At 59.1% G+C, this 56,643-nt stretch carries 53 protein-coding genes (1 of these 53 only partly in view); 30 read left to right on the forward strand and 23 right to left on the reverse strand.

The window, feature by feature from the left end; all coding sequences use genetic code 11:
* Positions 1-105: 105 nt before the first annotated feature.
* The 5 genes from ABD903_RS11655 to ABD903_RS11675 all read left to right on the forward strand — a co-directional run bounded on the left by ABD903_RS11655 (position 106) and on the right by ABD903_RS11675 (position 5,994).
* A complete protein-coding gene (locus tag ABD903_RS11655) occupies positions 106-1,899 on the forward strand; it encodes an ABC transporter ATP-binding protein (protein ID WP_345224390.1) in 1,794 nt (597 codons plus the stop codon).
* A gap of 379 nt (positions 1,900-2,278) precedes the next feature.
* Positions 2,279-3,175: a M48 family metalloprotease gene (locus ABD903_RS11660; RefSeq protein ID WP_345224392.1), complete on the forward strand. Its 897-nt coding sequence runs from the start codon at positions 2,279-2,281 to the stop codon at positions 3,173-3,175.
* Positions 3,176-3,321: 146 nt separating this feature from the next.
* Positions 3,322-4,218, forward strand: a complete 897-nt coding sequence (locus ABD903_RS11665; protein WP_345224394.1) for a PhzF family phenazine biosynthesis protein — start codon at positions 3,322-3,324, stop codon at positions 4,216-4,218.
* Positions 4,219-4,373: 155 nt separating this feature from the next.
* Entirely contained in the window at positions 4,374-5,198 is an 825-nt protein-coding gene (gene mutM, locus ABD903_RS11670) for a DNA-formamidopyrimidine glycosylase (RefSeq protein WP_345224396.1), read from the forward strand.
* Positions 5,199-5,493: 295 nt separating this feature from the next.
* Positions 5,494-5,994, forward strand: coding sequence for a hypothetical protein (locus ABD903_RS11675; RefSeq protein WP_345224397.1), 501 nt, complete (start codon positions 5,494-5,496; stop codon positions 5,992-5,994).
* Between the two features lie 102 nt (positions 5,995-6,096).
* On the opposite strand, the gene ABD903_RS11680 is transcribed toward ABD903_RS11675, so the two are convergent.
* The 8 genes from ABD903_RS11680 to ABD903_RS11715 all read right to left on the reverse strand — a co-directional run bounded on the left by ABD903_RS11680 (position 6,097) and on the right by ABD903_RS11715 (position 12,687).
* Positions 6,097-6,369, reverse strand: a complete 273-nt coding sequence (locus ABD903_RS11680; RefSeq protein WP_345224398.1) for a hypothetical protein — start codon at positions 6,367-6,369, stop codon at positions 6,097-6,099.
* Positions 6,370-6,379: 10 nt separating this feature from the next.
* Positions 6,380-6,652, reverse strand: coding sequence for a hypothetical protein (locus ABD903_RS11685; protein ID WP_345224400.1), 273 nt, complete (start codon positions 6,650-6,652; stop codon positions 6,380-6,382).
* A 47-nt stretch (positions 6,653-6,699) separates the two neighbouring features.
* Positions 6,700-8,100, reverse strand: a complete 1,401-nt coding sequence (locus tag ABD903_RS11690) for a radical SAM protein (RefSeq protein ID WP_345224402.1) — start codon at positions 8,098-8,100, stop codon at positions 6,700-6,702.
* A 71-nt stretch (positions 8,101-8,171) separates the two neighbouring features.
* The gene (locus ABD903_RS11695) at positions 8,172-8,909 is read right to left on the reverse strand and encodes a hypothetical protein (RefSeq protein ID WP_345224404.1); all 738 of its coding nucleotides are present in this window, start codon (positions 8,907-8,909) and stop codon (positions 8,172-8,174) included.
* A 143-nt stretch (positions 8,910-9,052) separates the two neighbouring features.
* Positions 9,053-9,604, reverse strand: a complete 552-nt coding sequence (locus ABD903_RS11700; protein WP_345224405.1) for a hypothetical protein — start codon at positions 9,602-9,604, stop codon at positions 9,053-9,055.
* A 68-nt stretch (positions 9,605-9,672) separates the two neighbouring features.
* Positions 9,673-10,440, reverse strand: a complete 768-nt coding sequence (locus ABD903_RS11705; RefSeq protein WP_345224407.1) for a prolipoprotein diacylglyceryl transferase — start codon at positions 10,438-10,440, stop codon at positions 9,673-9,675.
* A gap of 47 nt (positions 10,441-10,487) precedes the next feature.
* Entirely contained in the window at positions 10,488-11,237 is a 750-nt protein-coding gene (phhA, locus tag ABD903_RS11710; RefSeq protein ID WP_345224409.1) for a phenylalanine 4-monooxygenase, read from the reverse strand.
* 406 nt (positions 11,238-11,643) lie between these two features.
* Entirely contained in the window at positions 11,644-12,687 is a 1,044-nt protein-coding gene (locus ABD903_RS11715; protein ID WP_345224410.1) for an SDR family NAD(P)-dependent oxidoreductase, read from the reverse strand.
* A 211-nt stretch (positions 12,688-12,898) separates the two neighbouring features.
* Here ABD903_RS11715 and ABD903_RS11720 point away from each other — a divergent pair, with 211 nt between their 5' ends.
* Together ABD903_RS11720 and ABD903_RS11725 are read left to right on the forward strand one after the other, a co-directional pair.
* Positions 12,899-13,402: a hypothetical protein gene (locus ABD903_RS11720; RefSeq protein ID WP_345224412.1), complete on the forward strand. Its 504-nt coding sequence runs from the start codon at positions 12,899-12,901 to the stop codon at positions 13,400-13,402.
* Between the two features lie 399 nt (positions 13,403-13,801).
* A complete protein-coding gene (locus tag ABD903_RS11725) occupies positions 13,802-14,299 on the forward strand; it encodes a hypothetical protein (RefSeq protein ID WP_345224413.1) in 498 nt (165 codons plus the stop codon).
* Positions 14,300-14,424: 125 nt separating this feature from the next.
* Here the strand turns inward: ABD903_RS11725 and ABD903_RS11730 are convergent, their stop codons facing one another.
* Entirely contained in the window at positions 14,425-15,198 is a 774-nt protein-coding gene (locus tag ABD903_RS11730) for a sulfite exporter TauE/SafE family protein (protein WP_345224415.1), read from the reverse strand.
* A gap of 142 nt (positions 15,199-15,340) precedes the next feature.
* On the opposite strand from ABD903_RS11730, the gene ABD903_RS11735 reads away from it, so the two are divergent.
* From ABD903_RS11735 to ABD903_RS11760, 6 genes are all read left to right on the forward strand, one after another.
* Positions 15,341-16,936 (forward strand): MDR family MFS transporter, encoded by a 1,596-nt coding sequence (locus tag ABD903_RS11735; protein WP_345224417.1) that lies wholly within the window; start codon positions 15,341-15,343, stop codon positions 16,934-16,936.
* A gap of 164 nt (positions 16,937-17,100) precedes the next feature.
* Complete coding sequence (locus tag ABD903_RS11740; protein WP_345224419.1) at positions 17,101-18,159, forward strand: LLM class flavin-dependent oxidoreductase; 1,059 nt, start codon at positions 17,101-17,103, stop codon at positions 18,157-18,159.
* Positions 18,160-18,225: 66 nt separating this feature from the next.
* A complete protein-coding gene (locus ABD903_RS11745) occupies positions 18,226-18,486 on the forward strand; it encodes a hypothetical protein (protein WP_345224420.1) in 261 nt (86 codons plus the stop codon).
* A 65-nt stretch (positions 18,487-18,551) separates the two neighbouring features.
* A complete protein-coding gene (locus tag ABD903_RS11750) occupies positions 18,552-19,595 on the forward strand; it encodes a bile acid:sodium symporter family protein (protein WP_345224422.1) in 1,044 nt (347 codons plus the stop codon).
* A gap of 124 nt (positions 19,596-19,719) precedes the next feature.
* Positions 19,720-21,111 carry a T9SS type A sorting domain-containing protein gene (locus ABD903_RS11755; RefSeq protein WP_345224424.1) on the forward strand — a complete coding sequence of 464 codons (1,392 nt, stop codon included), beginning with the start codon at positions 19,720-19,722 and terminating at the stop codon, positions 21,109-21,111.
* A gap of 210 nt (positions 21,112-21,321) precedes the next feature.
* Positions 21,322-21,774: an ankyrin repeat domain-containing protein gene (locus ABD903_RS11760; protein WP_345224425.1), complete on the forward strand. Its 453-nt coding sequence runs from the start codon at positions 21,322-21,324 to the stop codon at positions 21,772-21,774.
* Positions 21,775-21,796: 22 nt separating this feature from the next.
* Here the strand turns inward: ABD903_RS11760 and cfa are convergent, their stop codons facing one another.
* On the reverse strand, positions 21,797-22,918 hold the full coding sequence (gene cfa / locus ABD903_RS11765; RefSeq protein ID WP_345224427.1) for a cyclopropane fatty acyl phospholipid synthase: 1,122 nt from the start codon (positions 22,916-22,918) through the stop codon (positions 21,797-21,799).
* A gap of 247 nt (positions 22,919-23,165) precedes the next feature.
* Here cfa and ABD903_RS11770 point away from each other — a divergent pair, with 247 nt between their 5' ends.
* Positions 23,166-23,402 (forward strand): hypothetical protein, encoded by a 237-nt coding sequence (locus tag ABD903_RS11770; protein WP_345224429.1) that lies wholly within the window; start codon positions 23,166-23,168, stop codon positions 23,400-23,402.
* A gap of 114 nt (positions 23,403-23,516) precedes the next feature.
* On the opposite strand, the gene ABD903_RS11775 is transcribed toward ABD903_RS11770, so the two are convergent.
* The 6 genes from ABD903_RS11775 to allB form a co-directional block, all read right to left on the reverse strand.
* The gene (locus ABD903_RS11775; RefSeq protein WP_345224431.1) at positions 23,517-24,953 is read right to left on the reverse strand and encodes a DUF6986 family protein; all 1,437 of its coding nucleotides are present in this window, start codon (positions 24,951-24,953) and stop codon (positions 23,517-23,519) included.
* Between the two features lie 213 nt (positions 24,954-25,166).
* The gene (gene uraH / locus ABD903_RS11780) at positions 25,167-25,505 is read right to left on the reverse strand and encodes a hydroxyisourate hydrolase (RefSeq protein ID WP_345224433.1); all 339 of its coding nucleotides are present in this window, start codon (positions 25,503-25,505) and stop codon (positions 25,167-25,169) included.
* On the reverse strand, positions 25,502-26,011 hold the full coding sequence (gene uraD / locus ABD903_RS11785; protein ID WP_345224435.1) for a 2-oxo-4-hydroxy-4-carboxy-5-ureidoimidazoline decarboxylase: 510 nt from the start codon (positions 26,009-26,011) through the stop codon (positions 25,502-25,504). Before uraD ends, uraH begins: the two co-directional genes overlap by 4 nt.
* Positions 26,012-26,078: 67 nt before the next feature.
* A complete protein-coding gene (gene allE / locus ABD903_RS11790) occupies positions 26,079-26,825 on the reverse strand; it encodes a (S)-ureidoglycine aminohydrolase (protein ID WP_345224436.1) in 747 nt (248 codons plus the stop codon).
* 15 nt (positions 26,826-26,840) lie between these two features.
* Positions 26,841-28,091 carry an allantoate amidohydrolase gene (locus ABD903_RS11795; RefSeq protein WP_345224438.1) on the reverse strand — a complete coding sequence of 417 codons (1,251 nt, stop codon included), beginning with the start codon at positions 28,089-28,091 and terminating at the stop codon, positions 26,841-26,843.
* Between the two features lie 5 nt (positions 28,092-28,096).
* Entirely contained in the window at positions 28,097-29,431 is a 1,335-nt protein-coding gene (gene allB / locus ABD903_RS11800) for an allantoinase AllB (protein WP_345224440.1), read from the reverse strand.
* A 183-nt stretch (positions 29,432-29,614) separates the two neighbouring features.
* Between allB and ABD903_RS11805 the strand changes: the two genes are divergently transcribed.
* Entirely contained in the window at positions 29,615-31,021 is a 1,407-nt protein-coding gene (locus ABD903_RS11805) for a urate hydroxylase PuuD (RefSeq protein WP_345224442.1), read from the forward strand.
* Positions 31,022-31,172: 151 nt separating this feature from the next.
* On the opposite strand, the gene ygiD is transcribed toward ABD903_RS11805, so the two are convergent.
* The gene (ygiD, locus tag ABD903_RS11810) at positions 31,173-32,060 is read right to left on the reverse strand and encodes a 4,5-DOPA-extradiol-dioxygenase (RefSeq protein ID WP_345224444.1); all 888 of its coding nucleotides are present in this window, start codon (positions 32,058-32,060) and stop codon (positions 31,173-31,175) included.
* A gap of 82 nt (positions 32,061-32,142) precedes the next feature.
* Positions 32,143-32,742 (reverse strand): Crp/Fnr family transcriptional regulator, encoded by a 600-nt coding sequence (locus tag ABD903_RS11815; protein ID WP_345224446.1) that lies wholly within the window; start codon positions 32,740-32,742, stop codon positions 32,143-32,145.
* Between the two features lie 127 nt (positions 32,743-32,869).
* Here ABD903_RS11815 and ABD903_RS11820 point away from each other — a divergent pair, with 127 nt between their 5' ends.
* From ABD903_RS11820 to ABD903_RS11830, 3 genes are all read left to right on the forward strand, one after another.
* Entirely contained in the window at positions 32,870-33,529 is a 660-nt protein-coding gene (locus tag ABD903_RS11820) for a CatB-related O-acetyltransferase (RefSeq protein ID WP_345224448.1), read from the forward strand.
* Between the two features lie 271 nt (positions 33,530-33,800).
* Positions 33,801-36,200 (forward strand): TonB-dependent siderophore receptor, encoded by a 2,400-nt coding sequence (locus tag ABD903_RS11825; RefSeq protein WP_345224449.1) that lies wholly within the window; start codon positions 33,801-33,803, stop codon positions 36,198-36,200.
* 155 nt (positions 36,201-36,355) lie between these two features.
* Complete coding sequence (locus ABD903_RS11830) at positions 36,356-37,594, forward strand: PepSY-associated TM helix domain-containing protein (RefSeq protein ID WP_345224451.1); 1,239 nt, start codon at positions 36,356-36,358, stop codon at positions 37,592-37,594.
* 97 nt (positions 37,595-37,691) lie between these two features.
* Here the strand turns inward: ABD903_RS11830 and dnaB are convergent, their stop codons facing one another.
* Entirely contained in the window at positions 37,692-39,305 is a 1,614-nt protein-coding gene (gene dnaB / locus ABD903_RS11835; RefSeq protein ID WP_425555473.1) for a replicative DNA helicase, read from the reverse strand.
* A 224-nt stretch (positions 39,306-39,529) separates the two neighbouring features.
* Here dnaB and ABD903_RS11840 point away from each other — a divergent pair, with 224 nt between their 5' ends.
* Both ABD903_RS11840 and ABD903_RS11845 read left to right on the forward strand, forming a co-directional pair.
* Positions 39,530-40,912: a UDP-N-acetylmuramate--L-alanine ligase gene (locus ABD903_RS11840; protein WP_345224454.1), complete on the forward strand. Its 1,383-nt coding sequence runs from the start codon at positions 39,530-39,532 to the stop codon at positions 40,910-40,912.
* A gap of 267 nt (positions 40,913-41,179) precedes the next feature.
* Positions 41,180-41,878, forward strand: coding sequence for an alpha/beta fold hydrolase (locus tag ABD903_RS11845; protein ID WP_345224456.1), 699 nt, complete (start codon positions 41,180-41,182; stop codon positions 41,876-41,878).
* A 153-nt stretch (positions 41,879-42,031) separates the two neighbouring features.
* Here the strand turns inward: ABD903_RS11845 and ABD903_RS11850 are convergent, their stop codons facing one another.
* Both ABD903_RS11850 and ABD903_RS11855 read right to left on the reverse strand, forming a co-directional pair.
* On the reverse strand, positions 42,032-42,595 hold the full coding sequence (locus ABD903_RS11850) for a hypothetical protein (protein ID WP_345224458.1): 564 nt from the start codon (positions 42,593-42,595) through the stop codon (positions 42,032-42,034).
* Between the two features lie 36 nt (positions 42,596-42,631).
* Positions 42,632-43,429, reverse strand: a complete 798-nt coding sequence (locus ABD903_RS11855; RefSeq protein WP_345224460.1) for a M48 family metallopeptidase — start codon at positions 43,427-43,429, stop codon at positions 42,632-42,634.
* A gap of 254 nt (positions 43,430-43,683) precedes the next feature.
* Between ABD903_RS11855 and ABD903_RS11860 the strand changes: the two genes are divergently transcribed.
* From ABD903_RS11860 to ABD903_RS11900, 9 genes are all read left to right on the forward strand, one after another.
* Positions 43,684-44,298 carry a fumarylacetoacetate hydrolase family protein gene (locus ABD903_RS11860; RefSeq protein ID WP_345224462.1) on the forward strand — a complete coding sequence of 205 codons (615 nt, stop codon included), beginning with the start codon at positions 43,684-43,686 and terminating at the stop codon, positions 44,296-44,298.
* 57 nt (positions 44,299-44,355) lie between these two features.
* Positions 44,356-46,428 carry a M23 family metallopeptidase gene (locus ABD903_RS11865; protein ID WP_345224464.1) on the forward strand — a complete coding sequence of 691 codons (2,073 nt, stop codon included), beginning with the start codon at positions 44,356-44,358 and terminating at the stop codon, positions 46,426-46,428.
* A gap of 221 nt (positions 46,429-46,649) precedes the next feature.
* Positions 46,650-49,226 (forward strand): endonuclease, encoded by a 2,577-nt coding sequence (locus tag ABD903_RS11870; protein ID WP_345224466.1) that lies wholly within the window; start codon positions 46,650-46,652, stop codon positions 49,224-49,226.
* A gap of 78 nt (positions 49,227-49,304) precedes the next feature.
* Positions 49,305-49,871, forward strand: a complete 567-nt coding sequence (locus ABD903_RS11875; RefSeq protein ID WP_345224468.1) for a lipocalin family protein — start codon at positions 49,305-49,307, stop codon at positions 49,869-49,871.
* A gap of 166 nt (positions 49,872-50,037) precedes the next feature.
* Complete coding sequence (gene bcp / locus ABD903_RS11880; protein ID WP_345224674.1) at positions 50,038-50,487, forward strand: thioredoxin-dependent thiol peroxidase; 450 nt, start codon at positions 50,038-50,040, stop codon at positions 50,485-50,487.
* A gap of 126 nt (positions 50,488-50,613) precedes the next feature.
* A complete protein-coding gene (locus ABD903_RS11885; RefSeq protein WP_345224470.1) occupies positions 50,614-51,507 on the forward strand; it encodes a transketolase in 894 nt (297 codons plus the stop codon).
* 351 nt (positions 51,508-51,858) lie between these two features.
* Positions 51,859-53,220: a vWA domain-containing protein gene (locus ABD903_RS11890; RefSeq protein WP_345224471.1), complete on the forward strand. Its 1,362-nt coding sequence runs from the start codon at positions 51,859-51,861 to the stop codon at positions 53,218-53,220.
* Positions 53,217-54,077 (forward strand): phytanoyl-CoA dioxygenase family protein, encoded by an 861-nt coding sequence (locus tag ABD903_RS11895; protein ID WP_345224473.1) that lies wholly within the window; start codon positions 53,217-53,219, stop codon positions 54,075-54,077. Before ABD903_RS11890 ends, ABD903_RS11895 begins: the two co-directional genes overlap by 4 nt.
* Before the next feature lie 30 nt (positions 54,078-54,107).
* On the forward strand, positions 54,108-55,064 hold the full coding sequence (locus ABD903_RS11900; RefSeq protein ID WP_345224475.1) for a transketolase family protein: 957 nt from the start codon (positions 54,108-54,110) through the stop codon (positions 55,062-55,064).
* 82 nt (positions 55,065-55,146) lie between these two features.
* Here the strand turns inward: ABD903_RS11900 and ABD903_RS11905 are convergent, their stop codons facing one another.
* Complete coding sequence (locus tag ABD903_RS11905; protein ID WP_345224477.1) at positions 55,147-55,443, reverse strand: HPF/RaiA family ribosome-associated protein; 297 nt, start codon at positions 55,441-55,443, stop codon at positions 55,147-55,149.
* A gap of 157 nt (positions 55,444-55,600) precedes the next feature.
* Between ABD903_RS11905 and ABD903_RS11910 the strand changes: the two genes are divergently transcribed.
* Positions 55,601-56,293 carry a DUF481 domain-containing protein gene (locus ABD903_RS11910; protein WP_345224479.1) on the forward strand — a complete coding sequence of 231 codons (693 nt, stop codon included), beginning with the start codon at positions 55,601-55,603 and terminating at the stop codon, positions 56,291-56,293.
* A 66-nt stretch (positions 56,294-56,359) separates the two neighbouring features.
* On the opposite strand, the gene ABD903_RS11915 is transcribed toward ABD903_RS11910, so the two are convergent.
* A protein-coding gene (locus ABD903_RS11915; RefSeq protein ID WP_345224481.1) for a double zinc ribbon domain-containing protein crosses the window boundary here: on the reverse strand, positions 56,360-56,643 show its 3' portion. Its footprint extends 367 nt past the window's final position; only the last 284 of its 651 coding nucleotides appear in the window; the start codon falls outside the window, past its right edge; its stop codon occupies positions 56,360-56,362.

Genomic DNA, 56,643 nt, shown 5'->3' on the forward strand with positions numbered 1-56,643 from the left:
CTCCGCCTGCAACTTACTGGCTCGTTTTTCTTTAGCCCCCAACCAATTCCCAAACACGCTCTAAGTGGGTGGTTGTTCGGGGTCTTTTCCCCTACTTGCCGCCCTATGAAACTGCTCTACGGCTACTTACGCCATTACTGGGGGCTGCTGGTATTGGCCTTGCTTCTGGCCGCCATCAACCAGATTTTCTCGCTCCTCGACCCCTATATTTTTCGCAAAATCATCGACCAGTACGTGGTAAAGCCCGGTGGTACCTTGCACCGGCTTTCGTTCTGGCCATTCCTGACGGGCGGGGCGGGCCTGCTTATTCTGCAGGCCATGGGCGTGGCCATGGTGTCGCGCATTGCCAAAAACTTCCAGGATTACTACGTGAACGTCATCACGCAGCGCTTGGGGGCGCAGCTGTATTCCGACGGACTGCGCCACTCCCTGGACCTCCCTTACCAGGTGTTCGAGGATCAACGCTCGGGCGAGACGCTGGGCAAGCTGCAGAAAGTGCGCTCCGACGTGGAGAAGCTCATTCAGATGTTCGTGAACGTGCTGTTCACGTCGGTGGTGGGCATTGTGTTTGTTATGTGGTACGCGGCCACGGTGTACTGGCCCATTGCGCCGGCATACTTCCTCACCATCCCGCTGCTCGGCTTCATCAGTTCCTTGCTCAGCCGGAAAATTAAGGTGGTACAGAAAACCATTGTGGCCGAAACCACGGCCTTGGCCGGCGCCACCACAGAAAGCCTGCGTAACATCGAACTGGTGAAGAGCCTGGGTTTGGCGCAGCAGGAAACCGAGCGCCTGAACGCCACCACCGAGAAAATCCTGAAGCTGGAGCTGAAAAAGGTGCGCTACATCCGCTCCTTGTCGTTTGTGCAAGGCACGTTCGTGAATTTGCTGCGCAACGCCATTATGCTGATGATGCTGTTCTTGGTAGTGCAGCAGAAGATTACGGTGGGCGAGTTTTTCTCCTTGTTCATTTATTCGTTCGCCATTTTCGGGCCGCTGCAGGAGTTGGGCAACATTATTAACGTGTACCGCGAAACCGAAGCGTCGCTGGCCAACTTTCAGCAGATACTGGATACGCCGCGCGAGGTGAAGCCCAAACAACCGCAAGCCATTGGCTCGTTGCGGTCCTTGGCCTTCGAAGAAGTTCGCTTCCAGCACCTCTCGGCCAGCAGCGCCGCCCTCGACGGCATTTCGTTCCGCACCGAGCTGGGCGAAACCATTGCGTTTGTGGGACCGTCCGGTTCGGGCAAAACCACGCTCGTCAAGTTGCTGGTGGGTTTGTACCCGCCTGCTTCGGGGCAGGTGCTGTACAACGACGTGCCCAGCACCCAACTGGAGCTTGATGAGCTGCGCGAGCAAATCGGTTTTGTAACCCAGGATACCCAGCTATTCGCCGGCTCCATTCGCGACAACCTGCGCTTTGTGGCGCCGAATGCCACCGATGCTGAATGCCTGGCTGCCCTGCACCAAGCCGCCGCCGATTCGCTGCTGGCCCGTGCTCCGCAGGGCCTTGACACAGTTATTGGCGAAGGCGGCGTGAAGGTATCGGGTGGCGAGAAGCAACGCCTGAGCATTGCCCGCGCTTTGTTGCGCCGCCCTACCCTACTGGTGTTCGACGAAGCCACTTCGGCCCTCGATTCGCTAACGGAGGAGGAAATCAGCCGCACTGTGCGCGAGCTGTCGGCCACGCGGGAGCACCTGACCATTCTGATTGCGCACCGGCTGAGCACCATTATGCACGCCGACCGCATTTTTGTGCTCGAACGCGGCCGTGTGGCCGAGCAAGGCCGTCACCACGAGCTGCTGGAGCAAAAAGGGCTGTACTACGCCATGTGGCGCCAGCAAATTGGAGAGCGGCCATCATCGGCACCCGCGGCTAAACAGCTTGCGAAGGCGTAGCTACCCACCTTGTCGACCTTTTCTGCAACAAGCATATTATCAGTAGCTTGTTGATTGTTTACAGGATATAATCCTTGGCAAGCAGTTCCTGAATGTCATTAGATAAAATGTGGTGGGCGCCTGCTGTTCCCTGGCAAGAGCAGCAGCACTGTGCGAGCTACGAAAAATGAGGGCGGTTTCGTGTAGTCTTGAACTGAACCTTGCCCTAAGAGCCGCGAGCTTAACTACTACTCCCGTCTAGCCTATACATTTTAACGCGGCGGAGCACGAAAGCTCCACCGTTTGCGTTCTACAGCAGCAAGGAGGCTAAGAATTCAGCACCCCGTTTTTTTGGCCGGAAAGTTGCCTTCTACCGCCGTATCCACTTGACTTTTTTCGCATGAACTCCACCCGCATCTTCCGCCGCTTCGCAGGTTTGTTGCTTGCCGGCTGGCTTACGATTACCGGAACTGCGGTTTCGGCTCAAAATTCATCCGGCCAGCGCGACGTGCTGCGCGAAATCACCGACGTAGTAGGACTTAAGCCGCGCTTTGAGTTGCGTGCTACCTCCGATGTGGAAAACGCTGCGGCCGTGGTGTACGGGGGCAAGCGTTACCTCCTTTACAATCCGCAGTTTGTGGCTGCCGTGAACCGGGCCGGCCGCACCGACTGGGCCGGCATCAGCATTCTGGCGCACGAAATGGGCCACCACCTTAACGGCCACACCTTACGGTCGGGTGGCTCGAATCATTCCGATGAACTGGAGGCTGATGAATTCTCGGGCTTTGTGCTGCGCAAAATGGGCGCCAGCCTGGCCGAGTCGCAAACCGCTATGGCGGTGGTAGCTCAGGAAACCAACTCGCCTACGCACCCCGGTCGTTCGGTTCGACTGGGTGCTATTGGACGCGGCTGGCAGCAGGCCAACGGCCAGATTGTGGCCAGCGCCCGTACCTCGGCTCCGTCGGCAGCGCCGGTGGCCCTTGCGCAGCGTCCCGTTCAGCAAATGAGCCGTCCAGTGGCTGTGGTAGCCAAATCGGCACCGGTAAGCGTGGTGGGCAAGCTCACGTTCCGCAATAGCCCCGACGATCTGCTCTTTGTTACCAACCAGCTGAGCGTGGTGCGTTACGACCCGCAGGACCGCAGCACGCAAGTGGTGGGCCGACTAACCCGCTCTACCAGTACTGATTTCCCCTTCGTGCTGGTAGATGCCCAGCAGCGCCGCTTATACATCAGCACCGAAGGCGGGGTTTATAACACCCAAGGACAGCAAATTGGCCGCATGACAAGCCCTTCGTAATCAGCTTTATTCTTACAAAAAAAGCCAGCGCCCGTTCAGGTGCTGGCTTTTTTTGTTGCTTGCATCTTAGTTCTACTGCTTCTGGATGGCCTCACCCGAAGGCTATTGGTAGGGGCACATTTTTGCATTACACCAGCATTTCCTTCATGAAGACTTTGCCCTTTCTGCTCATCGATGCTTTTACTACCGAGGCGCTCGGCGGTAACCCCTGCGCCGTGGTGCTCGATGCCGATGACCTCTCGCCGGAAATGATGCAACGGATTGCGCGCGAATTCAACCAATCGGAAACGGCTTTCGTGCGCCGTTCCGCTACCGCCGACGTGGCCGCGCGCTATTTCACGCCGGTCGAGGAAATTCCGCTGGCGGGGCACCCTACTATTTCGGTATTCACCGCGCTAATGCACACGGGCCGTTTACCCCTTGCGCAGGCAACGCTGCAATTGGAGCTATTGCACGGGCCCGTACGCATCGACATTACGCCTCCGTCAATAGCTACAGCAAACCTACCGCTGGTACGCATGACGCAGCGCCAACCCGTGTTCGGTACCGTGCACGACCCGGCCGTGGTGCTGCCGTTCTTTGGGCTCACGCCCGATGACCTTCTGCCCAACGCCCCGGTGCAAACCGTAAGCACCGGCACGCCGCAGCTCATGCTGCTCCTGCGCGACCACGCCGCGCTGCGCCGCGCCCGCATGGCCGATGCGGCCGGTTATCAGGCTTACCGCGAGCAAAGCGACTTTTTCAGCCCGCACCTATTTTGCCTGGGCGGGGCAACGGCGGCCGGCCACACGTTTGCCCGCCATTTCGGCGTACCGCCCGACACCAGCGAAGATCCGGTAACCGGCTCGGCTACCGGGGGCATGTCGGCTTATTTGTGGCACCACGGCTATTTACCCGAGCCCGTGTTTGTGGCCGAGCAAGGCCACTGGATGGGCAGACCAGGGGCCGTTGAAGTTCGAATTACCGGTCCCCGCGAAGCCATCGAATCGGTACAAATTGGCGGTACGGGCGTGGTGGTAGCGGAAGGCACTTTCCGGGTGTGAGGTATAGACAGGTGATGGGAGGAACGATTGGCTACCTGCCGGGTTTATAAACAGAACCAATTTTGGTGCGTTTTTCCCTGCAGGCAAGCCACAAAACAGACCGTTTTCCGGTTGCATTACGCGTCACCCATTACCGCACCGCCTTTGTACCTACTATGCCTGAGTTACCCGAAGTAGAAACTTACCGCCGCTTCCTGCACGAAGTAGTGCTGCACCAAACCATTGCTGCCGTAGAGATTTTGGACGCCCATGTGCTGGCCGTAGAACCCGATATACTCCGCCGCGAGCTAGTGGGCGCCACCGTAACCGGTACTCGGCGCTTGGGCAAAAACTGCTTTCTGGAGCTTTCAACCGGCAAGGTGTTGGCCCTGCACTTTGGCATGACCGGCGACGTGGGCGCCTACCGCCACGACTACGATGTACCGCGCTTCACCCGCGTAGCGCTGCACTTGCAGGACGGCTTGCGCGTAGCTTTTATCGACCCGCGCAAGTTCGGCCGCATTCGGCTGGCAGACAATGTTACTGCTTTTCAGAGCGAGAAAAAGCTGGGACCCGATGCCCTCGACCTCACGGCCGCTGAGCTTGCTACGGGCCTGGCGAAAAAGAAAACGCTGATCAAGCCCCTGTTGCTCGATCAGCGCCTGACGGCCGGCCTTGGCAACTGGATTGTAGACGAAGTGCTGTTTCAGGCGGCGGTGCATCCGGAGCGCCGTGCCGCCTCGCTTTCCGCCGACGAAGTAACCCGCCTGCACGCAGCCGTGCAGCTGGTTTTGCGCACGGCCATCGAGCAAGAGGCCACTTATCGGCAGTTTCCGGCAACGTTTCTGATTCATGCCCGGGAGTGGGACACGGCCCCCGATCCGCAGTCCGACGCCCACCGCTTTTGCCCGCGCGACAAAGCGCTAATTGTAAAAAAATACGTTGGCGGACGAGCCACTTATTTTTGCACAGTTTGCCAGCCACAACCTCAACCAGAATAAGAGCAATAAAACTTCTGAAAAAAGCCGCTTTTAGTTACTAAAAGCGGCTTTTTAACTTACTCAACTCAGTGTAACCATAAGATTACCGCTATTTACTTTTAAGAATATAAAATTTCAATAATTGTCTTTTCCCGATAAGACATGAACTAAAAAAAGCAGGTGATTCGTTAGGCCTGCAACCTGAAAGACCGGATGGGCCGGGCGCTGTGGGGAGATTTTGTGCTGTTGTTATTGAAAAAACGCCTACTGAGTAATGTCGCTCATTATTCTTCATCCAAAACCCAAACCGTTCTTCATGAAGAAATTGTCCGTTTACCTGAGCCTGGCAATAGCCATTGCCGGCCTGGCCGCATGTGAGAAAGAACTAGAGGAAGTGACGCAGCCAACGGCTAAAGCGGAAGCAGCAGCGGTACAGTCGCCCAAGGAATTGCTGGCTACGGCTCCCTGGCGCCAAACTGGCCTGACCACCACCAGCAAAGACGTTTCGGCGCAAAAAGACGTGACGGTAAACGTTTTCGCCCGCTTGAAGCCGGCCCTGCGCGACAACACCGCCCAGTATTTTGCCGATGGCCGTTACGTGCTGGATGAAGGAGCCAGCAAAGCAAACGAGGCCGTAGAACAACAGAAAACCGGCAGTTACCAGCTCAGCGACGATGGCAAGACCCTAACCGTTACCCTCGATGGCGCCGAGCGCGTGTACCAGGTAGAGGAGCTTACCGCTACCGGGCTACGCCTGAAAGTAACCGACGGCGAAGGTGACGCGGCTGTGTCGTACACGTCTTCGTTTGGCCACTAATCATTCTAAGGGGGTTAGCTCCCCGCTACACCACCTGTAGCGCAAACGCCCGGCCGAATGGTCGGGCGTTTTGGCGTTAAAATACACCGTTCCAGTCTGGGTTTAGTACGAGGAAGCCGTAGCAAAACAGGTACCGAAACCCACCAGCAACACCAGCAGCATACCCAGCAGGTAATCTTTGCGGTGGCCCCGCTGACTGGTTGCAATGGCGGCACAGAGGTTTATTAGCAGCAGCATCAGGATGAATAACGCCATCAGAATCAGAAATCCAAGGCCAGCTTCGCCGCTGCCGCTGTTGAACAGGCGCAGCAGAACCGCGCCCACCAAGAGCAGGAGCAAATTACCGCCTAGTACGCGCTTGGTGTGTGGTTCCATGCCTATGTACTTAGTTGACGTCCAGGTGTTGTAGCGAATACCCGCACACGCCCAGGCCGATGAGCAAAAGCAACAAAGTGGAAAGTATCCAGGCGCGAGCCGTAGCTTTCGAGCCAAATAGCAGCCCCCACACGGAGGCTGCACCGTTGAAGAGCACCAGCGGAACCATCAGCCAGAACAACAGCAAAGCCGAGTCGCCTTCGGCCGTACCGCCCCAAATGCTGGTGGCAGCTGCCAACGCGAGCAAGACCACCAGATTAAAACCCAGAATGCGGTTGTTCATGGCTCCGAACGCTTTTCGTCATACGATTCCAGCTCCCCCAACTGATGCTACAGCATGGGCACAGCCCGCAGTTCTTCCAGCCGCGCCAGCTTTTCGGAGTCGCGGTAAAAGATATTCATGGTTTCGAAGGGAATGATTTTGAGGTCTTTGCTCACGATGTGCACGCAGGATTTTTTCACGGCGCGCACATCGAAGTTCCAAGCGTCCATGAACTGCAGAATAATAACGCGAAACAGGTTTTCATAGCGCAGCTCCGGGGCTTTTACCAGGGGCAGGCAGCACAGAATCTGGTTGAGCTCGGGCGTAACGGTATCCACGGTGTTGGCCGTGCTGAAGAGGCGCAGCAAGTGGCTGCGCAGGCCGGCGTCGCGCTCGTACACAATGGTGTTACCGGCGTTCTGGAGCAAATCGGCGGGCGCGATGTAGCGGGTCAGCGGAAACACCTCGCCGTCGAGCTTTAAGGCATAGCCCATTACAAGGGCATCTGGGTTGCAGGGCACGGGCAGCAGGTCCTGGGCCGAGAAAACCGGGCTTTGATCGAGAATAGCCTGCCGCACGTCGGTCAGGGAAAAGCGGTCGGTTTCGGGGTTGAAGTGGTCAAGGCGGCCGGCGGCTTGGGTGGGCTGAAACGTAACGCCGCGCACGCAACGCTGCTTCAGGGCAAAGTCGATGATTTGGCCCACTTCGTCGTCGTTCAGGCCCTTTTGCAGCGTGGCGACCAGCGTGGTACTTAGGTTGTATTTGTTCAGGTGAGCCAAGGCGTCGGTGCGCACCTGGCGCAGGTCGCGGCCGCGCATGGTTTCCAGCACCAGCTGCCGGAACGAATCGAACTGCAGGTACACCTCGAAGGCAGGCATGTAGGTGGCCAGCCGCGCCACAAAGGCTTCGTCTTTGGCCAGGCGCACGCCGTTGGTATTCACCATCAGGTGCTTGATGGGCTTGCGCTTGCACATGTCCAGGATTTCCCAGAACTGCGGGTGCAACGTGGGCTCCCCGCCGGATATCTGCACCACGTCGGGTTCGCCTTCGTTGGCCACCAGCACATCAATCATGGCCTCCACTTCCTCCAGGGTGCGGTGTCGGCCGTGCGTGGGGCTGCTTTCGGCGTAACAGGTGGGGCACGTGAGGTTGCAGCGGTCGGTTATTTCAATGACGGTGAGGCAGCTGTGCTGCTCGTGGTCGGCGCAGAGGCCGCAGTCGTAGGGGCAGCCGTAGTGGGTGGCGGTGTTAAAGCGGCGCGGCACCTCGCTCGGCTTCACGTAGTTGCGGATGCTCTTGTAGTACTCCACATCGGAGGCAATGCGCACCTTTTGCCGGCCGTGTTCGGGGCAGCGCTTGAGCATGTACACCGCGTTGTCTTCGAATACGATTTTAGCCTCAACGCGCCGCAGGCACTGCGGGCAGAGGCTTAGGGTGAAGTCGTAGTAAGTATAAGGGCGCTCAGGCATGGTGGAGTGGATAAACTTACGATGAGTTCCAAGCTTGACTACAGTGCGGTTTTACAGTCCGTCAACCTTATTCAAGGCTGTTGTTGGTTCAGCATTTGCCGCTTGACAGACCTGCGGAACCGGTTTCGTTCTTGCTTCAGCCTGAAGTATTCCGCCGAAGTATTAATCCTGGACGTAACAAAAGACCCGTCATTAGACCACGATGCAAACGGAATGCTGTTGCTGAAATAGTGCCGCCTTGCAGGCAAAGCAAGCACCTGCGCCACATCATTTACAAAACTCTGGACAACTGCGGCCTCCTCCAAGCTACCCTGAGCTTTTGGAGTCCAGTATGACTTCAAATAATACTTGTTCGCCCGGGAAGTTTCCAGAATATAGATTACTCCGTCAAACCCGCCCTTCCAGCCCGCAATTCGCTCTTCACTGGGGAGCGTTTCAAGCTGACGTTCGACGTAAGCCTGGTGAATTTTCTCACAGATACTGGCATCCAGTTCTTCTTTGATAATGAAATAGCGGTTGGTTTCGTCTTCTCCATACGGCACTACTTCCTTTACCCAGTTAACAAGGCTGCCTCTTAAGCCGTCTTTCTCCTGCCATATATCTACCACCTGTCCGCTCAACCAGAGTCGCAGGCAGAACGGCGCCGGACTAACGGCAACATCTCTCAGCTGAATCTTCTTTTCAAGATCCAGAACGTAGGAGCGCCAAAAATTCTCCTTTCTATCTTTCTCAATCTCAACGTTTATTATTTTTTGAGCAGATACAGTAGAACTTACCAATAAGCATAAAACGAACAACAATCTTTTCATCGGGCTATTTCCGTTTATTCGTTAATCTACTCACTCTGTCGATGAGGTATGGGAAGATGCCCCACCCACCTAAAGTGACTCGCTGTTCAGTTTATTTCCCACAGGCAGGCGCTATTCGTTGAATGGCTGTGCGTAGCACATTGCTATTTCTGAGGCGGGGCTGGCAGTACGATTTCCCGACTCAGATTAGGTACCAAGCGGCGCACGTTTTCCCAGTCTTTGCCGGCTGTATCAAGAAAGGCCCAGGTTTTACCCCCGTCGGTGGACACCGCCAGCAGCGTTGATTGCACAGTTTTGGTGTTGGCGCCCATCTGAAAATCGGAGGTTTGCGGCACGGTGCATTGCAACTCTCGGTCGACGGAGACAATGCGCGACGGCACGCCGTGGCTGATCTTGACCTGGACGCCCTGGCTGCTCATTTCCTCCATGTCCTTGCGCAGTTTCTTGGCCAGCACGTCGGCGCCACCTGCCACCCGCAGCACATCGGGGTGGATAAAATCGGCAAACGTTTCGAAGTCTGCTTTCAGAAAAGCTTGCTCCATGGCCGTCAACTGCGTGTCGAGGTTAGCGCGACGGGCAGCATCGGGCAGCGGCTTGGCTTGGCCGTAACCGAGGATGGGCGCCAAGCTGGCCAGTAGCATCAGCAAAAGGAAACGGGCGCGTAACCGCGCGAAGGCTACTACTTGCAGATGCATGGTTTGGAAACGATAAGAGTTCAGAACTGAAAGATGCGGGTTTTGCGCCTATACCGCACATTGGAATTTCAGCGGCCCAACCCAGCCGACCGGCTTGGCGCTGCTTCCCGCCCCCACAGCCACGCGTAATACCCCAGCCCCGCCACGCACGCCCACTGAATACTCGTAAGCCACAAACCCGGCAAGGCCGGTGCGGGCTTGATGAATTCCACCAGCAACCGGAACAGTAGGTAGGCAGCTAGAAACAGCCGGAACCGCCAACCGTCGGGCAGGGACTGGCGGCGCTCCAGCAGGTACAGAAACGCGGCCAGCATTAGCAGGAACAGGATTTCGTAGAGGTTGGTGGGGTGGCGCAGCACGCCGTCGCCGAGGTCAAGGGCCCAGGGCAGCGTGGAGGCCGTGCCGTAGGTGCCGTCTTCGAGGCCGGAGAGGAAGCAGCCGATGCGGCCTAGTACCATGCCCAGCAGCAGCGGGTAAACCATCAGGTCACCAGAGGAGGCGGTTACGCCGAGGCGTTTTTTGGTCATCTCCACGCCTATTAAGCCGCCGAGCAGGCCGCCCACGATGGTTTTATTGGTTAAGTAATACAGCCAGCCGCCGGGCGGCTGCAGCAGCTCTTGGGGGTGCTCGAGCAGACCCAACACCCGCGACCCAAGCAAAGCACCGGCCGCCGCTCCAATGAAAATCCAGAGGCGGTGGTCGGTGCTGATGCGGTCGGGGGTGCGCTGGCGCAGGTGCGTGTACAGCCGGTAGCCAAGCGAGTACGCCAGCACTTCGAACAGCAGGTGCGCCGGCAGCATAAGCGGGCCGAGCTTTAACTCAACGGGAAACGTCACGCGGAAAACCAGTAGCGCCGGACGCGGGTGCACCCGGCGCTGGCAAGTTACGCGGCCGGCTCGGCGAGGCAAGCCACTTCGCGCAGCCGGCGCTGCACCTGCGGCAAGGTGGGCGCTAGCTGCTCAAAGGAGTCGAGCACGAAGTAGGTGGTCTGGAACACGTCTTTGCGGAAGGCTGTGTCGAGCACTTTGTTGATGTCGAACGGCTGCCGGGTGGGCTCCGCACTCAGGCTAAAGCGGGTTTCGCCGGCCGAGGACAAAATGCCCGCGCCGTAAATGCGTGCCTCGCCGCTGCCCGGGTCGTGCATCAGACCAAACTCCACCGTAAACCAGTACAGGCGTGCCAATAGCTCCACGGCGTTGGCATCGGAGGCGTGCAGGGTACCAATATGGCCCAGCTGGTGCAGGAAGCTGCAAAATTGCGGATTGGTGAGCAGCGGCACGTGGCCAAACACGTCGTGAAACATGTCGGGCTCTTCGAGGTAATCCAGCTCGGAGAGCTTGCGCAGCCAGGTGGTGGCGGGAAACTTTTTGGCGGCCAACAGACCAAAAAACAGCGCATCGTCAACGATGCCCGGCACCGCCACCAGCTCCCAACCGGTGAGGCGGCGCAGCACCTGGTTGGTTTCGCGGAAGTCCGGAATGCGGTCGGCCGTGAAGCCGATGCGGGCCAGGCCTTCCATAAACTCCGGTGCCGCCCGCCCCGGCAGGGCCTGGAGCTGGCGTTCGAACAGGAGTTTCCACACCTGGAAGTCTTCGGCGGTGTACTGATCGTAGTGTTGCTGGAGGGCACTCATGGCACAGGTTTTTGAAGTGGGGTAAAAAGAAAAAGCCCCTCTCCGGCTATCGGAGAGGGGCGAGTAGAGGCGTTTGGTGAGCCGGCGCTAGGTGGTTTGCGCGGGTACCGTCGTCCATACACGACCGTTGCCGAAGCCAGAAGGCGGGCAGGTCATGTAATAATAATAAGACGACAGGTTGAAGCGGGTCATGGGGCAAAGATGGGGGTTTTTACTGAAAAATCACTCTTTGGTTGAATAGGTCATAAAAATTTTGCCACTTTCCGTCGAATTTGATTTCGGTTCTTCCTTCAGCGGGAGACTGGGCAACCAGTTGACGGCTTGACCTGCCTGCCGTTAATCATGCCTGGAGGCAAACGTGAATTAAATGGATGGTAACGTGGGAAGCAGAAGAGGCATTAGCCATTTAAGCGGGATACGCCGGATGGTTGCCGAGCTCGTTGTTTTGCTTTTCAGCTTTGCGGGTTAAGGCCGTAAGCCAGGAGCGAGTAACGTCGGATTCGCTCTGGTAGCCGCGCTGGCGCACGTTGCCATAGTCACCGCCGTGGTCGGGCAGGGCGCGGTTCAGCCAGCTGAGGGCGTTAACGGTGGTGCCCGGAGCCAGGCCGTGGGCCAACGACAGCAGCTTGGCGGGCAGGCCGAGGATTAGCTCGGCGTCGCCGCGGCGGCAGGCGTTCCAAATCTGGCGGGCGGCGTACTCGGCACTCATGGTGAGGCCGGGCAGCGAATCGGCAATCATAAACCAGCTGAACTCCTTTTGGTGCTGGCCTTTTACGATGGCCTGCCGGGCCGAGCCGGTACGCATCAGGCCGGGGCAAATGGTGGTAATGGGTACCCCGTAGCGCAGCATTTCGGCCCGAAACCCTTCGGAGAGGCCCACCAGCGCGAATTTGCTGGCGCAGTAAGGCGCCATGTGCGGCACGGCTACTTTGCCACCGAGCGAGGCAATGTTCACGATGCGGCCCGAGCGGCGGCTGATCATATCGGGCAGCACGGCGCGCATGGCGTGCAGGGGCGCCCAGAAGTGGGTTTTCATCGACTCCTCATAGTCGCGCTGCTCCATATGCTCCAGCGGGCCGCCGGTAATAATGCCGGCGTTGTTTACCAGCACATCTACGGGGCCTAGGGCCTGCTTTACCTCGGCCACTAGGGTTCGTACCTCAACCTCGTCGGTCAGGTCGCGGGTAAAGGCCAGTACTTCGGCGCCGTTGGCAGCAAGCTCCAGCCGGGCGCGTTCCAGTTCCTCGGGGTCGCGGGCGCAAATGGCTACGCGGGCACCTTCGGCCACGGCGTAACGGGCCAGCACTAAACCCAGGCCGCGCGAGCCGCCAGTAATAAGCACCACGCGACTGGCCAGGCTATAGGAGCCACGGCGGTTCGACCAGAGTGTGGCCGCCAAGGCGGCGCCAAGGCCGGCCGCGGCCAGCCAGGAAGTACGGTTCTGCTTCATACTTATACTTTATGGAGCTGAGGCCGGAAAGGTTACACGCGCAGACAGCAGGGTCCGCCGCAAACCTGCGTACGGCGGGAATAAATTAGCCGCCGGTTGCGTTAGTGGCTGCGCGGGTCAGTCTGGCATTATATTTTCGTGTCCCCAAATACGGCGCTGCTTCCGATACTTCCGGGCCCGGTAGCGCCGCCTCACTCCTACTCTCTTTCGCATGAAACGCACGCTGCTTGCCGGTTTGCTCCTCGTAGGCGCCCCCGCCGCGTGGGCCCAAACCGCTACCGTTAAAACCAAGACCAAATCGGAAACCGACGGCACTTCGGTGAAAACCAAAACCGCCGCGCCTGCTCCCGCCGCGGCCCAACGTGCCCCCGCCCCCAAGCTCACCGACGAACAGATTACGGCCAAAGCCCGCGAACTGACGCTCAACCTCAAGCAGGGCCTGAGCCTCTCGCCGCAGCAGGAAGTAAAGGTTCAGGAAATCAACGAACGGAGCATTCGGCAGGTAGAAACCGCCCGTGTGCAGTACCGCTCGGATCTGCGCAAGCTCAACCTGACGGTAGACGATATTGGACAGGCCCGCCTGAGCGCCCTGAAGGATGCCCTTACGCCAGCGCAGTTCGCCCGCTACCAGCAGCAGCGCGAGAAGAAAATGGGTATTCCGAACGTGCAAGGCGTTCAGGGCAATGCCGTGCCGGGGTTGCGCGGTCAGGAATAAGCCGATGTGTCGCCAGGGGTAAGGAGAGCGGGTCGCTAGCTGTTTTCCATCACCAGATACGCACTCGTTCGGGCTAACACCCACTGAACTAGTTCGTTACTTTTTTATGTAGTTTATAGCCTGTTACTATGTACCGCCCTGTTACTAGGAGCGAAAACGTGAATGGCAGGCTGTGCCATTGGTAGTCCATTCAGTAGACCAACCGTAGGGCTTCGCCCACTTGTCCGCAGCCCGCGCCAGGCGTGGGCAATGGGAAAAAGCAACAGTATATTAAATGCGCCGCTTGTTTCAGGCGAGCGGATAATTCTGGGGTTGGCCATCGGCACTGCGTGGTTAAGCAGGCGATATGTTGGTAGCATAAATGTTTAGATTTACCCACCTTTTTAATGACGTCGTGTTATGAACAAATTTGTATTGCTTATTTCCGCAGTTGCCTTTGCCGGGTGCGGAGATAAAGAGAATTCCTCTCCCAAAATCCCCGACAACTCGGCGGCGGTAAAGATTAACGGGGTGGCCTTTCCCATTGACCTGAGCAAGTCCGAAGTTATTGTCACCAACCAGACCAGCGACCTGCTTGTCATTCTGCGTACCAGCCAAGGCATCAACGGTCCACGCGTGCTCATGCAACTGGACGAGTTCAACAAGCGGGCGGAAAAGGTGAACCTCAGCACGCAATCGACCAGTGTCATTGCTTTGGATGAAACGCCTACGGGTGGGCCCCAGCACGGCTCACGTGATTGCGACCCGGTGAACCGCAGCATTGAGATTGTGTCTTACGACGAGGCGAAGCGAACCGTAAGCGGCCGTTTCTCCGGCAACCTGTGCAGCACTATGCGCGGGCCCGTCACCAAAACGGCTTCGGAAGGCGAGTTTAATTTACCTTTTAAGCTCCAATAACTCAAAACCCGCTGTGAATGCGAAAGGGCCTGTTTTCGTTTAGGAAACGGGCCCTTTCACTGCGCAGTCGCTTGGCTGAGGCGCCCGCGGGTATCCGCGGCCCTTTTCGTTTTGGAACCAGCTGTCTACTTGTTAAATGTATCCAGCGCCAGCTTTACGATAATGGCGCACACCACCACCAAAAACAGCACCCGCACGAAGCCCACGCCGCGTTTCACGGCCATGCGGGCCCCCAGCGTGGAACCGAGCATGTTGCAGGCAGCCATGGGCAGGGCTATGTGCCAAAGGATTTGGCCGGTATAGGCGAAGAAAAGCACGCTGGTGAGGTTGGTAGCAATGTTAACCAGCTTGGCCGAGGCGGAGGCACTCAGGAAATCGTAGCCGAACAGGCCCACAAAGGCGAACAGCAAGAAACTGCCGGTGCCGGGCCCGAAAAAACCGTCGTAGAAGCCCAGGCCCACGCCCACTAGCACGCCGTAAAGCGGCTCGCGGCTTTCCGATAGCCGAGGGGCATGAATGGAGCCGAAGTCCTTGCGCCAGAACGTGTAAATGGCAATAACCACTAGCAGCCCCAGTACCAGCGGCCGCAGCAATTCCGAAGGCAACAGGCTGACTACCCGCGCACCTAGAAACGAAAAGATACCCGCCGCCACGGCCGCCGAGCCTACGGCCGGCCACCGAATGGGTACCTGCCCGGCGTACCGCCGAAACGCGGCCGTAGTACCCGCCAGCGACGATACTTTGCCGGTGCCCAGCACGGTGGGCACCGGCACGCCTTTCAGCAGCAGCAGCATGGCCGGCAGCTGAATGAGCCCGCCGCCGCCCACAATGGAATCCACAAAACCGGCCAGGAAAGCAAAGGCGCACAGAAACGCCAGCGTAGAATCGAGAAAAGACATGGGCGGCGAAGATAACAGGCCGGCTACGTCCGTGTTAAAGTAAAACCCGAATCTGTGCGTCAGCTCTAGCTAGTCGCCCACCAATTCAACGCCCAAGGGTTTTACACGTACTTGCGCTCCGGGCCCTGTTGCCTTTCCACTGATGACGCATCCCCTTACGCACCGCGACAAAATGCTCACCCTGGCCGGGGTACTGCTGGCCATGTTTCTCGGTGCCCTCGATCAAACCATCGTTTCCACGGCCCTGCCGCGCATTGTTGCCGATTTACAGGGCCTGGACCGCTTTACCTGGGTGGCCACGGCCTACCTGGTAGCCAGTACCGCGCTAGTGCCCATTTACGGCAAGCTGGCCGATACGTACTCGCGCCGCACCATTGAAATTACGGCGGTAAGTATCTTCCTGCTCGGCTCGATACTGTGCGGACTGGCCGGTGAGTTTGGCCCGCTGCCCCTGCTCGGCGACGGCATGCCCCAGCTCATCATCTTTCGGGCCATTCAGGGACTAGGCGGCGCGGGCTTGTTCGCCATGGCCTTCATCGTTATTGCCGATTTGTTTCCGCCGGCCGAGCGCGGACGTTACCAAGGCTACGTGGGCGCAGTATTCGGGGTATCATCGGTGCTTGGGCCGTTTTTGGGCGGCTTGCTCACCGACCACGGCGACAACCTGATTCCCGGCGTGGAAGGCTGGCGCATGGTGTTTTACGTGAACATTCCATTCGGCGCGCTGGCTCTGTGGTTCATTCTCACCCACATGCCCGCGCTGCGCCCCCAAGGTGTACCACGCCGCCTCGATTGCCTGGCCGCCGCTCTGCTGATGGCCGGTTTAGGTCCGCTAGTGGTGGCCTTGCAGCTCAACAAAGTAGCGTACCCGTGGTTGTCGCCCGTAACGCTGGGGCTACTGGCGGCCGCGGCCGTTCTGCTGGCGCTGTTCGTGCTCCGCTCCCTGCGGTCCGACAACCCGATTCTGGCGCTGAGTCTGTTTGAAAACAAGGTATTTCGTTCGGCCAACGCAGCCATGTTTCTGCTGGGCGGCGGCTTCCTGAGCCTCATCATTTTCGAGCCGCTGTTCATGGTAAACGTGCTGGGCGAATCGGCTACGCGGGCGGGCATGAGCTTGATTCCGTTGTCGCTGGGCGTGGTATCGGGCTCCATGCTGGCGGGACAAATGGTGTCGCGCTTCGGGCATTACCGCCGCTGGATGCTGGCGGGAAACGTGCTGCTGCTGGTTGGCCTGGGCCTGATGAGTACCCTTTCAGAAGCCACGACTTACACGCAGGTGCTGGTGTATCTGTTCGTGTGCGGCGTGGGCGCCGGCCCCAGCATGCCGCTCTACACGCTGGCCATCCAAAACGCCATCGAGCCCAAGCTGATGGGGCAAGCCACGTCGGCCAGCCAGTTTTTTCGGCAGATTGGCGGCGCTATGGCCGCGGCCGCCCTGGGCACCTTGCTGACCCTGAGCTTGGCCAAAGCAGTGCCAGCCACCGCGGCTACTTCGCCTTCGTCGCCGCCCGCGGCCCAACGAGCCGTGGTGAGCGAAGGACCGGCGCTGCCTACCGGCGCTACGCCCGAGGGTACCCGCCAACCGGCCCATATCCGGCAAGCCTTTTCGGAGGCTATTTCGCGCATTTACTTGCTCGTAATGGGTGTAGTGGCGCTGGGCTTGCTGGCTACGCTGCTGGTCCCGGAATTGCCGTTGCGAAAAACCAACGCGGGCGCCCCGGCAGTGGTAATGGACTGAACGCGCCCGGCGTTTAACTCGGCCACGTTTCTGAAAATACCCGCAGCGAATCCGCTGAAGCCACATTCAGCCGGTTATGCCGCCTCGCCTGGCGGCGCTAAACCAAGCTGCACGGTAACATCCGGGCCAGTTTTGGGGTTGTGAGGCCTTACACGTTGCTTACCATGAACTCCTCCCCTTCGCAACCCCTGCGCCTGAGCGTACTCGATCAGTCGCCCATTCGGCAGGGTGCTACGGCCCACCAGGCGCTGCAGGAAACCCTGGCCCTGGCCCAACTCACCGACCGCCTGGGCTACACTCGCTTTTGGGTGTCGGAACACCACAATACCGGTTTTCTGGCCGGCTCCTCGCCCGAAGTGCTGGTGGCCCACCTGGCCGGCCACACCCAGCGCATTCGGGTGGGCTCGGGCGGTGTGATGCTACCCCACTACTCCGCCCTGAAAGTGGCCGAGAACTTTCGGCTGCTGGAAGCCCTGTTCCCTGGGCGCATCGATCTGGGCCTGGGTCGCGCCCCCGGTACCGACCGCCTCACGGCCCACGTGCTGAATCCTGCCAATACCTTCAGAGACGAAGATTTTGCCGCGCAGCTCATGGATCTGCGCGCTTTTCTGCGCGACGAAGAAGTGCCCGACACGGTGCACACCAAAGTGAAGGCCTATCCCCAAACCGATACCACGCCCGAGCTGTGGCTGCTGAGCTCCAGCGGCCAGAGCGGCTTGTTTGCGGCCCACCTGGGCATGGGCTTCTCCTTTGCGCAATTCATTAACCCGGTGGGCGGTCCGCGCATGATGCAGCTCTACCGCGAGCGGTTTCAGCCCTTAGACTTGCTGGCGGCCCCGGCGGCTAACGTAGCCCTGTTCGTGCTTTGCGCCGATACTGAAGAAAAGGCCCGGCAGCTGCAAACTTCGCTCGACTTGCAGCTCCTGCGCATCGGACGGGCCGAGCGCGGCGGCTTCCCGACCTACGACGAAGCCCGGCGCTACAATTACACCACCGACGAGCTAACCCAGCTGCAGCACAACCGCCTGCGCTACGTGGCTGGTACGCCCGAGCAGGTACGGAAGCAACTGGAAAAGCTGGCTGCCAGCTACGGGGTCGACGAGGTAGTGGCTACCACCATCACGGCCGATTTTGCTGACCGACTGCGCTCCTTCGAGCTGTTAGCCGAAGTTTTTGCCCTTTCCACCGCAGGACAACCAACGGCTAGCACGGCAATGGCCTGAAAAAATCCGTAGGCCTACCGTAACCGCTCGTTTCCGTGGCGTTATTGCAGCTTTCTTTTTCTGCCTATGCACCGCCCCCGTTTCACCAGCGCCGGTTTGTTGTACTGGATTGCCGCCCTTGGTTCCCTACTGGTGGTTGTATCGGATTTGATCGAAGGCAACGCGTCGAAAATCGTGGGCTCGGCGGCGTTGCTGGGCTCGTTTCTGCTGCTGGCTCTTTACCCGGCGGCTACCGAGCGGCCGCGCTGGGTGGGCTGGCTGTCGATGGGCCTGGTGCTGGTGGCGTTGGGTAGCTTAGCGTACCGCCTCACGCGGTCGGCCGCTTAACTCCCTGGTTTAGGCTCACCGTTAGGTTATTCTCCCCGACTCTCCCTCTCCGCTGCCACCCGTCCATGCCCACTACGCCGCCTGCCACGCCCGAAGCCCTGGTGCCCGCCGCGCCGCCGCAGGCCTCGCTCTTCGCCCGCCTTGGCCTCGACTGGTTTCTGCTGGCGCTGCTGCTTATGGTGGGCGCGGCTTATCTGTGGCCGGATTTCGGCAGCAAAGCCAGTCCCGTGCCCTGGAGCACGGTTATAACTTGGGGCGTAGCGGCCATTTTTTTCCTCTATGGCCTGCGCCTCAGCCCCGAAAAGCTGCGCGCCGGCATGCGTAACTGGCGCCTGCACGTGGTGGTGCAAACGGCCACGTTCGTGCTGTTTCCGCTGCTGGCCCTGGCGGCCCGGCCACTGTTTGCCGGTCCTACGCAGGAAGTGCTGTGGCCCAGCATTTTCTTTCTTTGCACGCTCCCCTCCACGGTTTCCACGTCGGTGGTTATGGTATCCATTGCGGGTGGGAACATGCCGGCAGCCATTTTCAACGCCAGCATTTCCAGCCTGCTGGGCATTCTGGTTACGCCGCTGTGGGTAGGCGCGGTGCTGCACACCAGTGGCACCGGGGGCGACTTCGGCGGCATGATTCTCGACCTGTCCCTGCAGGTATTGCTGCCGGTGGTGCTGGGCGTGCTGTTGCACCGCTGGTGGGGCGCCTGGGCCGAGCGCCGCAAGCAGCAGCTGCGCGTATTCGACCAAGTCATCATTCTGCTGATGGTGTACACCTCCTTCTGCGAGTCGTTTGCGCAAGGCGTGTTCCGCAGCTACGGCTGGGGCGAAGTGATGGGGCTGGCGGCCGGCATGGTGGCGTTGTTTCTGCTGGCTTACGGGCTGATTACGCTTTTGAGCCAGCTGTTGGATTTCACTATCGAAGACCGAATTACGGCTGTATTCTGCGGCTCTAAAAAGTCGCTGGTGCATGGCACGGTGCTAGCCAGTGTACTGTTTCCGGGCGCGGCTGCTACCGGGGCGCTGCTGCTGCCGCTCATGCTTTACCACGCCCTGCAGATTATGCTGGCCAGCAGCATTGCGCAGAAGCTGGGCCGACGCCCGGCAGCGGCTTCGTAGCTAACCGCTGGCCAGGCACAGCGCCGTTCATTATGGGCCGCGGCCCATCCGCCCCTTCACATGTTTATGGGATTTCCACGGCTGTTAATCCCGTGTAGGTTTGCGGTGCCTTTAACCTACGCCCATGAAAACGCTTGTGCCTTCCTTTTTCCGCCCATTTAGCCTTTGGAAGCAACTGATAATGTTGGCCTGCGGGACGCTGGGTTTTGCGGGATTGGGCCAGGCCCAAGGGTTTGCCTGGCAAACCACGCCGCAATTTCCGCTCGGGTCTAAAATTGGTCTGGCCGCTTCCGGCGACTCCAGCCTGGTTACGTCCGTGTTGGGGGGCGTGCTCCGCACGGGTAACCGCGGCCGCACCTGGTCCCTAACGCTGCGCACGCACCAAGTGTACGCCCTTTTTAGCACCCGAAGCGGGCAGCTGCTAGTGGGCGGACTGGGCAAAATATACCGCAGTCAAAACGCCGGCGCCACTTGGGACTCGGTCGCGCTGGCTACCCCGTACCCGGTTGTGTCCTTCACCGAATCTGTGCAGGGCGGACTGTTTGCGGGCACCGGCGTGGCGACACTGAGCGGCGCGCTGGGTGACGGCGTGTTTTACTCCGCCGACAATGGCCAGACCTGGACAGCCCGCAACGCGGGCTTCGGTAGCGGCCGGTTTGTTAACCAGCTGGCCGCCGACCGTTCGGGCCGCGTGTTTGCCGCCGCTACGGATGAAGAAGTAGGGCGCCAGCCGGGGCTCTACGCATCGGCTGATCAGGGCCTGAACTGGCAGTTCCTGCCGATACGCATCAACGGCCGGCAGTCTATTCCCGACGAGCTGACAGCTTACGAAGTAACGTCGCTGGCCGTAAGCCCGCAAGACTCTTTGCTTTGCAGCTTCTCGGGAGCCGCTGGGCCGGTGGCCGTGCAGATAAGCCTGGCCAAAAGCCTCAACGACCTGGGTAACCCGGCCCAGTGGTGGAGCGTGCAGCCCGGTAATGGCGGCTCGATGTGGTGGTATAACTCTCTTCTGTTCCGCCTGCATATCGCCCGCAATGGCGACTGGTACGCCTCGCGCACCGGCAGCAGCAACAGCGGCGGCACGCTACGCTCCATCAACCGGGGCCGCAGCTGGAGCTTAGAGCGCGCCGGCTTGGGCCTGAGCGTGCACGGCTTTCGCGAAGCACAGCAGTTCGCCGAAATGCCTGACGGCGAGCTTTTCATGGTGCAAGAACTGGACGAGCAGGTATACCGCACCCGGGCCAGCGTAATTACTGCCGCCGCTCCAACGCGGCGGGCGCAGTTTCTCGTGTACCCCAATCCAACCTCCGATGTGCTTCGCCTTGACAACCGCACGGGGCAGGCCATCGTGGGCATTAGCCTGACGGATATGCGCGGACAAACCGTGCGGACGTTTGCTGGTCCGTTTGGGCCGAGCTCGTTCCTCGACATCCAAGCTGAAAGACTTGGTGTATACTTCCTGACGGTAAAACTAGCTCAGGGGGAAGACCTTCGTCAAAAAATAGTAAAATACTAAGTTGTAAATTACTTACCCTCCAAAATACAGGACGCTTGGCTAAACGCATCAGCAGTACCGATAAATCATTAGTCGGCCTCTACGCTATATAATGACACCCCAATTAGAAGTCGTTGCTGTTAAAGCAGGTAAGCGCAACTGGTTTTCTATTTGAAAGCCGTGTAGTATTTTTACGGTTTACCCTGCCTACGATTCCCCTCGTTTTCTGCCATGAAGAAATGCTTCCTCCTGCTGGCCCTCGTACTCGGCTTCACTTGTTCGGCCATGGCCCAGAACCCCGGCAAGGAGTTGTTTAAAGCCGTCATGAAAAACGATGCTGCGGCCGTGGAAACGCTGTTGCAAGGCGGTGCCGACCCCAATGCCCCAGTAGAAGTAATGCCCGGTTTTCGGACCAGCTACCTGATTACGGCCGCCACTAATGGCAACTTGGCGGTAATTAAAGCCCTGATACAGCACAAAGCCCAGGTTAACGCCAAAGATGCCGGCCAGGAAACGGCCCTGATGGTGGCCGCCGGCAAAGGCAACCGCGAAATGGTGGAGTTCCTGCTGGCCAACGGCGCCGATGCCAAAGCCCAGGACAGCCAGGGCAACTCGGTGCTGACGGCGGCCAAAGCCAGCGGCAACGCCTTGGTGGTAACCCTGATTGAGTCCAAGGCCAAGTAGTCAACAACTTCTGGCCCGGTACTTACCGCACCGACTCGTAGCCGCCCAACACGCCTTTCTTCGACAGCACCAACTGCCATACCTGGTTGTGACGGGCCCGAAACGCGCCGGCACTGGAAAGCAGGTAGTACTTCCACATTCGGTAAAACCGCTCGTCGTACGCATCCCGCAGTTGCTCCCACTGCCGGTCGAAATTGTGGAACCACGCCCGCAAGGTGGTATCGTAGTGCACGCTGAGGTTGTGGCAGTCTTCCAGCACAAAAACGTGCTCCATGGCTGCGCTTAACTGCTTCATGGAAGGCAGCAGGCAATGGGGAAATATGTATTTGTGGATGAATGGGTCGGCAGAGGTGCGGGAGTAGGCCATGCCAATGGTGTGCAGCAGAAATAGGCCGTCGTCTTTCAGACAGCGGGCGGCGGTTTGCAGGTACGTACGGTAGTTGCGGTGCCCCACGTGCTCGGCCATGCCAATGGATACCACGTGGTCGAACTGCTCGCGCACGTCGCGGTAGTCCTGGAGCCGGATTTCCACCGGCAGGCCCAGGCACCGTTCCCGGGCCAGCTTTACCTGTTCGCGGGCTAAGGTTATGCCCACTACTTGGGCCCCGTAACGCTCGGCGGCAAACCGGGCGAAACTGCCCCAGCCGCAGCCAATATCGAGCACCCGCTGGCCGGGCTGCAGATTGATTTTGCGACAAACCAAATCCAGCTTGTTCTCCTGCGCCTGGTTGAGGTCGGCGGCATTTTTCCAGTAAGCGCAGCTGTAGACCATGCGCTCATCCAGCATCAGTTGGTAGAGCTGGTTGCCGATGTCGTAGTGGTGCTGGGCATTGCGGGCGGCGCGGCCCCGGGCCTGCCGGTTTAGCACCCTGGTAAACAGAATTTCCAGCTTGCTTTTCCAGCTCAGCCGCGCGGCATGGTACAGGTCGGCGCGCAGGGCGCGGAAAATAAACTGATCTAGTTGGTCGCAGTCCCACCAGCCGTCCATGTAGGATTCACCCAATCCCAGTGTGCCTTGGCTGAGCACGCGGGGGTAAAACTGGGGGTTGTGGACTTGTAAATCCCAAGGATTAGGGCCGTTGAGCTGCACGCCTGTCGGGGCCAGAATCGTGGCTACGTGCTGTTGGAGTTGTTCCGCCTTCATGCCTTCACTAGCCGTTGATGCATTGCCAGAGTTAAAACACAATTCGACTAAATCAAAATACAAGGGCCTAACTCTTCCATACACGAGACTGTATCCGCTCGTAAAAGGACCGTTTCCACAATAGTGCACCGTCCTGCTTGTGGCAAGATTAATTTTCATTTAGCGAGAAAAAATTTCACCAACCTGCGCTACATTGGAACCAACCCCATACAAGCCAGCGTATTGCCGCCGTACAATCTTTCCCCAAATGATTAACACGTACTTAATTGAAGCCGGCTTTTACGAAGTGCGCTGGCCATCGGCTCCCGAGCTGGGCTCGACTTTCGTGCGGCCTGGCCGGCGGCAGTCGGTTCGGGTGTTCCTGCCCCACAACTCGCAGGAAGTAGAGGTATACGCCGGCGACCTACTCGACAGCAAGCTGGTGTACCGTGGCCCCGCCGCCGATGCTGCCCAGCTTAGCCTGCTGGCCCTGCACAGTAACTAACCACCACATTTCAACCATTGCGCGAATTAGGCTAGCCTCTACCAGCGCAGCTAAATGAAAAAGCCCCGCCGGCAGCTGCCGGCGGGGCTTTTCATGTAACATGAGGATGCTGTACTAAGCTGTTTGCTTGCGGCGGCCTTCCAGAATGCGGAAGAACGAACGGGTATTGATTTCCTCCCGCGTGAGGCCGGTGGCCACAATTTCCTCCTCGGAAATGGCGCCGCAGTTCAGGGCTTTCAGGAAAAAATTAAGCAAGCCCTGGCCGGTGGCGGCGTCGTCGAAAATGTCACCGGTGAGGGTGGAAATGGCGGCGCGCTCCACGAACGTTTTCAGACGGTTTACCGCGTCGTCGTAGCTGCTGAGGAAGAAATTGTAGGTAGCGGCGTAACGCATGGGCAGTTGCGCCGGGTTTAGGTCCCAGCCCTGGTACAGGCCGTTAATGAGCGAATGAGTGGTGTGGTGGAAGCCCTGACGCCAGGCGTTGTGCACGGCGGCGCGGTTTTCCTTCATCTGCTCAAACGTGAGGTTGTCGCCGCGGTGCGGACCAATGGGCATCACGTTGGTGGCGCCGTCGGAGAGGAAAATGCCGGTGCCGCCGAGGGCCACTTTGGTCATGTGGTGGGCGAAGTCGCACACCGGATGGGCCATGGTTTGGTACTTGGCCGTAATGCCGGCCGAGGCGGTGTAGTCGTAGGTGCCGAAGTGCGCGGCTACGCAACGACCTTCGCTGGCCCTGATGATGCGCATGAGCGGGTTGCGGCCTTCCTCGTCCATGATGATTTGGGTGGCCTCCACCATCGTCTCCATTTTCAGAGTGCCAGGCGCGAGGTTGTTGGCCTGCTCAATGAGTTCGAACAAACGCACCATGGTGGCCATCTGCTCGGGAATGGTCACTTTGGGCAGCATCACCACGAAGTTGTCAGGCAGCTTGCCGCCGGTTTTTTCCAACAGCGTAGTCAGGAAAATATCGAGCGTGCGCACGCCGCGGTCCTTCAGGTCCTCGGTGAATGGCTTGATGCGGATGCCGATAAAGGGCGAGATGGTGCCGTTCTGCATGCCCAAGGCCAGCTCGTTGGCCGCCTGCACGGCGGTGGCATCTTCCTCCACATCGGGACGGTTGCCGAAACCGTCTTCGAAGTCGATGCGGAAATCCTCCACCGGTTCGCGCTGCAGCTTGCTCACGATTTTGTTGTACACGGAGTACGCCAGCCAGGCCGGCTCCTGCTTCCGCTCCTCCGCCGACATCCCGTCTAGCTTGGCCGTGAGGGCCGCAATGTCTTTCTCTGACGTGGGCAGGTGCTCGTGGTTTTTCAGGTGCAGCACGTTGGCCAGCTCCACGAAATTCGGCGCGTAGGTGCGCAAATTGTTCAGGGCAATGTCGCCCATGCGCACGCAGGTATCGGCTTTGAACAGATTAGCGCCGCCGTACACGGTGTGCACCGCTTGGCGGTCGGGTTTGTCGCCGGGGTAGGTTTGCTGGAAACGCCGGTTGGCTTCGCCGAGTTGGTCGAGCAATTGGGTTTTGGCGGCATCTTGGAGGCTAAGCTTCATGTTTGGGGAAGGAGGCAAAGGGGAGGAAAGGCAGAAAATCTACTAGAAGCCAGGGCTAAACTTAGCTCCCCTCCTTATTTTCAAGGAGGGGTGGCCGCAGGCCGGGGTGGTTTAGCTAGGGCTAAGGAATCAGAAGTTAGAAGTCGTTTAACGATTGGTCAACCACCCCTAGCCCTCCTCAGCTGAGGAGGGGAACTAGCTCTAGTTAACTGTTCACGAGCCGCGGTAGGTACTGTAGCCGAATGGATTCAGCAGCAGCGGAATATGGTAGTGTTCGGCGGCATTCAGGTTGAACACAATTTCCACAAACGGGTAGAAGTTTGGGACGCCCTGCTGCTCGAAATACGCTTGGGTGAAGAACTTCATTTTGTACGTACCCAGCGGCAGCAATTGGCCTTTCGGCAGCAGATCGGGAATGCGGCCGTCCTGGTTGGTGGTGCCCCGGGCCAGTTCCTGCCAAGCTTCTTCCTGCTCGGCAAACAGGGCAATGGTAACGCCGGCGGCGGGCTTGCCCTTGGTGGTGTCGAGAATGTGGGTGGTTATCTGACTCATGCGGCCAACAGCTTTTCCAGCCGAATTCGGGTGATTTTATTCTGCTCGCGGGCAGCCAGCAGGATTTCATCGTCGGGTTTATTTGGCAGCCGGGCTTGCAGAATGGCCAGCATTTCCTCGGCTGTTTTGCCGGTAGCAAACACGATGAAGATGTAGCCGAATTTCTGCTCGTACTGGCGGTTGCCTTCGGCTAAGGCTTGCAGCACTTCTTCGGAGGTGTTTTTCACGCCGGCCTGCTCGCCTTCGGCCCAGTGACTGGTGCTGGCAAACTTCGTCCTCAAAGACTCCACGTCGCTCCCGATTTTGGGGTGATGCGCAAACGCCTCGCGCCAATCGGCTTCCGACAGGCTGTTCCATACGGTGTTAGCGCGGTCCATCAGCGTATCCGCATCGGCTACGGGAAACAGGGCCAGCATTTGCTGCACCCACGCCATAGAGCCGCAGCATTTCTGCAGGGCCTCGGCCAGCGCGGGTTTGTCGAGTTGGTTGATTTCGGTCAGGGTCATGGTTGTGGGAAGGGGAATAGTGGAGCCACGCTCATGCAAGAATGACGTTTGCTCACCATTCCAGGAGTTACATCACCGTGGGGAAACGGTTGACGTTTTTGTAGTAGATGTACACCGAATCTTCTTGTCCGATGGCCGTGGCCCACTGCTGGCAGTACGGCGCCATCCAAATGGAGTCGCCCTTTTTCACTGGGTACCAGTGCTGATCGAGCATGTAAATGGCTTTGCCCTCTAGGTACATCAGACCGTGCTCCATGATGTGCGTTTCCACCATGGGCAGGTTCCCACCGGTGCTGTAGGTGAAGATGTTGACGGCCATATCGAACGCCAACTCGTTTGGCAGCAGCTCCTGAATGCGCAGCGCCGGGTCGTTCATGTACACGGGGGCCTGCTCAATGTCACGTTTACCGAACAGCACGCCCGGCACCGCGTAGCCTTCCAGCGGCTCGTATGTTTTGTGGAACGTGAGGATCTGGGTACCCTCCCTGGGTTCGGTGAACAGGTATTCTTTCCCGATGGGCACGTACACGAACTGGCCCGGCGTGAGCGTGCGCGTTTCCCCATCCACGGCGACTTGCGCCTCGCCTTTCACCACGTAAAAGAAGATTTGCGCGGCCTGCGTCCGGCCTTCCAGGCGGCCTCCATCGCGCAACGTAATGAGTATTTGGGCCAGTCGGGCGCCCATTTGCTCGTTAATAATAACGTTAACGGTGCAGTTGGTCCAGCCCGGCACGTTGCTGTTGATGTAGCCATCGGGCGAAATAATGGCGTGGTTGCGCTTGACAACGGACCGGGTAAGGGCAGATATTTCCATGCGGAGGGGGAGAGTTTAGGCGTGGTTGTGGTGGTTGATAAGCTGCGCCAGAAAACGTTCGGACACTTCCAGGGCGGCGGCAATGTCGGGCTGCTCCGCGTTTTCGAGCGGGTTGTGGCTGATGCCTTTGTAGCACCGCACGAACAGCATGGTGGCGGGAGCCACGGCCGAAATCGGCACCGCGTCGTGGCCCGCACCGCTGACCAGCTCGACTACCGGGTGCCCTGCACCGGCAATGGCTTGGGCCAGCAATTTATTCATTTCAGCATCGCACGCAACGGGCGCGGTTTGCTGAATGGGACTCCAGGTAAGGCCCAGGTCGCGGCGACGGGCAATGGCCAGGGCCTGCGCGTGTAAAGCTTCACATCCGGCTTGCAACTGTGCAGCGTCAGCGCTGCGTACGTCGAGGCTACAGGTAACCTCGCCCGAAATAACGTTGCTCGCGCTGTTGCGCACGTCCAGCTTGCCCACAGTAGCTACCAGGCGCTCTTTATGCGCCAGGCCGTATTGCTCTACGGCCAGCACAAACTCGGCGGCCCCGGCCAGGGCATCCTGCCGCATGTCCATGGGCACGGTGCCCGCGTGGCCGGCCATGCCGGTGAACGTGAGGCCCACGCGCTGCTGACCGGCAATGGCCGTAACCAGCGCCACCGGAATTTTCTTTTCCCACAGCACCGGCCCTTGCTCAATGTGGGCTTCGAAATAGCCCAGCCATTCATTGGCGGGCAGGGCATCGGAGGCCAGTTCCTGCACGTTGCCGCCCATCACGTCCAGGGCTTCGGCCAAACTAATGCCGCGGGCATCGGGCTTGGTGAGCAAGCTGAAATCGAAGGAGCCGGCCGCTACTTTGCTGCCGAGGTAAGTCGTGTGAAACCGCACGCCTTCCTCGTCGCTGAAGGCCATTAGCTCGATGTGAAAGGGCATATCGAGCGGGCGAGCGGCCAGTTGTTCCAGCAAATCCAGTCCCAGCAGCACGCCCAGCGGCCCATCGAAGGTGCCCGCGTTTACCACCGTGTCGATGTGCGAACCGATGACGAAGGTTCTGGCGCCGACGCGCTTGCTGAGCAGGCGCCCGCGTACGTTGCCAATGTTATCGATGCGCGTAACGAGGCCGGCAGCCTCCATCCAGGAACGCACCAGGGCGCTGCCGCGCACAAATGCAGGTGTACCGAAGGTGCGCGTTACGCCGTAATCGTCTTCGCTAATGGCGGCTAATTCCTGAATGCGTTGCAGCACGCGGGCCGCCCGTTCGGTATAGGTAAGCATTCAGGTTATTGGGTTAGGATTTCGCCTTGGTTGAGGCGGGTAAAGTGCGGGCGCTCATACACCGCAACGCCTTGTAAATAGGTTTGCTCTACCACGCCGCGCAGCTCTTGGCCCAGATACGGTGACACCTTGTGCTTGTGCTGCACCATGCCGGCCTCCACTGTGAATTGCTTTTCCGCGTCGAACACGAGTAAGTCGGCGTCGTAGCCTTTGGCAATCTGGCCTTTGCGGTGGCTCATCCCAATGAATTTTGCCGGGTTCGAGCTTAGCCACTTGCTGATATCGAGCAACGAAGCGCCCCGCTTTTCAGCGGCGGTCCAGAGCACGGGCAGCGCGAACTGCAAGGAGGCAATACCGCCCCAGGCGGTGGTAAAGTCGCCGGTTTCCAGCTGCTTGAGGTCGGGCGGCGCGGGCGAATGGTCGGTGGCTACAAAATCGATGAGGCCCGATTGCAGCGCCTGCCAGAGCTGCTCGTTGTTGCTCCGTTCCCGAATGGGCGGCGCGCACTTAAACTGCGTTTGGCCGTCGGCAATGTCCTCGGCGTTAAAGCACAGGTAATGTTGGCCGGTTTCTACCGTCAGCGGTAGTCCTTCGGCTTTGGCCGCGGCAATGGGCGCCAGCGAATTAGCCGATGACAAGTGCACGATGTGGGTGCGGCAGCCAGTTTCCCGGCACAGCCGAATCATCAGCGCCACCGCCTCGTCTTCCCAGGCTTTGGGGCGCGAGGCAAGGTAATTTGGGTACGAGCGTTTGTCGCGTTGCTTCCAGCTGTCATCGTTGTGGCTTAGCTCGCAATGCACTAGCAACGGCAAGCCGTGGCGGGCCAGCACGGGCATTATCCGGCGCAAATCAGCCTCGGTGGCGTTCGGAAAATCGTCGATACCCGAGTGCGTGAGAAAAGCTTTGAACCCGAGTACGCCGGCAGCAATGAGGCCTTCTACCTCGGCGGCATTACCCGGCACAATACCGCCCCAAAAGCCGCAATTGGTGTGCAACTGACCCTGAGTGGCCGCTAGCTTTTCCTGGAAATTGGTTACCGAAGTAGTTACCGGTGAAGAGTTTAACGGCATGTCCACCAGCGTGGTGAGGCCGCCGGCCAGCGCTGCTTTCGTAGCGGTGTCAAACCCTTCCCAATCGGTGCGGCCGGGCTCGTTGATGTGCACGTGCGGATCGATGACGCCGGGCATAATGGCGCAATCTTGCACGTCCTTTATGGGGCAGTCGACTGCGGTATCCAGTGGGACTACGTCGGCAATGCGGCCGGCTTGCAGCAGAACCAGCGCCGGGCGCACACCTTCGGGCGTAACTACGCGCTGGCTTTTTAGGGCTTTGTCTAGCATTCGGGGAAAGTTTCTTTTTACATTGGTAGCCCCTGTAGGGCCAATCAGCCACGGCACGCCGGGCGCGGAAGTCAGCTTTGGTCTGGCCGGACCGCGCTGGCGGCACTTGTGCCCTGCTTACGCTACCACAACCACCTCCCCTTTCCCCGAAGGCGCCGCGCCGGCGCCGTTGCTGCTGCTTGCATGATTCCGTTTCTTACCCTGTCTGTAGTTTTTCTGGTATTTGCCTTGCTGCTGGCGGGCAGCGCATTTTTGCACCGCTTAGCCGCTGCCGATAAAGCGGGCGGTAAGCTAGGTGAAAATGGCTTAACCATGCAAGGTTTTGGCTACGGCCTTACGCTGCTGGCCATATTGTTTGTGCTGGGCGTGCTGTACCTGTTCATTCAGGGCACGCCGTGGGAAGGCCACCTAATGGAGTGGCTGAACATTGTGGTGCGCCTGATGCACGTCACTTTCGGCATTGCCTGGATTGGTGCCTCATTCTACTTTGTGTTTCTGGAAAACGCACTGAACCGAACCGAAAACGTGCGCGAGGAACTGGCTGGTAACCTCTGGGCCGTGCACGGCGGCGGTTTTTATTACCTCGAAAAGTACAAGCTGGCGCCCAAGGAAATACCCAAAAGCCTGCACTGGTTTAAGTACGAAGCCTACTTCACCTGGCTCACCGGCTTCAGCCTGCTGTTTGTGGTATACTACTTTAACGCCGGCGCCATGCTCATCGACCCGCAGGTGCTAGACATTGCCCCGCTGGCCGGCGTGGGTATTGGCGTGGGTTCGTTTATAGTGGCCTGGCTGCTGTATGACGTCATCTGCAAGACTTCACTGGTGAAGAAAGGCCCGTGGTTTGCCGTTTTCGGGTTTCTGCTGGCCACGGCGTTTGCGTACTTCTACTGCCAGGTGTTCAGCGCACGGGCGGCCTACATTCACTTTGGGGCTATGCTGGGCACGCTGATGGTGGGCAACGTGTTCTTCACCATTATTCCGGCCCAAAAGGCCATGGTGAAAGCCGCCACGCTGGGCGAAACACTCGACCCCACGCTTGGCAAAAACGCCCTAACCCGCTCCCTACACAACAACTACTTCACATTGCCGGTGCTGTTTGTGATGGTGAGCAACCACTTCCCCAGCACCTTCGGCCACGCATTTCCGTGGGCCATGCTAGCCGCCATTGCGCTGGGTACAGCCGGAATCAAGCACTGGCTAAACCTGCGCGAGAAGCACCAGCCCAGCGGCTTGGTACTACCCATTTCGGCTGGCTTGCTGCTGGTTGTAGCCTTTGTCTCGGCTCCCAAAAACGACGCCAGCGGCGCTGCCACCTGCACGCCTAACGTGAGCCTAACGCAAGTGCAGGGCATTATTCAGCAACGGTGTGTGCAGTGCCACTCCTCCTCTCCCACCGACGACGTGTTTAAATCGGCCCCGAACGGCGTGGTGTACGACACGCCCGAGGACATTGTGCGCCTGAAGGACAAGATCATGCAGCGCGTGGTGGTAACCAAAACGATGCCCCAGAACAACAAAACCCACATGACCGAAGAGGAACGCAACCTCATCCGGTGCTGGATTGAGCAAGGCGCTGCTAATCAATGAGGAATTATTAATAAGGAGTGAAGAATGGGGAATTGTCATCCTGAGCAACGCGAAGGACCTTCTCGCCGCTGAACGACAATCGTAATGATGAATCGTTCATCTGGAAGAAGGTCCTTCGCGTTGCTCAGGATGACGGGCTGGTTTTTCGCCGTTAGCCCACGGCCAAGGTGCGCATGCTGATGCCGCCGTAACCCACTTCCTCAAAGGCGTGCGTAATGGGCTCGTCCTTCTCGGCCAGGGCCAGCGTGTACATCAGCGGCCAGTAATGGTCGGGAGTAGGTACCGAAAGCGCCCCGCTGGCGCCGGCATTTTGCACGTCGAACAAGCTGCGGAAGTCGCGCTGGTCAATTTTCGTTTTCACCCACTCGTCGAACTCGGTGGCCCAATCGTGGGGCGTGGCGTCGCCGGCCATGAGTTTGGGCATGCTTTGGCGCAGGTTGTGCACCACGTTGCCCGAGCCTACGATGAGCACACCTCGCTCGCGCAACTTTTGCAGCTGGGAGGCTAAAGCGAAATGCTGGGCGGCTGTTTTATATAAATCGAGGCTGAGTTGGAACACAGGTACATCGGCGGCCGGAAACAGGTGGTGCAATACCGTCCAGGTGCCGTGGTCGAGGCCCCATTCGTCGGAGCCGTGGAGGTCGGGCACCAGCTCCATGGCTTGTTTGGCGTACTCGGGGGAGCCGGGCGCTGGGTATTGCATGGCAAACAGCTCCTGCGGAAAGCCGCCGAAGTCGTGGATGGTTTCGGGCCGCTCGTTCAGGGTTACGAACGAGCCGCGCGTAAGCCAGTGCGCCGACACCACCAGAATGGCATTGGGCTTCTGACGCTGACGGATGTCTTCGCCCAGTTTCTTAATCCGACGGGTAAACGCGTTGTCTTCCAGCGCGTTCATGGGCGAACCGTGCCCAATGAAGAGCACCGGCATTTTCTCGCTACGCTGAAACGACGTGGATACTTTATGAAGGTCTTGCAGGTTCATGGCTTTGGAGGCAAACGGAAGCAGGGCCAGGGTCTTCAAAAAGGCTTTACGGTCCATGATAACTTCCTTAGGTACAACACAAAGGTCGGCTTCCCGTTGTCCCTATGCCTTGATGTATGGTAAGAAATCGGGGGTGAGGCTACGAAGAACCGGGGGCCGCCAACTCCCGCCGAATCCGGCTCAACGACTCCGGCGTAACGCCCAGATACGCCGCAATCATTTTCTGCGGCAGCCGTAGGGCCAGCGTGGGGTACGTTTGCACAAAGTCCACATACCGCTCTTCCGCCGACGCACTGAGCGTTAGCACCAGTCGCTTTTGCATGGCATGCATGCTGTTTTGCAGCAGCGCGTAGAAAAATGTGGCAAATTCCGGTGTCAGGGCCCGAAGCTGGTGGTAAAATGCAGCCTCGAAAAGCAGCACTTCGGCTTCTTCCACTGCATCAATGGCGAACAGCGCCGGTGTGCGATTGAGCAAGCTGTATTGGTCGGAAATCCACCACTGCTCGGGTGCAAACTGCAGGATATGCTCTTTGCCTTTGGCATCGACCACGAAGCTGCGCAGGCAGCCCCGCACCACAAAGGAGCCGTAACGGGCCGTTTCGCCGGCTGGTTGCAGCAACTCGTGGCGCCGAAGCAACCGCGGCTGAAACAGGCCTTCTATGCCCGCGAGCTGGTCGTCGGTCACAGGTAGCCGCTGCCGGAAATACGTGCGTAAAGCGTCGTAAGCCGATGGGTTCATGCAGGCAATATCGGTAGCCGTAGCGAGGGAAACGCAGGTGCTGGGCAGTTCATCGTGGTAGGGCTACCCGCCAAGCTAAGATCTGCCCGGAGCCTCTAGCTTAGCGTTGCACTTTCACACGCTTGTTATGCCTGCTCCCCAACTACCCACTGGCCCGAACCCGAGTACCCTGCACCCGCTGCCGCACCACCCCAAGCTGGTGTTTCTGAAGAACCTGATAACGCGGCCCAACATTGAAGTAGGCGACTACACGTACTACGACGACTTCGACGACCCCGCTAACTTCGAGCGGAACGTGCTCTACCACTTCGAGTTTATCGGCGACCGGCTCATCATCGGGAAGTTTTGCGCCATTGCCTCCGGCGTGAAGTTCATCATGAACGGCGGCAACCACGAAACCGCGCCCTTGTCTACCTTCCCCTTCGCCATTTTCGGTCACGGCTGGGAAAAGCTGATGCAGGGCGTGGACCTCCGCGAAAAGTACCCCAGCAAAGGCGACACCGTCATCGGCCACGACGTGTGGCTTGGGCACGGCGCTACCATTATGCCGGGCGTGCATATCGGCAACGGAGCCGTGGTGGCCACCGGGGCATTGGTCACGCAATCAGTGCCCGATTACGCAGTGGTGGGCGGCAATCCGGCCAAAATCCTGCGCCACCGATTCGATGCTGCCACCGTGGAGCGGCTGAACCGCTTGGCTTGGTGGAACTGGGATGCCGCCAAAATCACCCGTAACCTCCACCTAATCAACAGCACCGATATCGAGGCTCTGGAACGATGCGAATAACCGCCTCCGGTTTCACTTGAGCTTCGGACATCTTCCAGCCCACACTGGCGCCGTAACTGACAAAAATCATTGGCTCAAGCCGAGTGTTTTATTTGGACATTTTCTAAACAAGGCTTTCCTTTGCCTCAGTTTTGAATGATTCTAAATAAGCAAAATGTCCCACCCACTACCATTTCTGCTGCTTGCCACCCTCCCGCTGACTGGCACTCACCAACCAATAAGTAACTTTGAATCAACAACTACCAAGCTCGCATCTGATCCTGCGCAACCAGTGCCGGGCACTATTACGGGGCACGTAGTTCTCGCCGACGGACAGCCAGCCGACCAGGTTTCGGTGATGGTGAAGGGCACTACCATTGGCACCAGCACGGCTGCCGATGGCTCGTTTCGACTGAAACTACCGGCCGGTCGGCAAACGTTGGCCGTGGCTTACCTGGGCTATGAAACGCAGGAAGTGGTGGTAGACGTACCAGCGAAAGGCACCGTGAACGTGCCCACCATTACGCTGGCCAAAAGCGCCCAACAGCTGGCCGAAGTGCAAGTGCAGGCGTCGCGCAGCATCAACCAGCGGCCCACTGGCGTCAGCAAAATGCCCATCCGGCCCCTCGACCTACCACAGAGCGTGGTAACGGTAAACCAGCAGACGCTGGAGCAACAACAGGTGCTACGCTTGAGCGACGCGCTGGTGAACGTTAGCGGCATTTACATCACCAGCACCACCGGCGGCACGCAGGAAGAGTTGGGCAGCCGCGGCTTTGCGTACGGCTCGAACAACACGTTTAAAAACGGCGTGCGCTTCAACAATGGCGTAATGCCCGAAGCCAGCGCCCTGGAAAGTCTGGAAGTGCTAAAGGGCAGCGCCGCCATTCTCTACGGCAACGTGGCGGCCGGCGGGGTACTGAACTTGGTAACCAAGAAGCCGCGCTTTGAGCAAGGTGGCTCGGTGGGCCTGCGCACCGGCAGCTTCGGGTTCTGGAAACCCATGGTGGATGTGTACGGCGCCGTAGCTGGCTCCGATAAAGTGGCCTACCGCTTGAATGGCACCTACGAGCAGGGCAACAGTTTCCGCGACGAAGTAGAATCCAAGCGGTTCTACGTGAACCCCTCGTTGCTTTTCAAGCTCACGCCCAAAACCGACCTGCTGGTGGAAGCCGATTACCTCCGCGACAACCGCACACCCGATTTCGGCGTGGGCGCCATCGATTACCAGGTGCTGGAGTCGCGCAGCCGTTTCCTGAACGCGCCCGGCGCCCGCAACGCCACCCGGCAAACCGGCACCACCGCTACGCTTACCAGCCGCCTGAACGATACCTGGCAAGTGCGCGGCGTAGCCGGTTTTCAGCGTTACGACAACGAACAGCGCAGTGCCTCGCGCCCCGTGAGCATTAACAACGGCACCATGCCGGAAGTGCGCCGCAACGGCGTGGTGGTGTCGCCGGCCCACCCCAAAGCCAGCTTGCGCGGCGACTGGCTCCGCAGCCTGCAGCGCAGCCAAACCAATGAAAACTACTACTTGGCGCAGTTGGACCTAACGGGCAATTTCCACACCGGATCATTGGGTCATACGCTGCTCGTTGGGGCCGACGCCGACCAGTACCAAACCACCACGCTCAGCTACGTAGCGCAGGCTTACGACTCGCTTAATGTGCTCGACTGCGGCCGCACGCTGCGTCAGCCCGCTGTCCGCGCTACGGGTTTCGAGGACCTGCAGCGCAATGCGCTTAACCAGGGCAACACCCGCCGCGCCGGTTTCTACGTGCAGGATTTGCTAAGCATTTCCGACAAGCTTAAAGTGCTGGCCGGCCTGCGCTGGAGCTACCAGGAAACGCCCAGCGACGTGTACACCTACGCCACCGGCACCTTCACGCAAAATCGTCGTTTCGACGACGCCTTCTCGCCCCGCCTGGGCTTGGTGTACCAGCCGGTGAAAACGATGTCCATTTTTGCTTCCTATGCCAACTCGTTTCAGCCGAATACCGGTGTAGCCGTTTCCGGCGAAGCCCTGGCGCCTTCCACTTTCAACCAGTACGAAGTAGGCGTGAAGAACGACCTGCTGAACGGAGCTTTGTCGGCTAACGTAACGGCCTACCGCATCATAAACAGCAACATGGCCCAAACCTACCTCGGCCTGATCGACGGGAAGGTGAACAGCAACACCACCATTCGGGAGCTGGCCGGCGAAGTCACCAGCCAAGGGCTGGAGGTGGATGTGCAAAGCCGCCCGTACCTGGGCTGGTCGGCCATTGCGGGCTACAGCTATAACCACACCGCCTACACGAAAAGCAACATCTACGAAAGCGGCAGCCGCCTGCGCTACAACCCCGCCCACACCGCTAACCTGAGTTTGTTCTACGACTTCCAGAGTGCCTCTCTGAAGGGCCTGAGCGCCGGCATAACCAGCTATTATGTAGGAGACAAAGTAGCGGGCCGCAACCCGCGCACTTTTGTGAACGGCCAAGCCATTGAAGCCGCAAACGATGCCTACAAGCTCATTGCCGTGCCCAACTACCTGCTTTTCGATGCCTCGCTGGGCTATGCGTTCCAGCGCTTTTCGCTGCGCCTGAAACTAGCCAACCTGCTCGATGAGTTGAGCTACAACATGCACGATGACAACAGCGTGAACCCCATTGCGCCGCGTAACTACTCGGCCACGGCCACTTACAAGTTTTAAGTTGTCAGTCATTAGTTGTCAGTTGTCAGGGTCGATACAACTCCTTGACTAACAACGAGCAACCAACAACTCGCTTCCACTTTAATTTTTGCCTGCCGCTTACCCACCGAGTCGCCACGCTCGGTGGGTTTGACCTTCTGCTTTACTGCTGCACCATGAAGATTTTTTTTCGCAACATTCACCTTTACCTCAGCCTGGCATCGGGCCTCATCATAGCCATCGTATGCTTTACGGGCGCCGTGCTGGTGTTCGAAAAAGAGCTGGAGCAGGCCTTGCACCCCGAGCGATACTTTGTGCCGCAGGCCAGCAGCCAGAAACTTGCCCCGCAGCAGCTGGTGGAAGCCGTAACGGCGCAAGTGCCCAATGCTAAGGTCACCGGCCTTAAAATCTACGCTGACCCGCTGCGCACCGCCGAAGTTAACCTGGCCGGCGCTCCGGAAAGCGGTAGCATACGCCCCGGTGGCGAACAACAACAGGAAGCCCGCCGTGCCGAAGCCGGTAAAGGCAGCAAGGATGCCAAGGCCGGCAAAGGTGGCAAAGGCGGTGGCGAAGGGGGGCGTGGCCCAACTTATTTCGTGAACCCCTACACCGGCGCCGTTCTCGGGCCTTACAGCTACCGCGACACGTTCTTCTTCACCATGATGGCCCTGCACCGCGGCATGGTGGGCGGCCCCGTGGGCAAATGGATTGTGGGTACCAGCACTTTGCTGTTTCTGTTCATCATCCTCACCGGCTTGGTGTTGTGGGTGCCCGCCACCGGCAAAGTCCTCAAGCAACGCCTGAAAATAAAGTGGGACGCCAGCTGGAAACGCCTGAACCACGACCTGCACATCGTGCTCGGGTTTTATGCTGCGCTGTTCCTGTTTGTATTCGCTTTTACCGGCCTGGCGTGGTCGTTCGAGTGGTTTAACAACGGTATTTTCACCGTCACCAACTCCGACCCCAAAGGCCCCGAAGCCCCGAAATCGGCGGTAGTGCTGGACGGTGGCAAGCTGAATTTTACGCAGGCTTACACCGTAGCCCAGCAGCAAGTACCCGGCGCCCTCTCCTACGCTATAGCGCTACCCAAAGACTCCGCCGAAGCCATCCGGGTAATGACGACCACCGCTAACGCTGCCTACGATGGCGCTACCGACGAGCTGTACCTCGACCAATATACCGGGCGGCCGCTGGGCAAGCTCAACTTTGAAGACCGCAACCTGGGCCAGCGCGTACGCCGCACCTTCAAGCCCGTGCACACCGGCTCCATCTACGGCACGCCTTCCAAAATCGTGGCCTTAATCGTCTGCATCCTAGGCGTGACGTTCCCTATCACGGGCACCATCATGTGGCTGAACCGCCTGAAAAAGGAACAGAAGAAACAACGGAACCAGGCCGTAACGGCAGCAGCTTGAGGAATAGGAGCGTTCGGTCAAGCGCAAGCAAAATATGAGCTTCAACAAAAAGGCCCGACGGAAATCCGTCGGGCCTTTTTGTTGAAGTCGGCAAAGGTTAAAATGGTGGGTCTTCGTTAGCGAAGTTGCTGCGCGGGAACGGCTGCGGCGGAGGCGGCGCGTCGTTCATGCGCGAACCCAACCGGATGGTGTTCGGCGCGAAGCCGGCGTCGGGCTCATCGAAGTTGCTGGCGGGTAGCTGGCCAGTGTTGTAGCTCATGCCGCCCTCGTCGAACCCCCCAGCGCCATCCAGGTCGCCGAACTTAGTGAAGCGTCCGATGAACTTGAGCTGTACATTTTCCAAGGAGCCGTTACGGTGCTTGGCAATGATAACCTCGCCCATGCCCTGGGTGGGGTTGCCCATTTCGTCTTCGGTAATCTTGTAGTACTCGGGGCGGTACAGGAAGATTACCATGTCGGCGTCCTGCTCGATGGAGCCCGATTCACGCAGGTCACTCAGCTGCGGGCGTTTGTCGCCGCCGCGAGTTTCTACCGAACGCGACAACTGCGACAGGGCCAGCACCGGTACGTTCAGTTCCTTGGCAATGCCCTTCAGAGCCCGCGAAATCGAGGCAATTTCCTGTTCGCGGTTACCGGCGCCTTTACCACCATCCGAGTTGCCGGTCATCAACTGCAAGTAGTCGATGATGATCATCTGGATGTCGTGGTGGGCTTTCAGGCGGCGGCACTTGGTACGCAGCTCTCGGATGCTGAGCGCGGGCGTGTCGTCGATGAAGATGGGCGCCGCCGACAGCGAGGCAATCTTATGGTTAAGCTGCGCCCACTCGTAGTCGGCCAGGTTGCCCTTCTTGATTTTCTCCGAGTCCAGCTCAGCTTCTGCCGAAATCAGACGGTTAACCAGCTGAATGCTCGACATTTCAAGCGAGAAAATGGCTACCGGCTTCTTGAACTCCACGGCCGCGTTACGCATGGCCGAGACTACGAAAGCCGTTTTACCCATACCCGGACGGGCCGCAATAATCACCAAGTCAGACGGTTGCCAGCCGGAGGTAACGCGGTCCAAGGCCGTGAAGCCCGAAGGCACGCCGGTGAGGCCGTCTTTCTGATTTTTCTTCTCCTCCAGCTCCTTAATGGCCTTGCCCATCAGGCTGCGCATGTCGTCGAAGTTCTTGCGAATGTTCGATTCCGACACCTCAAACAGCGCCTGCTCGGTTTGGTCGAGCAGGTTGAACACGTCGGTGGTATCCTCAAATGCGTCGCGCTGGATTTCCGAAGCAATGCGGATCAGCTCGCGCTTGATGGAGTTTTCGGTGATGATACGGGCGTGGAATTCCACGTTGGCCGCCGAGTTCACCTTGTAAGTCAGTTGGGCCACATAGGGCGGTCCGCCGGCGGCTTCCAATTCGCCACGCTCGCGCAGCTCCTGGGTAACCGTCAGAATGTCAATCGGCTCCGATTTATCGAACAAGCCGAGAATGGACTGAAAGATGCGCTGGTGCCGGTCGTCGTAGAAGCTCTGGGGCTTCAGAATGTCGATAACCGTGGTCAGGGCATCCTTTTCGAGCATGAGCGCGCCCAATACGGCGGCTTCCAGCTCGCGGGCTTGAGGGGGTAGCTTGCCGGTGGGGCTCGTCGGGAAAACCGGCTTGTTTTTCCAAGCGGTTTGGGCCCGCGCGGCCAGCTGTTTTACGCGGCTATTGCTCTCATCCATCATTGCGTGCGGCAGGTCTCTAAGTCCGAAGGTACGGCGAAGGGGCTACAAAACTACGGGTCGAGGAGCTATTTGTCGCCGTTGATTTGCCACATTGTTTTCGCTACTTTGCCTCAATTGGCTGAGGGCAAGCTGCTCCGGCTTGGGCGCGTTCGTTACCTTTGCGGCCCGGCTTAGCTTAAATTTAGGCCGGTTTTATTCAGCTAGCGCCTCCACCTGCCCGCATGGCCCAACCTTCTTACCGGCGCGTCCACCTTATTGCGGTGGGCGGCAGCATCATGCACAACCTGGCCCTGGCCCTGCACCGCCAAGGCGTGCACGTCACCGGCTCCGACGACGAAATTTTTGACCCTGCCCGCACCCGCCTGGCCGCGGCTGGTTTGCTACCCGCCGCAGAAGGCTGGAACGCCGACAGCATTACAGCCGACCTCGACGCGGTGATTGTGGGTATGCACGCCCGCCCCGATAACCCCGAGCTGCACCGCGCCCAAGAACTGGGCCTGCGCATTTTCTCATTCCCCGAGTTCATTTACGAAGCCTCCAAGGACAAGCAGCGCATCGTTATCGGCGGCTCGCACGGCAAAACCAGCATCACCTCGCTTATTCTGCACGTGCTCCGCCACCACGGCCGCGACTTCGACTACGCCGTGGGCGCACAGCTGGAAGGATTCGATTTGATGGTAAAGCTGACCGATTCGGCGCCTATCATCATCATTGAGGGCGACGAGTACCTGTCGTCGCCGGTGGACCGGCGGCCGAAGTTTCACCTGTACCAGCACCACATCGGGGTTATTTCGGGCATCAGCTGGGACCATATTAACGTGTTCCCAACCGAGGAAAACTACCGTGAGCAGTTCGCCATTTTTGCTCGCATGACGCCCAAAGCCGGCGCCCTCATTTTCGACCGCGACGACGAGCAGGCCCAGCTGGTCAGTGTACCCTCGAACGAGGACGTGAAGTACATTCCCTATGGACCGCACGAGCACGTTATCAAGAACGGGGTAACGTCGCTCGTCACCAAGAAAGACGAGGTAGTGCCCATTCAGGTATTCGGCGAGCATAACCTGCGCAACATTTCGGCGGCCAAGGAAGTGTGCAAGCTCCTGGGCATCAAAGGCAAGGACTTCTATGAAGCCGTGGCCACGTTTAAAGGAGCCGCACGCCGCCTAGAGTTGCTGAGGCAAAGCGACACGTCGGTGGTGTACAAGGACTTTGCTCACGCTCCTTCCAAGCTGAAAGCCACGGCCAACGCCCTGAAGCAGCAGTTTCCGAAGCGCAAGCTGGTGGCTTGCCTGGAGCTGCACACGTTCAGCTCGCTCAACCCGGCGTTTTTGCCCCAGTACGAGGGCACATTTGATGCGCCCGATGTGGCGGTGGTTTACTTCAATCCTCATGTGCTGGAGCACAAGCGCCTGCCCCCACTCAGTCCGGCGCAGGTAGCTGCCGCTTTCCAGCGGCCCGATGTGCAAGTATTCACCGACAGCAAGCAGCTGGCCGCGTTTCTGCAGCAACAGGACTGGCAAAACGCTAATCTACTGATGATGTCGTCGGGCACTTTTGATGGGCTGGACCTATCCAAGCTAGCAGCTCAGGTGACGGAAGCGTAAGTGCCTCACCCCCCGGCCCCCTCTCCTAGGGGAGAGGGGGAGCCTGGTGTCAGCAACCTCAGCAACCTCAGCAACGACGGCGGGGCCGGCAAGCTAAGCTTGCCGGCCCCGCCCGGTTCCGCGCAGGTCGCGCCATCCGCTTCGCTCACATGCCTTCGCCGGCAACGCCCTTCGGTTTCTAACATTCCGGCCCCCCACTGGTGGCACATGCTTTGTCGGTCTGTGTAGGACAGTGGTGGGTTCGGGCAAGTCACTACTTTTAAGGCCATGAAACCTGCTCTTCTTCTCCTGCACGGCGCGCTGGGCTCGGCGCAGCAACTGCAGCCGCTGGCCGATTTACTGGCTCCTCACTTTACAGTGCAAACGCTCAACTTCAGCGGGCACGGTGGCCGCGAACTGATTCCTGGTGAGTTTACCATGAGGCACTTCGCTCAGGAAATCAACCAGTTCATTGCGGCAAAGAGCTTGACTGAGGTGCACGTATTCGGTTACAGCATGGGCGGCTACGCCGCACTGCTGGCAGCTACCGAACAGCCGCAGGTGTTTCGCTCCATTACCACGCTGGGCACCAAGTTCGACTGGTCGCCAGAGGGCGCGGCGGCCGAAGCCCAAATGCTGAACCCGGAGAAATTGCAGGCCAAAGTACCTCAGTTTGCCGAGCAGCTGGCCCGCTTGCACGCGCCTGCCCCCTGGCAAGGAGTGGTAACGGCCACCGCTCAAATGATGCAGGATTTAGGAAACGCTCCTGCCCTGCACGAGTTGAATTTGTCGCAGCTCACGGTGCCCGTGCAGGTACTGGTGGGCGAACTGGACAAAACGGCCGGCGTGGAAGATTCGCGTCAGTTCGCGCTTTACCTCGTGAATGGCAGCTTCGAGGTGCTGCCCGCCACACCCCACCCACTCGACCGCGCCAATATCCGTGACTTAGCGGACCGGACTGCCCAGTTTATTGCCGCTAATTCATAGGCGGAACAGGCGTGTTGTATATAAGTAGGGCCCACCAAACTGGTGGGCCCTTCTATTTCTTATCCGATGGCAAAGGCGGAGCCGGCCGCCGCCGGTCAGAAACCAGAAGCAGCGCTGCGGCGGTAAGGGCGAGTCGCCAGATCCAGGTGCGGTTCATTTGCGGGAATTGCTGGTCGGGAAGAAGGTATTGTTCTGTTGTACGCTCAGGTCGCAGCTGGCGCCGCCGCCGCTTTCTTCGCAGCTGGTACCCACTATCTGGCTGCCCTCGAAGTTAAAAAAGCAGAACTGGCAACCGCTGCTTTCGATAACGTAGCGTTCGGCTGCCGAAGTCAGGTACAGGCTGTTGTCGGTGGAAAGCTGCAGCGGCATGGCCATGGCCCGAAACCGGCCGTTGCGCAGCCCCAAACCCACCAGGTAATACACTGGCTTTTCTTTGGCGTTGCCCTGCACTTTGCGCACCAAGGCTTTATCCACCACAGTGCCGTCGTTAAACTGGCGGGTGAAATTCTTGATCAGCTGCTCGCGCGAGACGCTGTACTGCACTTTGCCCTCGGACACTTCGGCTACCAAGTGACTGGGCGAATCCAGCCGGCCGATACTCTCTTCGCTGTCGGTGGTGGGGTTACTGACTTCGGGGAAGCCCTGTTTGGAGGTTTCGCAGGCACCCAAAACCACAAGTAGGCCCGTGGCCAGAAGTAAACGAGCCCGAAGTGACATGGAACGGAGGAGTATGGAAGGAGAAAAGTGCATTCGTTAGCGGGCTGTGTAATATTTCTGCGCCTCGGGCAACATGCGCTGAATGTCGCCGATGCGGGTTTCGTTTGAGGGGTGCGTAGAGAGAAATTCGGGGGGCGAAGCGCCGTTTTCGCGGCCGGCCATGCGCTGCCAGAAGGATACGGCGCCGTTGGGGTCGTAGCCGGCAATAGCCATAAATATCAGGCCCAGCCGGTCGGCTTCGCTTTCCTGGTTGCGCCCGTAGCGCAGTAGCCCCAACGAGGAGCCAACGCCAAATGCCTGTAATGCCACTTGCTGCGTGGTAGCGGAGTTGGTGGCCAGCGCCGCCGACAAAGCCTGTCCGCCAAGCTGTTGTACCAAACCCTGGCTCATGCGTTCGTTGCCGTGTTTGGCTACGGCGTGGGCAATTTCGTGGCCCATTACCACGGCCAGGCCGTTCTCATCGGCGGTTATGGGCAAGATGCCGGTGTACACCGCCGTTTTGCCGCCGGGCATGGCCCAGGCGTTTTGCTGGGCGTCGTCTTCAATCAGGTTAAACTCCCAGGCGTACCCGTCGAGCTGACCTTGCTGGTTTTGCTGACGGAAGTAGGTTTCCACCGCGCTTTGGATGCGCTGGCCCACGCGCCGCACCATGGCGGTTTGGGTGGAGTTGGTCGACAAGCGGCTCTTGCTGATAACTTCCTGGTACTGCTGTGCGGCCAAGGCGTTTATTTCGGCATCCGAAACCAAACTTAACTGTCGGCGGCCGGTAATGGGCACCGTGGAGCAGCCAACGGCCGTTGACAGCGCCACAGCCAGCATGATTTTCTTGAACATAAGGGTGGTGCGTTGATGGAAAAGAAAGCACTGCTGCGCGTACAGCCGAGCTTAACTGCCCCTCCGTGCAACCGGCGGCATGCTTCGTATACGACTGCGGCCCCCGAAAGTGTTGTGCGACGCTAACAGGCGCGGATCTTTTGCGTAAGCAGCGGCAACCTTCGGCGCGGTTTCCCGCCTGTGCCGAATCGTGTACTTTTGTTTGCATCGGTCGTATTGCCGCTTTCCCGACCTTCCTCCGACCCCGTTTCGCTATGAAGATTCTCTGCATCGGCCGCAACTATGCCGAGCACATTGCCGAGCTGAAAAACGAAGTTCCCGACGAGCCCGTCATCTTCCTGAAGCCCGACACGGCGCTGCTGCAGCGCAACCAACCGTTTTTTTACCCCGATTTTACCCAGGACATTCACCACGAAGTGGAGCTGGTGCTGCGCGTGAGCAAGAACGGCCGCCACATCGAGGAAAAGTTTGCCCATACTTACTTCGATGCCATTGGGCTGGGGCTGGATTTAACGGCCCGCGACCTGCAAAGCAAGCTCAAAAGCAAAGGTTTGCCCTGGGAACTAGCCAAGGGCTTCGACGGCTCGGCCCCACTCTCTAACACGTTTAAAGACGTGAGCGAGTTTGCCGATCTGAAGAACATCAACTTCCGGCTCGACGTGAACGGCGAAACGCGCCAGCAGGGCAATTCGGGCCTGATGCTCCACGATTTCAGCAAAATTATCAGCTACGTGTCGCGCTTCATCACCCTGAAAATGGGCGACCTGATTTTCACCGGCACGCCCAGCGGCGTGGGTCCCATTCGGGTGGGCGACCGGCTGGAAGGCTACCTCGAAAACGAGAAGCTGCTCGATTTACACGTAAAATAGGCCGTGTCGGCTGCCTCACCCCAGCCAACACGGCTTTCTACTGCCTGCTAAACCCTGATGCGCTGGCCGCTGCCCAACGGCCGCTGCTTGGTGGTTACGGCGTTTTACCTCCTGCCCACTCCTCCCCGTTGCACTGTGTTGTTGAATCGTTCGTTTAAAACCTGGCTGCTGGCGCTGCCCGCCTTGCTGCTTTTGCTTTCGGCCTCGTTGCCGCCCGCTTGCTCCACCAACGCGCCAAAAGCGGAACGCCCCGCTTCCGCGAAGCCGGCCGCGGCCCAAACCACCCCGCCCGACAGCAGCCTGCGCGGCTATTTTCTGTTCCCGATTAAGCCCGGAAAGCCCAATTTGCTGGCGGCCAGCATGGGCGAGCTGCGCCCAAACCACTTCCACGGCGGCCTCGATATCAAAACCGACGGCGGAGTGGACCGCCCGGTGTACGCCTCGGCCGAAGGCTACATTTCCCGAATTAAGCAGTCGTCGTTTGGCTACGGCAACGTGCTGTACATCACGCACCCGAACGGCCTGACCACGGTGTACGCCCACCTCAACCACTTTAAGGGCCCGGTGGCGGCCGAGCTACTGAAGCGCCAGTACGAAAAGCAGACCTACGAGCTGGAGCTGTTCTTTCAACCGGGGCAGTTCCCCGTGACCAAGGGCGAAATAGTAGCTTTATCGGGCAACACGGGCGGTTCAGCGGGCCCGCACCTGCACTGGGAAGTGCGCGACGCCAAGGATAACCAGCTGAACCCGCTGCGGTGGGGTGGTTTTGCCGAAATTCAGGACCACGTGCCGCCCACCGCCGTGATGGTGGCCGTGGAGCCCCTCAGCATTGACGGCCGCGTGCAGGGCCGATTCGAAAAACGCTTGTTTACGCCCACCGGAACGCCCGCCACGGGGTTTACCGTGGCCGATACCATTCCGGCCAGCGGTACTGTGGGCCTGCTGTTGCAAGCCTTCGACCGATTCGACAACGCCTGGAACAAGAACGGCCTGCAGCGCATCGACATAACCGTGAACGGCAAGCCGCTTTTCTCGCACGTCATCGACGGCATCGGCTTTCCCGCTGAGTCGCGCCAGGTAAACCACCACGTCGATTACGAGTACATGATGTCGGGCGGCCGCACCATGGAAAAACTGTGGGTGGATGAGGGCAACACCCTGCCCATTTACCGCACCGGCCCTTCGAAAGGCAAGCTGCGCGTAGAGCCGGGGCAGGTGTACACCGTGGAAATGCGCCTCGCCGATTCGTACGGCAACACCACGCCCCTGCGCATGGTGTTGCGCGGTGTAACGGCCGATTATTGGCAAACGCGTAGCGCCGCCGTTGCTCGCCCCACCCTGCGCTACGACGTGCTGCGCAACATTCTGCGCGTAACCGTAGACGACACGGCCAAGCAAGCGCCTAACCTCACGCTGCTCCGCGACACGCGCCAGCTGCAGCTCAAACCCAGCTACACCGACCAATCGCGCAGCATTTACCTCTACGACCTGCGCGCCGGCCTGCCCGACTCCTTGCGTTTCCCCGGCCTGAAGAAAGCCCAGCGTTTCGACCGACAAGTAGCCATTCCGGCCGGCATCGAGCAGCTGTTTGCCAATCAGTTTATGAGCCTGACGTTTAGCCCGCGCACGGTTTTCGACACGCTGTACTTGCAAACCGCCTATAAAGACGGCCTCTGGACTATACAGAACGCACGTACGCCTATTCAGGAAGCCCTGCGTGTTACCCTGAAGCCGCCGGTGCCGGTGGTCGACAAAGCCCGCTCGGCGGTGTACATGGTGCGCGGAAACGCCAAAATCTGGCAGGGCAATAAATGGGAAGGCGAAACCATCAGCTTTGCCACCCGCATTTTCGGCCAATACCGCATTCTTACCGATACCATTCCGCCCTCGGCGCGCCTGATCAGCAAAGGCGCGAACGGCCTCGTGTTTAAAGTAGGCGACAACCTTTCCGGCCTGGCTAGCTACGCCCTAACGGTAAATGGCCAGTGGCGGCGCCTGCGCTTCGAGCACAAGAACTCCACCTTGTTTACCGAGCGGCAGGACACCCTGGGACCGGCCCTGCGCGGCCCCGCCACCCTGCGCATAACCGACCAGGCCGGCAACGAAAAGGTGCTACAGTTCACGCTGTAGCACCAGCGCCGTCCGTTGCACTTGCCCCTCCTTGCGCCTACTCTATAGCTCTGGGCTGAAGCCCAAACCTTCATCCAGGAAATCAAGTAACCTACTAAATAACAATGCTATAAATCCCCAGAATCATCCAGTAAGCAAGCTACTATATTCGAATAAATAGGTGGAAATTTAGGGCCCTTTTCCGCCCTATGTATTTTCGACCTCTACTTGCCCTTCTGTCCTTGCTTCTGTGGCTTGGCCAGGCTTCAGCCCAAACGTTCCCGGCGGTGCCGGCAGCCCCGCCCACCAATCTTCAGGACCAGGCCCTGCGCGACTGGCTGCGGCAAAACTGGTACGACGGCAAACGCACCGTGCTGAGCTACTCGGCGGCCCGGGCCAAGATGTACAACTACGTCGACAACGACCAGAGCCGGGTGCAGTGCGTGTACTCGGGCTACGAGGAAGCGCGGCCGTTGAGCTTTTCCTCCACGAGCACCACCATGCAGAATATCAACTGCGAGCATACCGTGCCGCAGTCGTGGTTCAACGAAGTGGAGCGCATGCGTTCCGACATTCACCACCTGTTCCCGACGGTTATCCAGTGGAACTCGGACCGAGGCTCCGACCCGTTCGCGGAAATTCCGGATGCGCAAACAACCAAGTGGATTCGCCTGCTCGGCAGCCAGACGACGGTTCCCACGGCCAACATTGCGGAATACAGCGAAGACACGAACACGCAGTTCGAGCCGCGCGAAGACCACAAGGGCAACCTGGCCCGGGCCGTGTTTTACTTCTACACCGTGCATGCCGGCCAGACGTTCGACGCCGGCAAGGGCGTGCTTTCGGCCGTTGGCGACCCGGCCACGCTCTACCAGTGGCACCTGCAGGACCCCGTGGACGCCCGCGAGCAGGAGCGCAACCGCCGCGCCGCTGCCAGCCAGGGCAACTACAACCCCTACATCAACGACCCCTCCCTCGTGGCCCGCGCCTGGGGGTTTGTGGGTAGCGGCACGCCTACCGTGCAGTTTGCCGCCGCCTCGGGCACCCAGGCCGAAGGCAACACCGGCACCTCCACCTACACGTTCACGGTGACCATGAGTGCCGCGCCCACCGCGGACGTAACGGTTGAGGTAGCCGTGGATGCTACCGGCTCCACGGCCACCGCCGGCTCCGATTACACCTTCTCCTCGCCGCAAACCCTGAGCTTCGGCCCGGCGCTGCCCACCTCGCAAAGCGTTACCGTAACGGTACTCGGCGACGCCACCGTGGAGCCCAACGAAGTGCTGCGCCTGCGCCTGCAGGGCCTTACCGGTCCGGCTACGCTTGGCTCCCCTGCAATCCACGACTTGTCGATTGCCAACGATGATGCTTCCACGACCACACCCACCCTGGCTTTTGCCACGGCCAGCGGCACCCGGGACGAAGGCAACACGGGCTCAACCAGCTATACCGTAACTGTAAACCTAACGCCCGCTGCTGCCACTACCGTAACCGTACCGGTTGAAGTAGACGCCACCAACACCACCGCCGACGCCGCCGATTACACCCTCAGCAACACCTCCCTCAGCTTTAGCGCGGGCGCTACCAGCCGTACCTTCACTTTAACGGTACTCGGCGACGCCACCGTGGAGCCCGATGAAGTGCTCCGCCTGCGCCTGGGTACCCCCAGCGGCGGCGGAGCCATGGTGGGTTCGGCAAGCACCCACACCCTTACCATTCGCAACGACGACGTGGCCAGCGGCGGGGGCGCCCTCAGCTGCGGCGGGCTGTATTTCTCCGAATACATAGAGTCGACGAGCGGCAGCAACAAGGCCGTGGAAATCTATAACCCCTCCGACGAGCCCGTGAATCTGGCGGGCTACCGGGTGCAGCTATTTGCTAACGGGGCCACCCTCGCCACCTCCACCTTAAACCTGACCGGTACGCTGGGCGGGCGCGAAGTCTACGTCGTCATCAACAACCAATCGACCGACCAAAACTTCCTCGACCAAGGCGATGCTATTTCCGGCGTCACCAATTTCAACGGCGACGACGCCCTGGTGCTGGCCTACAACGGGCAAGCCATTGATGTAATTGGCGTGCCTGGCACCGACCCCGGCACCGGCTGGACGGTGTCCGGCGGCTCTACCGCCGATTTCACTTTACGCCGTGCCGCTTACATCAGGCAGGGCAGCACCGACTGGACCCGCGCCAGCGCCACTTGGGAAGCGGCGGGCGCTAACGTTTACACCGACCTGGGTGCCCACACCGCCAACGAATGCCGCACGGGCCCGCTGCCGGTGGTGCTAACCAGTTTCCTGGTTCGCCGGGAGCAACCCCAGCGAGTCGCCGTAACCTGGCAAACAGCAGAGGAGCAGCAAAACGCGGGCTTCGTGGTCGAGAAATCCGTGGATGGCCGCCATTACAAGGCGGCATCTGAGCTGCTGCCGGGCTCCAGCGGTACCCAGCTCCGCACCTACCGCTGGCACGATGCCTTCGCCGGAGCGGCTTATTACCGCCTACGTCAGCTTGATCTGAACGGTCAGGTTCACCTCTCGCAGCCCCAGTATGTTGCTGGTGGTGCGGCTGCGGCCCTGCAACTCTATCCCAATCCGGTTAACGGAGTGGTTACGCTGCTAGGGCTTCCAACCGAAGGCGCCGTTACATTAAGCCTGTATACCGCCCACGGGCAACTGGTGGCAGCTCATCATGGGTCTGAAGACCCTGCGGCTGCCACAAGCTGGCTGAATGCCGTGCTGGCTCGCTCGCCTTCTGGTACTCTTTACCTAAAAGCTGAATTTAGCGGGCAGTTGCAGCACATTCGCGTCCTGAAGCCGTAAGAACTGCCACTACTTAACTCGTAAACGCAAACGCGGGTAGCTGGGGTACGTACACACTTATGCACTACCACACCCGCCATGCAAACGCCCAAAACCCGCCGTCCAGTTCTCGTTGGCGCCCTTCTTGCGGCCGTAGCCGCCGGTGGCGCCGCATACGCCTACAGCCAGCGCCGTGCGCCGCTGGCCACGGTTCACCACGTAAACTTGTCGCGCTATGCGGGACTGTGGTACGAAATAGCCCGCCTGCCGCAATACTTCGAAAAGGGCTGCCATTACGTTACGGCTGAGTATCGCCCCTTGGCCGACGGCCGCCTGGAGGTAATTAATACCTGCCACAAAGGCGAGATACACGGTCCCGTGAAAAAGGCACGCGGCGTAGCTCGGGCTGTGGACCCTCAGACGAATGCCAAGCTAAAAGTCCAGTTCCAGTGGCCCTTCGAGGGCGACTACTGGATCCTGGCCCTCGACCCCGAATACCAGTTTGCCCTCGTAGGCTCACCCGACCGCAAAGGCCTTTGGATATTGAGCCGAACGCCGCACATGCCCTTATCCACCCGCCGCACCCTTGTTACTATGGCTCAGGGAAAAGGCTTTCCGGTCGATAAACTCATTTACACCGATCAGCCCGCCGGACCGTTGACGTAGCGAATGGTGAAGCATTATACTTTTTAGACTGCGTTTTAGCAATGCCTGACGCGCACGAGCTAAAACGCACGGTCATGCGCCTACCGGTTTTTCGGAAACCATACCGATCGGTTTTGGGGCGCTGCACGCCTGTTACTTTCGGGCAAGGCCGTAACTTGCCGCCATGATTACGCTGCAACCCGGCGACGCCGCCCCCAATTTTGAAGCCCTCGACCAACACGGCCACTCCATTCGTCTGGCCGACCTGCGCGGCCAGCGCGTAGCCCTCTACTTCTACCCCAAAGACGACACGCCCGGCTGCACCGCCCAGGCCTGTTCCCTGCGCGACAACGAGGCCCAGCTGAAAGCCGCTGGCGTAACCGTGCTCGGCGTGAGCACCGACGACGTGGCCTCGCACCAGCGCTTCGCCCAGAAATACGAGCTGCCCTTTTCCCTGCTCGCCGACCCCGAACGCAAACTGGTGGAAGCTTACGGCGTGTGGCAGGAAAAGAAAAACTACGGCAAAACCTACTGGGGCACCGTTCGCACCACGTTTCTCATCGACGCCGACGGCAAAATAGAGCGCGTTATCAAGCGACCCGATACCAAGGAACACGCGGCCCAGCTGTTAAAATAGCTTCATCCTGCCGGCGGTCCTGTTTTAGGCCCGCCGGTTTTGGTTTTGGTGGCCCCGCCCCGAATACCGAATTTTACCCCGGCTGGCTTCGGTCGGCCCTTCTCTCGCAACTCCTTTTTTCTTCATATGCATCATTACTCCCAACCCGTTGAGGCCAAGCAGGCCCCCGCAATCGAGTCGGTAGCCGAACTCAAGCAAATTGCCTCGCAGGTCCGCCGCGACATCGTGCGCATGGTACACGCCGTGAATTCCGGCCACCCCGGCGGCTCGCTCGGCTGCACCGATTTGCTGGTGGCTCTGTACTTCAAGGTGATGAAGCACACGCCGGCGCCCTTCGACATGAACGGCACCGACCAGGACCTGTTTTTCCTCTCGAACGGCCACATTTCGCCGGTTTTCTACTCGGTACTGGCCCGCTCGGGTTACTTCCCGGTAAGTGAGCTGAGCACCTTCCGCAAACTGAACTCGCGCTTGCAGGGCCACCCCGCCACCCACGAAGGCCTGCCGGGCGTACGCATTGCCTCGGGCTCGTTGGGCCAGGGCCTGAGCGTAGCCGCCGGTGCCGCCGAAGCCAAGCGCCTGAACAACGACGACCGCACCGTTTATGTGCTGATGGGCGACGGAGAACTGGAAGAAGGCCAGGTGTGGGAAGCCGCCATGTACGCCGCTCACCACAAGCTTGATAACATCATTGCCTTTGTGGACCGCAACGGTCAGCAGATCGACGGCTCGACCGACGAAATCGGTGGCTTGGGCGACCTGCGCGCCAAGTTCGAGGCATTTGGCTGGAGAGTATTGGAAGCCGACGGCAACCAGTTCGAAACCCTGCTGCCAGCTATTGAAGAAGCCCAATCGTTGCGCGGCCAGGGCAAGCCGGTAATGGTGCTGATGGACACCCAAATGGGCTTCGGCGTAGATTACATGATGGGCAGCCACAAATGGCACGGCGTGGCCCCGAACGACGAGCAGCTTGAGAAGGCTCTGCAGCAACTGGAAGTGGAGAAAAACTCCGACTACTAGGCGTGGATGAAGGAGTCCTTACTGAAATTGCTGGAGCCTCAATTCTACCCAGGAGTTGTAGCTACAATTTTGCCAGCAATAATTTTCCTCCCCGTCAAGGACATCTATGGCTTTGTGCCTAGCCTAATTACTGCCCTTATAACTTGCCTTACCGGAATGGGTATTGGCCAAGCAACAGTAAATAAGTCACCGAGTGTAAAATGGGCCACAATCGTCGGCACTTTTCTCGTGGGTATAGCAGCCATGTTAATCATAGCTGAATCTGCGAGTCCTGCTGAAGCTGCTCAACAATCCGAAGCAACCGAATAAATGAGATGCGCGTGGTCGAAGGTTTGCGGAGTGTTGATAGCCTTGCTGGCTATCAATGGGCAGTTGCGTGCCCAGCAAACCACTACCGACAAGCCCCGCACCACGCGCATTCTGTTTCTGCTCGATGCTTCGGGCTCCATGAATGCGCCGTGGGAAGGGCAGCCGCGCTGGAACGTAGCCAAGAACCTGCTGGCCAAAATGGTTGATTCGCTGAACGCCTACCCCAACCTGGAGTTGGGCTTGCGGGCCTACGGTCATCAGCACCCGAATACCGAGAACAATTGCGAGGATTCCAAGCTGGAAGTGGCGTTTGCGCGTAAAAACGCGGCGGCCATCAAGCAGAAACTGGGTACCCTAAAGCCGCAGGGCAACACGCCCATTACCTACTCGCTGCTGCAGTCGGCCGGGGACTTTCCGGCCGATAAGACGGCGCGTAACGTGCTCATTCTGATTACCGACGGTTTGGAGTCGTGCAAGGGCGACCCATGCGCTACGGCTGTGGCCTTGCAGCGCAAGCACGTGTTCCTGAAGCCGTTCGTTATCGGCATCGGGGCCGAGCGGGAGTTCGGCAAGCAGCTGGAATGCCTGGGTCAGTATTACAACGCGGCCGACGTTAAGACTTTCCGCACCATTCTTAACGACGTCATTAACCAAACCCTGGCCAAAACCACGGTAGCGGTAAACCTAACGGATGAGAACGGCCGGCCGGTAGAGTCGAACGTGAACATGTCGTTCATCAACAACGTGACCGAGCAGGTGGAGTATAATTACGTGCACTACCGCGACGCCAAAGGCCAAGCCGACGTGCTGGATGTGGACGCGCTGCAGAGCTACGACCTCGTGATTAACACCGTGCCCCCGGTGCGGCAGGCCAACCTGCCTATTAAGCCGGGCCGGGCCAACGTGCTTACCTACAAAACGCCGCAGGGCACGCTTAACCTGCAAAACCCGCAGCTTACGCCCAACCCCTACGGCACGGTGCAGGCGGTGGTGCGCGCCCAGGGCAATCCGGTCACCGTGGTGGCCCGCGGTTTCGGGGCCAAGCAAAAGCTGCTGGCCGGCAATTACGAAGTGGAGATTCTGACGCTGCCGCGCATCGTGCGCCGCATCAGCATCAAACAAGGCCAGGAAACGGTGGTAACGTATGATGCCCCCGGCACGCTCAACATCATCAGCGACCTGAAAGGCTACGGCAGTATTTACCGCCTCAACCAAGACGACTCGCAAACCTGGGTGTACACAATGCCCGAAGGCGGCAGCAGCAAAATCAACCTGCCCATGCAGCCGGGCACTTACCGTTTGGTTTTCCGCACCGCCACCGCCACCGGCAGCCAGTTCACCGATGTGCGCCCGTTCACCATTCGGAGCGGTCAGACCACGTCCGTCAGCATTTTCGGGAAATGAGCCAGCTTCACGCCTTCTTCCAAAACAAATCTTCTTCCTCAGACGAGGAGCGGACGCCACAGCTTTTGGCTGAGGCTGGGGTGGTTGTGTCGTCCGCGCAATCTGGTGGTATTGAACTCGGTAGCACTAATAAAAACCTGCAGCGTTATCAGGAAGACGGGTTTACAGTAGTTGAAACCGTTTATACCGCTTCCGAAATCAGTGCTATGCTCGCCGCCATCGAGCAGGCCGAAAGCCAAGGCGGCAACTTCCGGCGCACCACCGACCTGTTTGCCATTCGCAACTTAATGCAGGAGGTGCCCGAGCTTCTGCCATTGATTTGGAACCGTCGTTTTACCGATCTGCTACACGCGTTGCTGCCGGCTCCGTACCACTTGGTTAAGGCTATCTATTTCGATAAGCCGCCTCAGTCGAATTGGGTGGTGGCCTGGCATCAGGACTTGATGGTGGCCGTTGACCGCCGCGCCGACGTGCCGGGTTTTGGCCCTTGGAACGCCCGGCCCGAAGGAGTAAACGTGCAGCCTACGCGCGAGTACCTCGAAAACATTTGCACCCTGCGCATTCACCTCGATGCCTGCGACGCCGGCAACGGTGCCCTGCGGGCAGTGCCCGGTTCGCATTTGCACGGCGCCATTCCAGCCACTGAGCTGTCGGCATACACACCCGGCGCGGTGGTTTGCGACGCACCAGCTGGTGGCGTAATGCTCATGAAACCGCTAACGCTGCACGCCTCACACCGCAGCACCGATGCTCGCCCGCGCCGCGTGATTCACCTCGAATTTTCTTCTTTAACTCTTCCGGCCGGTTTGCGCTGGCGCGAAGCACTGCCCGCGCTGGAAAGCGCCTTTTCCGGCTAGTCCTCCTCGAAAACTCTCTCCATTTCATACATGAAAGATTTCCCTTACACCGAATCGAAAGATACCCGTTCGGGTTTCGGCGCCGGCTTGCACGAGCTGGGCAAAACCAACCCCAACGTGGTAGCACTGTGTGCCGACCTAACCGGCTCGCTCAAAATGGACGCCTTTAAAAAGGATTTCCCCGAGCGTTTCTTCCAGGTGGGCATTGCCGAAGCCAACATGATGGGCATGGCTGCGGGCATGACCATTGGCGGTAAAATTCCCTTCACGGGCACCTTCGCCAACTTCAGCACCGGCCGCGTGTACGACCAAATTCGGCAGAGCATTGCTTACTCGGGCAAAAACGTGAAGATCTGCGCTTCGCACGCCGGCGTTACGCTGGGCGAAGACGGCGCTACGCACCAAATTCTGGAAGACGTGGGCATGATGAAGATGCTGCCCCACATGTGCGTCATTAACCCCTGCGACTTCAACCAAACCAAAGCCGCCACCATTGCCATTGCAGATTACGAGGGCCCGGTGTACCTGCGCTTTGGCCGCCCGGTAGTGCCCAACTTCACTGCTGCGGACCAGAAGTTCGAAATCGGCAAGGCTGTGATGTTGAACGAAGGCACCGACGTGAGCATTTTCGCCACCGGCCATTTGGTGTGGAAGGCTATTTTGGCCGGCAAACTGCTGGAAGAGAAAGGCATTAATGCTGAAATCATCAACATCCACACCATCAAGCCGCTTGACGCCGAGGCCATCCTCGCTTCGGCCCGCAAAACCCGCTGCGTGGTAACGGCCGAAGAGCACCAGATGAACGGCGGCCTCGGCGACTCGGTGGCCCAGTTGCTGGCCCGCCACGAACCCTTGCCCCTGGAAATGGTAGCCATCGACGACTCATTCGGCGAAAGCGGCACGCCCGACCAGCTGATGGAGAAATACGGCCTGAACGAAGCCGCCATTGTGAAAGCCGTGGAAGCGGTAATGGCGCGTCGGAAGTAACTGCTTCGCTTAATGTAAACGGCCGGCGCCTCCTGTCTCAGGAAGTGCCGGCCGTTTTCTTGGGAAGTATGTACGCTTGGGGCTAGTCAACGAACTGGCGGCGCAGCTTTTCGCTGGCGTCGCGCAGGCCGGCGGTCCAGGAAGGGCCCGCTCCTTCGGCAAACAAATCCTTGCCGGGAATGCCCAGGCGCCAGCGCACGGTTTTGTTGTTTTCGGGGTTCGTGCCTTCTTCGCGCAGGTACACGTCGGCGGCTACTATGTCCTGCCGAAAGCGCATTACGCGACGGAGTTCGGTTTCTACCTGGTTTACCAGCGCGGGGCTTTCAGAAAAGCCCACGGTCTGCAAATCCACTTTGATGTTATCGATATTGTACTGCATCGGTCTTGGGAATGAGAAGGTGAAGCAGCCACGTTACGCAACTGCGTGCGGCCTGCGGGTATTTTTACGTACGGGAACAACCGGCATCGGTTTTTGGCGCACCTCTGCCGCTGGCCTCCGAACAGCGCTGCTAGGCGTTGCGGGCCTGGTTCTGCTGTTGTCTCAACAAGCCCACGCTCAGCGCCCCGATTCCACGGTACTACACTACACGGGCCAGCTTACGGGCGCCCTTTCGGCTGGCGGGGTGTACCGCACGCTGCTAACTACTTCGCATGCGCTCAACGTGTCGCGGGGGCTGCATTTCGGCCTTCCGCTCACGGGTACGTTCACGTTCGGCAAGCAAGAACGCCGACTGAAAGAACGGGAACTGACGTTTAATGCCACGCCGTATTACTGGAAAGGCCGGTTTCGGGCGTATGGCCTGGGCGGTTACGAGCGCAGCAACCTGCGCGGCATCGATTACCGCGTGCAGGTGGGCGCGGGCCCCGGCTGGGCCTTGTACACCGATTCGTTGGGCCAGCGCGAAATAGCCCTGAGCAATTTGCTCATTCGAGAAGCCACGTACTTCACCGACGGCAGCCAACGTGTGGTTACGCGCAGCTCCTTGCGTCTGAAGCTGTTCTACACACACCGGCTGTTTACCCTGAGTGCCAACACCTTCTACCAACCTGCCCTGCCCACCGTATCGGACTTCCGCGTGAGCCAGCTCACCACGTTGGCCCTGCGCCTTACGCGCCGCCTCGCGGTGAACTTCACCAGCAACTACACCCACGAAAGCCGGGTGCTGGCCGGCAAAAACCCCGACAACTACAACCTAACGGTAGGGCTTTCTTACACCAACACCAAGTAAACGCAAACCGCCGCCCGGCTGCACAACGGCAACCAGGCGGCGGATCCATAGGGCCTCTGCTGGCAATTACTGTTTACTGCCGCAGTCGGCGCAAAAGCGTTGTTCGGGTTTCATGGCTACGCCGCAATCCACGCAGAACTTGTCTTTGGCCTGTGCTACCGCGTTTGGGGTGCCGCACTCGGGGCAGAATTTCTGGCTAGGATTCAGCTTGGCATTGCAGCTTTTGCACTGCACAATGCCGGCGCGGTTAGTAAAATCCAGCGCCGTGGTGTAGTCCTGGGCCCGGGTCTTCTCCTGAATCTGCTCTCGAGCGGCCTGGGCTTGCTGAGCGGCCAGTTCCTCGTGCTCGT

This window comes from Hymenobacter koreensis (assembly GCF_039541855.1).
Lineage (GTDB): Bacteria > Bacteroidota > Bacteroidia > Cytophagales > Hymenobacteraceae > Solirubrum > Solirubrum koreensis.

What these genes read in the sequence shown, in the direction of transcription:
- ABD903_RS11655 (WP_345224390.1), top strand. Translation starts at nt 106, where the DNA reads ATGAAACTGCTCTACGGCTACTTACGCCATTACTGGGGGCTGCTGGTA.
- ABD903_RS11660 (WP_345224392.1), top strand. Translation starts at nt 2,279, where the DNA reads ATGAACTCCACCCGCATCTTCCGCCGCTTCGCAGGTTTGTTGCTTGCC.
- ABD903_RS11665 (WP_345224394.1), top strand. Translation starts at nt 3,322, where the DNA reads ATGAAGACTTTGCCCTTTCTGCTCATCGATGCTTTTACTACCGAGGCG.
- mutM (WP_345224396.1), top strand. Translation starts at nt 4,374, where the DNA reads ATGCCTGAGTTACCCGAAGTAGAAACTTACCGCCGCTTCCTGCACGAA.
- ABD903_RS11675 (WP_345224397.1), top strand. Translation starts at nt 5,494, where the DNA reads ATGAAGAAATTGTCCGTTTACCTGAGCCTGGCAATAGCCATTGCCGGC.
- ABD903_RS11680 (WP_345224398.1), bottom strand. Translation starts at nt 6,369, where the DNA reads ATGGAACCACACACCAAGCGCGTACTAGGCGGTAATTTGCTCCTGCTC.
- ABD903_RS11685 (WP_345224400.1), bottom strand. Translation starts at nt 6,652, where the DNA reads ATGAACAACCGCATTCTGGGTTTTAATCTGGTGGTCTTGCTCGCGTTG.
- ABD903_RS11690 (WP_345224402.1), bottom strand. Translation starts at nt 8,100, where the DNA reads ATGCCTGAGCGCCCTTATACTTACTACGACTTCACCCTAAGCCTCTGC.
- ABD903_RS11695 (WP_345224404.1), bottom strand. Translation starts at nt 8,909, where the DNA reads ATGAAAAGATTGTTGTTCGTTTTATGCTTATTGGTAAGTTCTACTGTA.
- ABD903_RS11700 (WP_345224405.1), bottom strand. Translation starts at nt 9,604, where the DNA reads ATGCATCTGCAAGTAGTAGCCTTCGCGCGGTTACGCGCCCGTTTCCTT.
- phhA (WP_345224409.1), bottom strand. Translation starts at nt 11,237, where the DNA reads ATGAGTGCCCTCCAGCAACACTACGATCAGTACACCGCCGAAGACTTC.
- ABD903_RS11715 (WP_345224410.1), bottom strand. Translation starts at nt 12,687, where the DNA reads ATGAAGCAGAACCGTACTTCCTGGCTGGCCGCGGCCGGCCTTGGCGCC.
- ABD903_RS11720 (WP_345224412.1), top strand. Translation starts at nt 12,899, where the DNA reads ATGAAACGCACGCTGCTTGCCGGTTTGCTCCTCGTAGGCGCCCCCGCC.
- ABD903_RS11725 (WP_345224413.1), top strand. Translation starts at nt 13,802, where the DNA reads ATGAACAAATTTGTATTGCTTATTTCCGCAGTTGCCTTTGCCGGGTGC.
- ABD903_RS11730 (WP_345224415.1), bottom strand. Translation starts at nt 15,198, where the DNA reads ATGTCTTTTCTCGATTCTACGCTGGCGTTTCTGTGCGCCTTTGCTTTC.
- ABD903_RS11735 (WP_345224417.1), top strand. Translation starts at nt 15,341, where the DNA reads ATGACGCATCCCCTTACGCACCGCGACAAAATGCTCACCCTGGCCGGG.
- ABD903_RS11740 (WP_345224419.1), top strand. Translation starts at nt 17,101, where the DNA reads ATGAACTCCTCCCCTTCGCAACCCCTGCGCCTGAGCGTACTCGATCAG.
- ABD903_RS11745 (WP_345224420.1), top strand. Translation starts at nt 18,226, where the DNA reads ATGCACCGCCCCCGTTTCACCAGCGCCGGTTTGTTGTACTGGATTGCC.
- ABD903_RS11750 (WP_345224422.1), top strand. Translation starts at nt 18,552, where the DNA reads ATGCCCACTACGCCGCCTGCCACGCCCGAAGCCCTGGTGCCCGCCGCG.
- ABD903_RS11755 (WP_345224424.1), top strand. Translation starts at nt 19,720, where the DNA reads ATGAAAACGCTTGTGCCTTCCTTTTTCCGCCCATTTAGCCTTTGGAAG.
- ABD903_RS11760 (WP_345224425.1), top strand. Translation starts at nt 21,322, where the DNA reads ATGAAGAAATGCTTCCTCCTGCTGGCCCTCGTACTCGGCTTCACTTGT.
- cfa (WP_345224427.1), bottom strand. Translation starts at nt 22,918, where the DNA reads ATGAAGGCGGAACAACTCCAACAGCACGTAGCCACGATTCTGGCCCCG.
- ABD903_RS11770 (WP_345224429.1), top strand. Translation starts at nt 23,166, where the DNA reads ATGATTAACACGTACTTAATTGAAGCCGGCTTTTACGAAGTGCGCTGG.
- ABD903_RS11775 (WP_345224431.1), bottom strand. Translation starts at nt 24,953, where the DNA reads ATGAAGCTTAGCCTCCAAGATGCCGCCAAAACCCAATTGCTCGACCAA.
- uraH (WP_345224433.1), bottom strand. Translation starts at nt 25,505, where the DNA reads ATGAGTCAGATAACCACCCACATTCTCGACACCACCAAGGGCAAGCCC.
- uraD (WP_345224435.1), bottom strand. Translation starts at nt 26,011, where the DNA reads ATGACCCTGACCGAAATCAACCAACTCGACAAACCCGCGCTGGCCGAG.
- allE (WP_345224436.1), bottom strand. Translation starts at nt 26,825, where the DNA reads ATGGAAATATCTGCCCTTACCCGGTCCGTTGTCAAGCGCAACCACGCC.
- ABD903_RS11795 (WP_345224438.1), bottom strand. Translation starts at nt 28,091, where the DNA reads ATGCTTACCTATACCGAACGGGCGGCCCGCGTGCTGCAACGCATTCAG.
- allB (WP_345224440.1), bottom strand. Translation starts at nt 29,431, where the DNA reads ATGCTAGACAAAGCCCTAAAAAGCCAGCGCGTAGTTACGCCCGAAGGT.
- ABD903_RS11805 (WP_345224442.1), top strand. Translation starts at nt 29,615, where the DNA reads ATGATTCCGTTTCTTACCCTGTCTGTAGTTTTTCTGGTATTTGCCTTG.
- ygiD (WP_345224444.1), bottom strand. Translation starts at nt 32,060, where the DNA reads ATGGACCGTAAAGCCTTTTTGAAGACCCTGGCCCTGCTTCCGTTTGCC.
- ABD903_RS11815 (WP_345224446.1), bottom strand. Translation starts at nt 32,742, where the DNA reads ATGAACCCATCGGCTTACGACGCTTTACGCACGTATTTCCGGCAGCGG.
- ABD903_RS11820 (WP_345224448.1), top strand. Translation starts at nt 32,870, where the DNA reads ATGCCTGCTCCCCAACTACCCACTGGCCCGAACCCGAGTACCCTGCAC.
- ABD903_RS11830 (WP_345224451.1), top strand. Translation starts at nt 36,356, where the DNA reads ATGAAGATTTTTTTTCGCAACATTCACCTTTACCTCAGCCTGGCATCG.
- dnaB (WP_425555473.1), bottom strand. Translation starts at nt 39,305, where the DNA reads ATGGATGAGAGCAATAGCCGCGTAAAACAGCTGGCCGCGCGGGCCCAA.
- ABD903_RS11840 (WP_345224454.1), top strand. Translation starts at nt 39,530, where the DNA reads ATGGCCCAACCTTCTTACCGGCGCGTCCACCTTATTGCGGTGGGCGGC.
- ABD903_RS11845 (WP_345224456.1), top strand. Translation starts at nt 41,180, where the DNA reads ATGAAACCTGCTCTTCTTCTCCTGCACGGCGCGCTGGGCTCGGCGCAG.
- ABD903_RS11850 (WP_345224458.1), bottom strand. Translation starts at nt 42,595, where the DNA reads ATGTCACTTCGGGCTCGTTTACTTCTGGCCACGGGCCTACTTGTGGTT.
- ABD903_RS11855 (WP_345224460.1), bottom strand. Translation starts at nt 43,429, where the DNA reads ATGTTCAAGAAAATCATGCTGGCTGTGGCGCTGTCAACGGCCGTTGGC.
- ABD903_RS11860 (WP_345224462.1), top strand. Translation starts at nt 43,684, where the DNA reads ATGAAGATTCTCTGCATCGGCCGCAACTATGCCGAGCACATTGCCGAG.
- ABD903_RS11865 (WP_345224464.1), top strand. Translation starts at nt 44,356, where the DNA reads ATGCGCTGGCCGCTGCCCAACGGCCGCTGCTTGGTGGTTACGGCGTTT.
- ABD903_RS11875 (WP_345224468.1), top strand. Translation starts at nt 49,305, where the DNA reads ATGCAAACGCCCAAAACCCGCCGTCCAGTTCTCGTTGGCGCCCTTCTT.
- ABD903_RS11885 (WP_345224470.1), top strand. Translation starts at nt 50,614, where the DNA reads ATGCATCATTACTCCCAACCCGTTGAGGCCAAGCAGGCCCCCGCAATC.
- ABD903_RS11895 (WP_345224473.1), top strand. Translation starts at nt 53,217, where the DNA reads ATGAGCCAGCTTCACGCCTTCTTCCAAAACAAATCTTCTTCCTCAGAC.
- ABD903_RS11900 (WP_345224475.1), top strand. Translation starts at nt 54,108, where the DNA reads ATGAAAGATTTCCCTTACACCGAATCGAAAGATACCCGTTCGGGTTTC.
- ABD903_RS11905 (WP_345224477.1), bottom strand. Translation starts at nt 55,443, where the DNA reads ATGCAGTACAATATCGATAACATCAAAGTGGATTTGCAGACCGTGGGC.